41 protein-coding genes are annotated in these 43,665 nt (G+C 36.6%); 15 read left to right on the top strand and 26 right to left on the bottom strand.

Annotation, left to right across the window (positions count from 1 at the left end; translation table 11 throughout):
• Positions 1-196: hypothetical protein (locus tag ACVYAD_RS17895; RefSeq protein ID WP_476427346.1), on the top strand; the 196-nt coding region annotated here is incomplete at its 5' end.
• Positions 197-263: 67 nt separating this feature from the next.
• Here the strand turns inward: ACVYAD_RS17895 and ACVYAD_RS17890 are convergent.
• The 5 genes from ACVYAD_RS17890 to ACVYAD_RS17870 form a co-directional block, all read right to left on the bottom strand.
• Positions 264-917, bottom strand: coding sequence for an alpha/beta hydrolase (locus tag ACVYAD_RS17890; protein ID WP_476427349.1), 654 nt, complete (start codon positions 915-917; stop codon positions 264-266).
• Positions 918-1,153: 236 nt separating this feature from the next.
• The gene (locus ACVYAD_RS17885; RefSeq protein ID WP_476427345.1) at positions 1,154-1,708 is read right to left on the bottom strand and encodes a hypothetical protein; all 555 of its coding nucleotides are present in this window, start codon (positions 1,706-1,708) and stop codon (positions 1,154-1,156) included.
• A gap of 81 nt (positions 1,709-1,789) precedes the next feature.
• Positions 1,790-3,994 (bottom strand): bifunctional diguanylate cyclase/phosphodiesterase, encoded by a 2,205-nt coding sequence (locus tag ACVYAD_RS17880; RefSeq protein ID WP_476427344.1) that lies wholly within the window; start codon positions 3,992-3,994, stop codon positions 1,790-1,792.
• 296 nt (positions 3,995-4,290) lie between these two features.
• Positions 4,291-4,992, bottom strand: coding sequence for an O-linked GlcNAc transferase (locus ACVYAD_RS17875; protein ID WP_349660351.1), 702 nt, complete (start codon positions 4,990-4,992; stop codon positions 4,291-4,293).
• Positions 4,993-5,196: 204 nt separating this feature from the next.
• Positions 5,197-5,676: a thioredoxin family protein gene (locus tag ACVYAD_RS17870; RefSeq protein ID WP_349660352.1), complete on the bottom strand. Its 480-nt coding sequence runs from the start codon at positions 5,674-5,676 to the stop codon at positions 5,197-5,199.
• A 203-nt stretch (positions 5,677-5,879) separates the two neighbouring features.
• Here ACVYAD_RS17870 and ACVYAD_RS17865 point away from each other — a divergent pair, with 203 nt between their 5' ends.
• Together ACVYAD_RS17865 and ACVYAD_RS17860 are read left to right on the top strand one after the other, a co-directional pair.
• On the top strand, positions 5,880-8,192 hold the full coding sequence (locus ACVYAD_RS17865) for a YhgE/Pip domain-containing protein (RefSeq protein ID WP_476427343.1): 2,313 nt from the start codon (positions 5,880-5,882) through the stop codon (positions 8,190-8,192).
• Positions 8,193-8,271: 79 nt separating this feature from the next.
• Positions 8,272-8,781 (top strand): PCYCGC motif-containing (lipo)protein, encoded by a 510-nt coding sequence (locus tag ACVYAD_RS17860; protein WP_349660354.1) that lies wholly within the window; start codon positions 8,272-8,274, stop codon positions 8,779-8,781.
• A 35-nt stretch (positions 8,782-8,816) separates the two neighbouring features.
• On the opposite strand, the gene ACVYAD_RS17855 is transcribed toward ACVYAD_RS17860, so the two are convergent.
• The gene (locus ACVYAD_RS17855; RefSeq protein WP_476427342.1) at positions 8,817-9,356 is read right to left on the bottom strand and encodes a hydrolase; all 540 of its coding nucleotides are present in this window, start codon (positions 9,354-9,356) and stop codon (positions 8,817-8,819) included.
• Between the two features lie 614 nt (positions 9,357-9,970).
• Here ACVYAD_RS17855 and serC point away from each other — a divergent pair.
• Positions 9,971-11,059, top strand: coding sequence for a 3-phosphoserine/phosphohydroxythreonine transaminase (serC, locus tag ACVYAD_RS17850; protein WP_349660356.1), 1,089 nt, complete (start codon positions 9,971-9,973; stop codon positions 11,057-11,059).
• A gap of 220 nt (positions 11,060-11,279) precedes the next feature.
• On the opposite strand, the gene ACVYAD_RS17845 is transcribed toward serC, so the two are convergent.
• From ACVYAD_RS17845 to ACVYAD_RS17835, 3 genes are read right to left on the bottom strand one after another with little or no spacing between them, the layout of a single operon-like run.
• Positions 11,280-11,702, bottom strand: a complete 423-nt coding sequence (locus ACVYAD_RS17845) for a transcriptional repressor (RefSeq protein ID WP_197143382.1) — start codon at positions 11,700-11,702, stop codon at positions 11,280-11,282.
• A complete protein-coding gene (locus ACVYAD_RS17840) occupies positions 11,699-12,562 on the bottom strand; it encodes a metal ABC transporter permease (protein ID WP_349660358.1) in 864 nt (287 codons plus the stop codon). Before ACVYAD_RS17840 ends, ACVYAD_RS17845 begins: the two co-directional genes overlap by 4 nt.
• 13 nt (positions 12,563-12,575) lie before the next feature.
• Entirely contained in the window at positions 12,576-13,322 is a 747-nt protein-coding gene (locus ACVYAD_RS17835; RefSeq protein ID WP_349660359.1) for a metal ABC transporter ATP-binding protein, read from the bottom strand.
• 307 nt (positions 13,323-13,629) lie between these two features.
• On the opposite strand from ACVYAD_RS17835, the gene ACVYAD_RS17830 reads away from it, so the two are divergent.
• Positions 13,630-13,866, top strand: coding sequence for a Nif11 family protein (locus tag ACVYAD_RS17830; protein ID WP_079563463.1), 237 nt, complete (start codon positions 13,630-13,632; stop codon positions 13,864-13,866).
• 120 nt (positions 13,867-13,986) lie between these two features.
• Here the strand turns inward: ACVYAD_RS17830 and ACVYAD_RS17825 are convergent, their stop codons facing one another.
• Both ACVYAD_RS17825 and ACVYAD_RS17820 read right to left on the bottom strand, forming a co-directional pair.
• Positions 13,987-14,880 carry a deoxyribonuclease IV gene (locus ACVYAD_RS17825; RefSeq protein WP_349660360.1) on the bottom strand — a complete coding sequence of 298 codons (894 nt, stop codon included), beginning with the start codon at positions 14,878-14,880 and terminating at the stop codon, positions 13,987-13,989.
• A 12-nt stretch (positions 14,881-14,892) separates the two neighbouring features.
• The gene (locus ACVYAD_RS17820; protein ID WP_349660361.1) at positions 14,893-16,194 is read right to left on the bottom strand and encodes a DEAD/DEAH box helicase; all 1,302 of its coding nucleotides are present in this window, start codon (positions 16,192-16,194) and stop codon (positions 14,893-14,895) included.
• 836 nt (positions 16,195-17,030) lie between these two features.
• Between ACVYAD_RS17820 and ACVYAD_RS17815 the strand changes: the two genes are divergently transcribed.
• Positions 17,031-18,086, top strand: a complete 1,056-nt coding sequence (locus tag ACVYAD_RS17815) for a 2,3-butanediol dehydrogenase (protein WP_386827538.1) — start codon at positions 17,031-17,033, stop codon at positions 18,084-18,086.
• Between the two features lie 141 nt (positions 18,087-18,227).
• Here ACVYAD_RS17815 and kdpC read toward each other — a convergent pair whose 3' ends face one another.
• From kdpC to kdpA, 4 genes are all read right to left on the bottom strand, one after another.
• Positions 18,228-18,878 carry a potassium-transporting ATPase subunit KdpC gene (gene kdpC, locus ACVYAD_RS17810; protein WP_476427341.1) on the bottom strand — a complete coding sequence of 217 codons (651 nt, stop codon included), beginning with the start codon at positions 18,876-18,878 and terminating at the stop codon, positions 18,228-18,230.
• 11 nt (positions 18,879-18,889) lie between these two features.
• Positions 18,890-20,953 (bottom strand): potassium-transporting ATPase subunit KdpB, encoded by a 2,064-nt coding sequence (gene kdpB, locus ACVYAD_RS17805; RefSeq protein ID WP_476427340.1) that lies wholly within the window; start codon positions 20,951-20,953, stop codon positions 18,890-18,892.
• Between the two features lie 15 nt (positions 20,954-20,968).
• A complete protein-coding gene (locus tag ACVYAD_RS17800; RefSeq protein ID WP_476427339.1) occupies positions 20,969-21,307 on the bottom strand; it encodes a hypothetical protein in 339 nt (112 codons plus the stop codon).
• An 83-nt stretch (positions 21,308-21,390) separates the two neighbouring features.
• Positions 21,391-23,094: a potassium-transporting ATPase subunit KdpA gene (gene kdpA / locus ACVYAD_RS17795; RefSeq protein WP_476427338.1), complete on the bottom strand. Its 1,704-nt coding sequence runs from the start codon at positions 23,092-23,094 to the stop codon at positions 21,391-21,393.
• A gap of 611 nt (positions 23,095-23,705) precedes the next feature.
• Between kdpA and ACVYAD_RS17790 the strand changes: the two genes are divergently transcribed.
• From ACVYAD_RS17790 to ACVYAD_RS17775, 4 genes are all read left to right on the top strand, one after another.
• Complete coding sequence (locus ACVYAD_RS17790; protein ID WP_476427337.1) at positions 23,706-26,423, top strand: ATP-binding protein; 2,718 nt, start codon at positions 23,706-23,708, stop codon at positions 26,421-26,423.
• 132 nt (positions 26,424-26,555) lie between these two features.
• Complete coding sequence (locus ACVYAD_RS17785; protein ID WP_476427336.1) at positions 26,556-27,260, top strand: response regulator transcription factor; 705 nt, start codon at positions 26,556-26,558, stop codon at positions 27,258-27,260.
• Positions 27,261-28,013: 753 nt separating this feature from the next.
• Complete coding sequence (vrrA, locus tag ACVYAD_RS17780; protein ID WP_349660368.1) at positions 28,014-28,556, top strand: VrrA/YqfQ family protein; 543 nt, start codon at positions 28,014-28,016, stop codon at positions 28,554-28,556.
• A 73-nt stretch (positions 28,557-28,629) separates the two neighbouring features.
• Entirely contained in the window at positions 28,630-29,598 is a 969-nt protein-coding gene (locus tag ACVYAD_RS17775) for a 4-hydroxy-3-methylbut-2-enyl diphosphate reductase (RefSeq protein WP_349660369.1), read from the top strand.
• Between the two features lie 43 nt (positions 29,599-29,641).
• On the opposite strand, the gene ACVYAD_RS17770 is transcribed toward ACVYAD_RS17775, so the two are convergent.
• Together ACVYAD_RS17770 and ACVYAD_RS17765 are read right to left on the bottom strand one after the other, a co-directional pair.
• On the bottom strand, positions 29,642-30,343 hold the full coding sequence (locus ACVYAD_RS17770) for a response regulator (RefSeq protein ID WP_349660370.1): 702 nt from the start codon (positions 30,341-30,343) through the stop codon (positions 29,642-29,644).
• Positions 30,344-30,529: 186 nt separating this feature from the next.
• On the bottom strand, positions 30,530-32,110 hold the full coding sequence (locus ACVYAD_RS17765) for an ATP-binding protein (RefSeq protein WP_476427348.1): 1,581 nt from the start codon (positions 32,108-32,110) through the stop codon (positions 30,530-30,532).
• 112 nt (positions 32,111-32,222) lie between these two features.
• Here ACVYAD_RS17765 and ACVYAD_RS17760 point away from each other — a divergent pair, with 112 nt between their 5' ends.
• From ACVYAD_RS17760 to ACVYAD_RS17745, 4 genes are all read left to right on the top strand, one after another.
• Positions 32,223-33,272 carry a TRAP transporter substrate-binding protein gene (locus ACVYAD_RS17760; protein WP_476427335.1) on the top strand — a complete coding sequence of 350 codons (1,050 nt, stop codon included), beginning with the start codon at positions 32,223-32,225 and terminating at the stop codon, positions 33,270-33,272.
• Between the two features lie 317 nt (positions 33,273-33,589).
• A complete protein-coding gene (locus ACVYAD_RS17755; RefSeq protein WP_349660372.1) occupies positions 33,590-34,852 on the top strand; it encodes a dicarboxylate/amino acid:cation symporter in 1,263 nt (420 codons plus the stop codon).
• 202 nt (positions 34,853-35,054) lie between these two features.
• The gene (locus ACVYAD_RS17750) at positions 35,055-35,594 is read left to right on the top strand and encodes a tubby C-terminal domain-like protein (RefSeq protein WP_349660373.1); all 540 of its coding nucleotides are present in this window, start codon (positions 35,055-35,057) and stop codon (positions 35,592-35,594) included.
• A 382-nt stretch (positions 35,595-35,976) separates the two neighbouring features.
• Entirely contained in the window at positions 35,977-36,156 is a 180-nt protein-coding gene (locus ACVYAD_RS17745) for a hypothetical protein (RefSeq protein ID WP_349660374.1), read from the top strand.
• Positions 36,157-36,220: 64 nt separating this feature from the next.
• Here ACVYAD_RS17745 and ACVYAD_RS17740 read toward each other — a convergent pair whose 3' ends face one another.
• On the bottom strand, positions 36,221-37,114 hold the full coding sequence (locus tag ACVYAD_RS17740) for a PhzF family phenazine biosynthesis isomerase (RefSeq protein ID WP_476427334.1): 894 nt from the start codon (positions 37,112-37,114) through the stop codon (positions 36,221-36,223).
• Between the two features lie 40 nt (positions 37,115-37,154).
• Entirely contained in the window at positions 37,155-37,721 is a 567-nt protein-coding gene (gene lepB / locus ACVYAD_RS17735) for a signal peptidase I (protein ID WP_349660376.1), read from the bottom strand.
• Positions 37,722-38,013: 292 nt separating this feature from the next.
• Here lepB and ACVYAD_RS17730 point away from each other — a divergent pair, with 292 nt between their 5' ends.
• Entirely contained in the window at positions 38,014-38,514 is a 501-nt protein-coding gene (locus ACVYAD_RS17730) for an amino acid oxidase (protein ID WP_476427333.1), read from the top strand.
• A 140-nt stretch (positions 38,515-38,654) separates the two neighbouring features.
• On the opposite strand, the gene ACVYAD_RS17725 is transcribed toward ACVYAD_RS17730, so the two are convergent.
• From ACVYAD_RS17725 to ACVYAD_RS17695, 7 genes are all read right to left on the bottom strand, one after another.
• The gene (locus tag ACVYAD_RS17725) at positions 38,655-39,191 is read right to left on the bottom strand and encodes an NADPH-dependent FMN reductase (protein WP_349660378.1); all 537 of its coding nucleotides are present in this window, start codon (positions 39,189-39,191) and stop codon (positions 38,655-38,657) included.
• A gap of 212 nt (positions 39,192-39,403) precedes the next feature.
• Positions 39,404-39,652 carry a DUF2164 domain-containing protein gene (locus ACVYAD_RS17720; RefSeq protein WP_349660379.1) on the bottom strand — a complete coding sequence of 83 codons (249 nt, stop codon included), beginning with the start codon at positions 39,650-39,652 and terminating at the stop codon, positions 39,404-39,406.
• A 112-nt stretch (positions 39,653-39,764) separates the two neighbouring features.
• On the bottom strand, positions 39,765-39,989 hold the full coding sequence (locus tag ACVYAD_RS17715; RefSeq protein ID WP_349660380.1) for a hypothetical protein: 225 nt from the start codon (positions 39,987-39,989) through the stop codon (positions 39,765-39,767).
• Positions 39,990-40,004: 15 nt separating this feature from the next.
• Complete coding sequence (locus tag ACVYAD_RS17710) at positions 40,005-41,126, bottom strand: Nif3-like dinuclear metal center hexameric protein (RefSeq protein WP_476427332.1); 1,122 nt, start codon at positions 41,124-41,126, stop codon at positions 40,005-40,007.
• A 1-nt stretch (position 41,127) separates the two neighbouring features.
• Positions 41,128-41,820, bottom strand: a complete 693-nt coding sequence (locus tag ACVYAD_RS17705; protein WP_476427331.1) for a tRNA (adenine(22)-N(1))-methyltransferase — start codon at positions 41,818-41,820, stop codon at positions 41,128-41,130.
• Positions 41,821-42,252: 432 nt separating this feature from the next.
• On the bottom strand, positions 42,253-42,603 hold the full coding sequence (locus tag ACVYAD_RS17700) for a c-type cytochrome (protein WP_349660383.1): 351 nt from the start codon (positions 42,601-42,603) through the stop codon (positions 42,253-42,255).
• Between the two features lie 498 nt (positions 42,604-43,101).
• Positions 43,102-43,665, bottom strand: coding sequence for a hypothetical protein (locus tag ACVYAD_RS17695; RefSeq protein ID WP_386827553.1), 564 nt, complete (start codon positions 43,663-43,665; stop codon positions 43,102-43,104).

Here is a 43,665-nt window from a genome sequence, read left to right as displayed (position 1 = left end):
AGCGAAGCGTCAGCAACAAATTGTTTTCTGTGCGAAAGCGAAGCGTCAGCAACAAATTGTTTTCTGTGCGAAAGCGAAGCGTCAGCAACAAATTGTTTTCTGTGCGAAAGCGAAGCGTCAGCAACAAATTGTTTTCTGTGCGAAAGCGAAGCGTCAGCAACAACAACAACATAAGCTTAGGAACGGCTCAACATAACCCCAAAAGAGAATGGCCTTGAACGGAAATCAACTCATTTAAAGGATTTCCTTGACTGTTTTATTTGTCATTGAATATTATCTTGTAATTCCTGTGCTAAAAATGCAGTTAGATCACGTAAATTTTCTGGTGTAACACCGTGACCATCTGGATATTGTTTAAATGTCACAGTAGCACCAAATTGCTCAAACTTTTCTTTACTTTCTACGCCCCATTGTGACGGGATGATATAATCATAATCACCGTGAGAAATAAATGCATGTAAATGATTGACTGGGCGAATTGCATATTCCTCTGTAACGAATTTTGGCGTGTAGCCACTTAATGCTACTATTCCTGTAATTAAATTCCCTATTGCAAAAGCAAGTGACTGTGCCAAAACTGCCCCTTGACTGAATCCAAGTACGTACACTTTGTGTGGATCAATTTGATATTCAGCAATAGCCTCTAGAACAAATTGTTGTAGAGCCACTAAAACTTTATCGAAAACTTCGCGGTCTGGTTTTCCAACCTCCTGGATTGTGAAAAAAGCATAGCCAGGTTTTTGCGTAATAGGGCCACGTAAGCTAAATACATGGCATTGCTCTTTAAAGTCCTGTACTAATTGTGGTAAATCGTCTTCATTACTACCCATTCCATGTAATAAAAAAATCGCTGGATATTTTTTATTTGGGTCCATATTCGTTGGTTGTGTATGTTTAAATGTAAACGGTGTATTCATTTTAAAATTCCTTTCAGGTGAACTTAGTGTCACCTTATTATACTGCATAATATATCTAGACAAAAACAGGATTGCTCCGTTATCATAAATAGCTTTTTCTATAGACTCGTCACCATAACGATAGAATGATGTCTGTCCGATCAGGCACTTTCCTAAGGAATACGGTAAGCAGCTTGAGATACGATGCTATTATGTACAATAACTCAACAAAAGCACATGATGGTCACGATTGCGTTTTAAAGTTTTACTTTATTAATAATCCCATCAGTGTGATAAGCAATATAGCCGTTAATTATGCGAATTGTTTCTTGTGGATCTGCGTTAAATAGCACTTTTGATTGCTCTGGTGTTGAGACAAGTACTGTTAGTAAATCTACACGCATGGAATGTCCTGCAGAGCTATACGCATAATCGTAAACAATATCTTCCTCTGTCATATTTTCTGTCACATACTGCTTATGAAACAATTCCTTTGCGGCATCCATTTGTTCCGCGACCTGCTGACGAATACGCATTTGATGCATCAGTAGCTCTTCCTCAAGTACCGTGGTCTTTAACCACTCTTTCTTATCGAGCATCTTCAAAAACTCTTTTTCCCAAACTTGCTCATTTTCTGTAAAATACAGCATATTCATCATTAACATATCCCAAAAATCAACTTGAGATTGTGCTGATTTACGCTGCATCTCTATTGCCGTTTTAAAGTGCTCTTCAACCTTCGTAATATTCATGTTGCGCACTAAATGATTACATACATTTTCAATAAATTTATTTGCTGTTTCTTGCGCCATCAAAAAACCCGTCCTTTATATCTACAAATCAATTCCTCCCTATCATACCATGATTGTAGAATATAAAGAAACGGTTAACGTTTATGTCTGCAATGTATGCTCACCTTGTACTTTAGACGCAGAAATTGAATCTAAAATATACTTTGCATCATCGTGAAGCGTTTGGTAGTTCTCCTGTAATGTTCTTGGAGATACAGGTTTACTAAATAAGAAGCCCTGTATAGTATCACACTGGCTTGCTACTAGATATGATAGCTGTTCTATCTCTTCTATTCCTTCTGCGACTACCTTTAACTGTAGATGTTTGGCCATAGAGAGAATCATGTCAACTAATGCTTTATCTGTAGAGTTCGATTGTATTTTCTGAACGAAAGACCTGTCAATTTTTAAGCAATCTATAGGGAAATCCTTTAAATAAGATAATGATGAATAGCCTGTCCCAAAATCATCTACCGCGATTGTAACCCCAAGTGCCTTCAATTTGTGTAAGATCGTCGTCATATGATCAATATTGATCGTCATACTTTCTGTTATTTCGAGTTGCAAATATTTGGGCTCTAATTGTGTTTTCTCAAGAACATTATGAATTATTTCAACTAAATTTTGCTGAAAAAGTTGACCTAACGACAGATTGACCGCTACTTTAATCGGTGGCAATCCAGCAGCTTCCCATCTCTTTACTTGTTGACAGGCTGTTTCTAGTACCCATTGTCCAATAGGAATAATTAATCCAGATTCCTCTGCAATTGGAATAAAGACTCCCGGCGAAATCCATCCCTTCTTTGGATGCTGCCATCTAACTAAAGCCTCTACCGACTTAATTTGACCCGTACGTAAATCAAGCTGCGGTTGATATTCTAAAAAAAGCTCTTGATTTGCTAAAGCATCATGTAAATCATTTTCTAATATAAGACGTTCAGTCGTTTCTTCAGAGATCGAAGACTCATAAAATCGTATACGCGTTGGCATCTTCTGCGCTTCATGCATAGCATAAAGTGCAAATCTAATAAGCTCCTCTTCTTTATAAGAATCTGTTGGAAATAAAGCGATACCAATATTTAATTGACTATTTAAAGAAAAATGTTGAATTTGGAATGATTCTTCCATGACAACTTGAAGTTGTTGACTAAGTTGCGTCAATTGATGGGTATTGCTCACCTCATCAATATACACGACGAAATAGTCTTCTCTCAGCATGCAAAGTAAATGCTTCTCCGGTAAAACATTTTTCAATCTTTGCGCGATTAAGCCTATCATTTGGTCTGCATATGTGCTACCTAAAGACGCTTTAATCGCAGTAATTCTTTCTATACCGATTGCAAGTATTGCCTTTGGTGATTTAGATATGTATAAATCTTTTTTTAAAGTTTCCATTAAAAAACGCTTATTTGGCAAATTTGTAATCTCATTATGGTAAGCCATGAAATGCATTTTTTCACGAGATTCTTCTAAATGCTTTTGTGTATCGATTAACTGCTGAAAAGGTTTTTCGATCGATGAAAAATAAATTGCTCTAAATAAAAGATAAGAAGCACCTAACTCAAAAATATGTCCAATGAAGTTTTTAATATCATAAACATCTTGATAAATTGTATAAAGAAAATCGCTCATTATTAAATAAATAGAACTACCAAATAATAAAAATACGATTTTAGGAGATTTTTCAAAATTTTTAAGCAATAGGACCATAATCACTAGATGTATCGCTACAGCTATATATTGCAAAGTATTTTTTAAAACAGTAGGACCTTCACTTTCTATCAAAAGTGGTGGCAATATAGGTGTCGGGGCATAGATGACTACAAAACAAACAGTGATTATTAGAAACGGCAAGCTATAAATAAACCAACGATAAATTGATTTTATTTCCTTCTCCTTTATAAATAATATAATGAGAAAACCAATCGATAATAGTAATCGACAAAACATGTAAAACCATGTTGATGCATACGGCGTACTTTCAGTAATGAAAAATGGCATTCCTTTATAGGAAAGTGCATGAGCCATTTCTAAAAAGCTAATTGTTAAAAATAATGCCCCAACATAGAGGACTCTATTCGATAAAATATAAGGTGTAATTAACCATGTCTGAATAGAAATAGACATTGTCACTACAGTAATAAGCATTTCCATCATTAAATGAATCGTTACATAATTGTTCTCTCCAAATATCCCATAAAATTTATCACTACCCAAACCAATTACGATTAATAAAATGATTGATAATAGGATAAATTGAATGCTCTGCTTCACAAATGAAAAATCCTCATTAAATTTCCACATCATAACTCCCTTCTTAAGCTCTAAATATTTTCCTCCATCTACTATTTCATTGACGGGTTTTAGGATAATTATACTATAGAATTATTGTGAATAATCAACTTTTTAACCAAAAGAAGAATAAAAAATCAGGACTAAATCATAAAATAAAGTGAAACTTTAATAAGCAAAAAGGATTCTTCATCCTACACCGATTATTAATCTTTACTAAATGGGCTTTTTTCGAAAAGTATCGCTACAAAAACATGTGCTGAATGAAAGTAAAAAAGATGCCTCATCTTTTGAGACATCTTCTCTATTTGCTATGAAAATACATAACTATCCATATTATCTATTGTATTTTGGATAGCATCTTTCAACGATCGCTGATGCTCGGCACAAGCCGCTAGTGACTCCTCCAATGTAATCGCAGCATTTGCCATAAACGGTGCCATCTGCAAATCCTTCGCTAATTGAATAAGAACAAGTGCTTTATTCCATTTCCAACGCGCATTATTTGGATCTAAGTTAATAGCTTGCTCTAAGTAGCCAAGTGCATCGAATGGCATCCATCCAAAGCGGTGCATCGTTTGACCTGTGATTCCCCAATATACCGCCTTGTTAGGGTTTTCTTTTACTGCTTGTTTAAAACAATGAACACTCTCGTTGTAATGATGTGCAAACAAAAACAGTTCACCCTGTGTAAAAAATGAATTGGCTCTTCCACTCGGAGTGCCTGTTGTCGCTATAGCCTCTAGTTCTTTAATACGATTTGAAAACTCTCCTTCATCTTCTATCGCACGAATTTCGACGACGGTATCCGATTCAGGATAGCTTTCATCTGCTCGTTCTGCATGTTGGGTTTCCACAGACAGCGTAGGTTTTGGATAGCTCGCAAAATCATACTCTTCTAATAATTTAATATATTTATGAGCCAACTTTTTCTCATTTTCACTAGTAACTTGCTTAGCTACCTCATAGCACTTCATTAGTTCACCATTATAAAAATAATCATCCATTGTCATTCATTATTCCTCCAATGTACAACTCTTCAGTATATTTAGTATACACTACAAAATCAATTATGCCTCGACATAATTGATTCCATAATCGGTTGGAGGCTTTACCTTCTTTCAACAATAGAGGTAGAAGACTTCAGTAACTGCCGCTTCACTTTCACTATAAAAAAGACTGATCAAAAATAACTTTTGATACAGTCTCAGCTTTGCTTATTTTTTTAGTACTTCTTTATTTAGAAATGTACGTAAATCTTCTTCTGGTAATGCACCTTCAAAACGTTTAACCTCTTTACCACCCTCAAAGCGAATAAAAGTTGGTGTCGCATTAATATGATATTTATTCCATAAATCTTCGTATTCCCAAACATTTAATTGAGCAATATCAACACCAAGCTTTTTAGCAATAGGCATTAGCACTGGTGTAAAAGCTTTACAGTGTACACATGTCGGACTGAAGAAATAAGCATTTACATCTTCACCAGCTTTTAATTTTTTTTCAAGTTCGTCTGGTAACATAATATTTTGGTAATTTTTATCATCCAATTGATCAATTGTTTCTTGTTTTAGATCTTTGTCGCCATAAAGTTTCTCTGCGCCTGCTAATTTGCTATTGTTCGAGACTTTAGTTAACACAATAATTGCTGCAAATAACAAAACAATTACCGATCCAATAATTAGTAGTTTTTTCACGAGAATGTATTCCTCCCTTTCCACACTAAAAAACCCTATTTTTAGTGTATTCGCGATTGATTATAAATGGTTTTTAAATCCTAGTAAACTAATTAGTCTTTCAAAATGACTTTTTTCATAATTCAAACATATTTCGCTCCAAATTTGGAAACATACATATAACATCTATAATGCTCAATACGAATGTGGAGTGGATAAATAAAATGAAACACACTATCCGAAATATTTTTCAAATTTATAAAAGTGATATCCATAATATATTAACAAACTGGGTAGTTGCTGTCATTATTGGTGGGCTCATTTTTTTACCTTCTCTTTATGCGTGGCTTAATATTTACGCCTCTATGGATCCCTATGCCCATACTGCCAACATGAAAATTGCAGTTGTCAACGAAGACACAGGCGCGAATGTTAGAGGAGAAGATATTAATGTTGGTAACGAGGTAGTAGACAATTTAAGTACTAATCAAAACTTTACTTGGGAGTTTACTTCTCATGAACAAGCTATAAATGACTTAAAAAATGGGGACTATTTTGCGGTTATAGTTGTCCCTAATGATTTTTCACAAAAGCTGACCTCCATACTGTCAAATGTGCCTACAAAAGCGCATATCGATTATTATGTAAATGAAAAAATCAATCCAATCGCTCCTAAAATCACAAGTAAAGGTGCAAGTGGCCTAACGCAACAAGTAACTAATGAGTTTATTTCAACTGTCAGCGGAACACTTTTCTCTATTTTTAATACGGTCGGTGTTGAGATGGAACGGGAAATTCCCGACTTTAGAAAATTTGAAAATTATATTTTTACAATCGAACAACATCTCCCAGATATCGAAACATATTTAGCGCAAGCTGCTAAAGGTGGAAAAGAAGCTGAGACATTACTAAACCACACAATTACCCAAGTTCCCGAAGTTGAGAAATTAACGAATGATGGTCTAACCACGATCCATCAAGGTTTAAATTTGATCAATGAAGCTGATACATTGTTCAATGAGCTATCCCCTATCATCAAAAAAGATCTAGAAGCAGTACAAAATATTGCTCAACGATTTACAGATATAATAGGGAAGCTTCAAAATGCGAATGTAGATTCAGCTACCATTGCACAAATAAAAGATACAATTAAAAATCAGCTAGATGCATCACGTGAGAAAGTAACTACTAGCATTCAAACAATTGAAGCGCTTCAAAAATTAACACAAGCTGACGCTTCGACTCGTAAACAGCTTGAAAACAAGGTTCAAAACATCCAGACGACACTACAGCAAAGTAATTCTGAAGATGTGAAGACTTTACTAACTAACAATAAAATAATTGAACAACTTGAAACTATACGTGGAGATTTACAGGCAAATCCTAGTTTTACTGATTATTCTTTTAGCACTCTAACCGCTTTAAATCAGCTGAATACATTACTAACGGACATCTCAAGTAAAGTACAGCAGTTAAATACGATAGATGTCGAAACGATAAAAAAAGACCTTGCTGATGTGCAAAGCGTTGCCCTAAATGTTTCTAACAATCTGCAGCAATTCCTTACTCATTATAACGATCAGTTAGAGCCACAAATTCATACGACTTTAGCTTCTGCCAAAAATACATTAACAAATGCAGCAACAATGCTGACGAATGTAAAAAGTTTTCTGCCTCAAGCAACAGATCGTTTAACAAATGCTAAAAATATGTTAGCCACGGCTAATAAGACGCTTGGTACAGTACAAACGAATTTCCCTGCTTTAAGTTCAAAAATTAAGGACCTTGCAGACAAGCTGAGAACTTTAGAAAGTGAAGCCGATATTTCAGAAATCGTTCAATTATTGAAAAACGACGTTAATGCAGAACGAGATTTCTTTGAGGAGCCTATTAAGCTTCAGGAACATAGAATGTTTCCAATTGCTAATTATGGAACAGCTATGACACCGTTTTACACTGTACTTTCCATCTGGGTTGGTTGTTTATTATTAATTTCTCTTCTATCTGTCAATATTCACAATAATGATCATTACAGTATTCGCCAAGTTTACTTTGGACGTTTATTAACATTTGCAACTTTTTCATTTATACAAACGCTCATTATTACAATTGGAGATATTGTTATTTTAAACGGGTCCATTAGTGCCCCTTACTTCTTTATTCCATTTGGGCTATTTATTAGCTTAGTGTTCGTTACGATTGTCTATACACTAGTATCCGTATTCGGAAATGTCGGAAAGGCTTTAGCCATTGTCATGTTAGTACTGCAAATTGCAGGTTCTGGTGGCACATATCCAGTAGAATTACTACCCGGCTTTTTTCAAATTATAAATCCATTTCTTCCATTTACTTATGCAATTGAAATGATGCGCGAGGCAGTTGGTGGTATTATTTGGTCAAAGGTATGGGTTGATCTAGCCTTTTTATCATTCTTCTGGCTCATTTTCATTCTATTTGGTTTCTTCTTGAAAAAATTACTGAGTGAGAAAATGGAACATTTCATGAACAAAACACGCGGATCAGATATATTTCATTGATTTTCACTTGCCTCCTTGTAAATATTTCAACGAACAATGTTATAATGGGCGTATTGTAAACATATAGGAGGCGCTTTTGTTGAAAAAACTTCTATCTATTTTTGCTTTGTCGTTATTAGTGTTAAGTGCTTGTGGTGAAGATAAACAAGCTGTTGAAAAAAATCAGAATGAAGCACAAAAAGAAGCTTCACACGAAGAACATGCACATGCTACTGGAGATATTCAGGAGGAAACTTCATCAGCGGATGTTTTACCATCGTTTTTAAACAATAAATCAGAAGATATTCGCTTAGTGTATCAAATCGCTGGACAATCTACAGAAATTTTAGAGTGGATGCCCTGCTATTGTGGCTGTGGCGAATCAGCTGGACATAAAAGCAATTTAAACTGCTTTATTGAAGAAAAACGAGAGGATGGAACAATTGTCTGGGATGATCATGGTACCCGTTGTCTCGTTTGCCTAGAAATTGCTGTACAAGCTGCAAAGATGCATAAAGATGGTATGGACCTCAAAGAAATTCGTCAAACAATTGATAATAACTATAAAGAGGGCTACGCAAAACCAACTCCGACTGATATGCCTGCTTAATAACAAAAAACTCATCGTTATGATGAGTTTTTTTGTTATTTAACGAGTTGTAACACTGTTTTAAAATGTGGATGATCTGCACGCTGCAATAACTCGTATAAAATCATTTCCACGCTTGTTGGTAAAATTCCAAGAGCCTTCATCTTCTCAAGTCCTACCTCTTTATTGGCCTTTGTCCGAGACGACACTGCATCAGCAACCACTTCAACCTCAAACCCTTGCTCTTTTAGCTGTCGAGCTGTTTGGTAGACGCAAATATGTGTTTCGATACCTGTCACGATAAATTGAGAACGACCACTTGCCTTCAATGCATCTATAAACTCGTGTTCCTGGCATGCACTAAAAGCCAATTTAGCGATAGGTTGTTGCTCTTTAATATGCTGAGCAATTTCTAACGCTGTCCCACCTAAACGACTAGGATTTTGTTCAAGCCATAAAATCGGTATCTCCAATGCTTCCATAGCTTGTACCAGCTTGGCCACATTTTCAATCACCGCTTCACTTTCATCAACAATTGTCGCTAACTTCCCTTGTACATCAACGACAACTAAACACGCCTCTTCTATTGTAAACATCAAAACACCCCTTAAATCCATATTCACAGTTCATTATACCGAAAGTTACTGGGTTTTGTGAAAGGTTAGAAAAATATCGTCCTTTCAGTAGACCACCCTTCACGATATTTAATCTACACCATCTCTGGGCTCAGACCTCACCCACGCAATGTGTCCTTCTGAGGAGGAATATGCAAGTGAGTACATATTTGGGGAGGAATTATTCCTCACATAAACAAACACGAACATTTTATAATTTCACCGATGAAGCAATGTATTAAATCACGAAGTATTAACTCATATTGACATATCTATATGTCTATTTGTTCGTGTTTAATCTTCAATATCGATTATAAATTTAACTCAATTTTGTACATTTTGTTGCGAGCCTGTCATTATTCTGCTCGAATAGTGAGAATTTTATTTTTTCTCTTGAAAATTGAGTTATAATCCAGTAAAGTGCTTTTATCCGCTTTAACGGTCGGTATATATTTCTAAGTTCTTAAATGCAAAAGTTTGCTAGATGATATTGAACTGACTGTAAAAGCATGATAGATTCATCAACCAATTAGTAGGAACTAAATAACCTATGAATAAGGTTTAACCTTATAAAACCAAACAAGGAGTGTACCACTTTGACACAACGTGCATACAATTTTAACGCAGGACCATCTGCCCTACCACTAGAAGTATTAGAAAAAGCCCAACAACAATTAGTAAACTTCCGTGACTCAGGCATGTCTATTATGGAAATGAGCCACCGTAGTGCCATTTTCGATGAAGTACATAATGAAGCAATTGCTTTATTGAAAAAGCTTTATGCTATCCCAGAAAACTATGAAGTCCTTTTCCTACAAGGTGGAGCTAGTCTTCAATTTACGATGATTCCAATGAACTTCCTTCAAGCAGATCAAAAAGCAAGCTACGTATTATCAGGGTCATGGTCTGAAAAAGCAATCAAAGAGGCTAAATTATTTGGTACGCCTGTAGAAGCTGCGAGTACAAAAGAAAATAAATACCGTAATATCCCTGCTTTAGCGGATATTCAATACAATGAAGAGGATGCATATTTGCATATTACTTCAAACAATACGATTTACGGTACACAATGGAAGGAATTCCCTGAAACAGGAAATGTACCTTTAATCGCGGATATGTCTAGTGATATTCTTTCTAAACCAGTTGATGTAAGTAAATTTGGTCTTATTTATGCAGGGGCACAAAAAAATCTTGGTCCATCTGGGGTAACAGTAGTTATTATTCGCAAAGATTTGTTAGAGAAAGCGAATAAAAACATTCCTACAATGTTAAAATATTCAACGCATGCTGACAGCAACTCTTTATACAATACGCCACCAACTTTCGGTATCTATATGTTAGGTGAAGTATTAAAATGGGTAGAATCAAAAGGCGGCGTTGTAGAAATTGAGAAGCACAATGAGTTAAAGGCAAAAGTCATTTATGATGCCATTGACAATAGCAACGGATTCTATAAAGGCCATGCAACACCAGAAAGCCGTTCTTTAATGAATATCACTTTCCGTGTTACTGACGAGGAGCTAGAGAAGCAATTCCTTGCTGAAGCAAAAGCAGCAGGCTTTGTTGGACTTAATGGACACCGTTCTGTAGGAGGCTGCCGTGCTTCTACTTATAATGCTGTACCGTTAGAGGCTTGCGAAGCATTACGTGACTTTATGGTAGAATTCCAACAAAAACATCAATAATAAAAAAATCGACGAATGATTTATTTAAAATCATTCGTCTTTTTTATTATTTGCGATCGAAGTCAAATTTCCATGATATATCTTTTCATAGGATAAGAGCAATAATAGTCAAGAGGCATTAAAGCTCCTAGTAGTACAACATAGTTATGATAAAAGGGGTAATTCCTAGTGAAACCTCACTTGGAATTACCCCTTTCTTTAAGTATTATCATCTCAAATTTTACAAAGCTTCAGGTTTACACTCGGGACATTTACCGTAAATCTCAAATTTATGGTTTTCAATTTCATAGTCTGGCAGCTTTTCTCCAAGCATTTCCATAGGGCAGAGATTTAGTTCCTTCACATTGCCACAATCCATACAAATAAAATGATGGTGATGATGTTCAGATTCACAATGCATACGGAAATTCCGCTCCCCTGATAACTCAGTTTCATCCAGTATTCCTAGCTTCACAAACGTTGAAAGGTTGCGATAAATCGTATCGAAACTCATACCTGGAAAATCTTTTTTCAAAACACCTAATAAATCTCGAGCAGTTAAATATTTATCTGTTGCTGCAAACATATCTAATATTAACTCCCGCTTGTCTGTTTTTTTATAGCCGTTTTCTTTTAAAATTTCCCACGCTTTAGAAACGTTCACTGCGCTACCTCCTCCCGTTTTGTAGCCATTTTATATACTATTTTCTTCACTAGAATAACAAGTAACAAAATTAAGATAGAAGTAACGACAATTGTACCACCAGGTGCTAAATCTAAATAGAAAGCACTAACTAAACCGACTAACACAGCCGCTTCGCCAAAGACAATTGCATAGATGATTGTTTGCTTAAAGCCCTTTGCAAGTCGCATTGCAGCAGCCACTGGTAACGTCATAAGTGATGATACAAGTAAAATGCCGACGATGCGCATACTTGCAGCAATAACAAGCGCTGTAACAATCATAAATAAAAGATGAATCCAGCGTGCAGGTAGACCGCTAGCTTTTGCATATTCCTCGTCAAAAGATAAAACAAAGAGTTCCTTGAAAAAGATAAACAAAAAGATAATGACAACAACTGCAATCCCTACTACTACCCATAAGTCCTGACGTGATACAGCTGACACCGAACCAAATAAATAGCTCATTAAATCGGTGCTAAAGCCGCTTGCAAGCGAGATAAAGATTGCACTAATACCAATCCCACCTGACATAATGATCGGAATAGCAAGCTCTTCATAGTGCTTATATACACGTCTTAGACGCTCAATTAAAATGGAACCGCTGACAGAAGCCAGTATACCTAAGTAAATTGGATTTAGCATTGCCAAGGCTGTAACAGATTGACTGATATATAAGCTTCCCGCTATACCTGCCAGTGTCACATGTGATAAGGCATCAGCAATAAGTGAGAGCCTTCGAACGACAATAAAAACACCTAGCAGCGGTGCCAATATGCCAATAACTAGCCCAGAGAAAAAGGCATTTTGTAAAAATTCATAGTTAAATATTGCTTCAATCATTAGCCTTCTCCTTCTAGTGAATCTTTCTCACAGAATGACCGTACCAAGCATCAAGCGCATCGTGAGAAATTGTATCAAATTCATTTTTGTAACCGTGGAAGTGGATAGTTTGATTTAAACATGCTACATGACTGATACGGTTGGACACTGTATCCACATCGTGTGTAACAAGAATCATTGTAATTCCCTGTTCCCGATTCAATTTCGCCAGCATATCATAAAAGGACTGCACATTCTCGTGATCAATGCCGACAGTTGGTTCATCTAATACTAATAGCTTCGGTTCACTAACTAACGCCCTTGCAATAAAGACACGTTGCTGTTGCCCACCAGATAACTCTCCAATATTACGATTCATAAATGCTTCCATTCCAACAGCTTTTAATGCTTCTAAGACGTTTTCCTTTGCATTTCGTCCAGGTCTTTTAAATAAGCCTAATTTTTTGGATAATCCACTTTTCACAACTTCTTGTACGGTTGCTGGAAACCCTGAATTGAAGGCATTCGATTTTTGTGACACATACCCAATCCATTCACGATGCTTAAAAGTCGTACTTGGTTCACCAAATAGTTTAATTTCTCCAGACATTGGTTTTAGTAACCCTAAAATAATTTTTAATAATGTAGATTTCCCAGAACCGTTCGGACCTAGAAGTGCTAAAAAATCTCCCTCTTCCACACGGAAAGAGATATTTTTTAATACTTGTGTATAGTCATATTGAAATGACACGTTTTCAATATCAATTAATGATGCTTTCATGTATGTTCTCTTCTTTCTAATTCAAAATCATTACGATTTAACAAGTTGTAAGTATAAATGAAAGTACAGTTTTTGTAAAGAAAATAAGATTTTCATAACGTGTGGTTGATTTCCGTTCCTATTGGGCGCATCAATCTCCACTCCAATCAACTTAAATACATGGCATACGTTTTAACAAATGGTATCCACAACTTTTGGTGATGGCCAGAAAATAAGATTTTATTGTGAAGGATTTCATAGCTGTCACGACGTTCACAAGAATGATTTTGTTTTAAAAAAGTAAACAACTTTAAAAGGAGGATTAGCTTTGAGTATTCAATTTTTACAGCAATTAACACAAAGTAGTGATAAGGAAATTGTTGCGATTGCACGTTCTGAAGGTTTTGAAATTACTACTTCTGAAGTAAAAAAACTCCGGCCTTATTTGGAGCAATTCTCATTTTCATGGCTCTTTTTAGGTATTCCAAAAGATATTCTTGTAGAGGTTGAAGCTGTATTAGGTAGAAAGCGTTCTAGACAACTAATTGCATTGTTTACGAAATAATCAATTTCACCTACTCATACTTATAGCTGACGTTGTACTTTAGCTACAATTACTTTTACTAAATAAAAATAAAATAGCCCGAAATCAGTACTCATGCAGCTGATTTCGGGCTTATTTATTCTATCCTCTTAGAGCGTCGATTAACTCTGGTTTAAACTCTCCATTACGAAGCATTTCAATTTCATGTTTATAAGGAGCCGATTTTGATTTGGCATCACTATTTAATGCGACAAATGGTGTTTCTAGGATTTTAGGAATCTCCATTAATTGCGGATGATGGACAACATACTTTAATGCATCAAAGCCAATATGACCGAAGCCAATATTTTCGTGACGGTCTTTTCCTGCACCACGAACATTTTTAGAATCATTGATATGCAAGACTTTGATACGGTCAACACCTATTAATTTATCAAACTCATTTAAGACGCCATCAAAATCTTCTACAATATTATAACCAGCGTCATGCGTATGGCACGTATCAAAGCATACTGAAAGACGTTCATTATGTGTTACACCATCTATAATTTTCGCAAGCTCTTCGAAAGAACGACCACATTCAGTTCCTTTTCCCGCCATTGTTTCTAATGCGATTTGTACCGGGTAATCCTGTGACAATACTTCATTCAAACCTTCAATAATTTTGGCAATCCCTGCGTCTGCTCCCGCTCCAACATGGGCACCCGGATGCAACACAATTTGTGTTGCTTCCAAAGCCGCTGTTCGTTCGATTTCAGTTTGTAAAAAGTCTACACCTAGGCGGAAAGTTTCAGGTTTTTCAGTGTTCGCAATATTAATAATGTATGGAGCATGAACAACTATATTTGTCATGCCATGCTCTTTCATGTGTAGTAAACCGTTCATAATATTAAGGTCAGCAATTGACTTACGACGAGTGTTTTGAGGTGCTCCTGTATAAATCATAAAGGTATTTGCCCCATACGATAGAGCCTCTTTACTTGACCCGAGTAGCATTTCTTTTCCACTCATTGAAACATGTGATCCAAGTAGCATTTGAAAGCCTCCTTATTTTTTACCGCGAGCTTTTAAGCGACGTTCACGCTTTTTAATTTTTTCCATTTCCCATTTCATATTACGTTTATAGCCTGGTTTTACTTTTTTCGGCTTACGTACTAATGATTTAGCTTTCGCATCGATTTCATTTTCATGCTTCACACGATTTTTACGTGCATGACGCTCTTTTAATTCAGACCATTCGCCATTTTTTACGTCTTTTTGAACAAATGGAATGCCCATTTTCTCAACACGTACTACTGCATCCTCATCTGATGGCTCAAACAATGTGATAGCCGTTCCTTTATTACCTGCACGGGCTGTACGTCCCACACGGTGAACAAAGAATTCTAAGTCCTCTGGAATTTCGTAGTTAATGACATGTGAAATTCCTTGAATATCGATACCACGCGCTGCAAGATCTGTTGCAACGATATATTGATAATCTAAATCTCGAATTTGCTTCATCATCTTCTTACGATCACGCGGACTTAAATCACCATGTATTTGACCACAGCGAATCCCGTTTTCATTTAAGTAGCCTGCAACTTGCTCTGCAGTTTTACGTGTGTTAGTGAAAATGACAGCTAAAAATGGATTGATTCCTTCAATCACTTCCAACAAACGTTTGTTACGTGATTTAGAACGCACTGGTACAAGCACAAAGTCAATTCCTTCTGCGACCGGGCGTTTATCATTCATATGGATATGAACAGGTGCTTCCATATATTTTTTTAAGAAAGGCTGAAGCTTTTCTGGAATTGTTGCTGAGAATACAAACATTTCAAGGTTTTCTGGCATTTGGGAAGCAAAACCATCGATTTCCTCTATAAAGCCCATATCGAAGGCTAAATCTGCCTCATCAACAACTAAAATTGGCGCCGTATGCACAAATAACGCTTGCGCTGAAACGAGATCACGAATACGTCCTGGCGTTCCGACAACAATTTGTGGTTGCGTTTTTAACTTATCAATGGAGCGTTGTTTGTCCGTACCTCCAATAAATAATTTCGCTTGAATCGTTGTTCCTTCTATTAATTGATTTAACGCATCAAAAATTTGTTGTGCAAGCTCACGTGTAGGTGACGTAATAATAGCTTGTACTTCCTGCTTGTCAGCATTAATTCGTTGCACTATTGGAATTAAAAAACTATGTGTTTTTCCTGTTCCTGTATGCGCTTGTCCGATTGCACTTTTTCCTTTTAATAATAGCGGAATGATTTCCTTTTGAATCGGCGTTGGTTCTGTAAAGCCAAGTTTTGCAATTGCGTCCTGCAAAAATGGCTGAAAATTATAATCAGTATATTTTGACATAATTCGTTCCTCCTAACATCTTTCACATTGTATCATGATTCGAACTCCAGGTATATTAACGTCCTTTTATCTCAAGCATGAACAGAATTTTATATTTTTATCATGGCTGTAGCAAAGCCCTTATCAAAGTTACTCGAAATGCAGTAAATATGCAATAAAAAATCCGCTCAGCCCAGTAGACAGAAGCCCCATTTTGTGAGGAGTTTCAAAACTGTCTCGTTTCCTCTATGGTGAGCTTCTATCATAATTTAGTCTATTTTATTTAGTAGTTAAACATAATTTTAATACTATTTTGATTCTATCTGATTATATTTATGTGAGGAATCATTGATTTTTCATGGAGAGTGGTGAATGCTGCAGAATTCACCACTTGAAGTTAAATCAAAATTTTTTAGGCACTTGTGCTGACTTTTGGAAAAAATCTTTTATCACTAAGCGATAAAAGGATTTTTTTTATTGCTATTTGCTAATATTCCCTCATTTTCAACTGATTGTAGCGGATTGCTACTCGACTCCCGTGGGAAAGCGAGACAGACGAGACCTTGCACGGAGCGAGCGTTTTCTGTAGCGAAAGCACAGCGGCAGCTACAAAGCGAATTTCCCGTAACAGAAATCAGCCTTCTCGAATTAATTTAAATGTATAAAAATGGTTAATCAACACATCTGACACTTTGTTTTATATTTAATATTTTGTCGACAAGCAGAAAGCACCATAATGCTGTTGGAGAAGCTATGAAAATAAGTATTATTTATGTCAATTCATTGTTAACTAATGCCTTACAGAATTACCATATGTTACGATAAGGATGTAAGATACTAGAGGAGGTTGACTTATCATGAAAGCAGCAAGATGGTATAAAGCAAAAGACATCCGTGTAGAAAACATTGAAGAACCAGTAATCGCACCTGGAAAAGTAAAAATTAAAGTTCATTGGACAGGGATTTGTGGTAGTGATTTACATGAATACGCAGCTGGCCCAATATTCATTCCAGTGGAACAACCTCACTATGTAAGTAAAGATATTGCGCCAATTGTTATGGGCCATGAGTTTTCTGGTGAAGTAGTAGAAATTGGCGATGGTGTTACAAAGGTACAAGTTGGAGATCCTGTCGTTGTAGAACCTATTCTTGCGTGTGGCGAATGTGCCGCTTGTAAAAAAGGGAAATATAATATTTGTAAGCATTTAGGATTCCACGGTCTTTCTGGCGGTGGCGGAGGTTTCTCTGAATATACAATGGTAGATGAAAAAATGGTACATAAAATGCCTGAGGGTCTTTCCTATGAACAAGGTGCACTAGTTGAACCAGCGGCAGTAGCATTACATGCAGTTCGCCAAAGTAAACTAAAAGCTGGCGATACTGCAGCTGTCTTTGGTACTGGGCCAATCGGTCTTCTTGTTATCGAAGCATTGCGAGCAGCTGGAGCAGCGGAAATTTATGCGGTAGAACTTTCAGCAGAGCGTGCTACTAAAGCATTAGAGCTTGGCGCTACAGCCGTTATTAATCCTAAAGATGAAGATGCAGTAGCTCGTCTACATGATTTAACAAATGGTGGCGTAGATGTTGCATTTGAAGTTACAGGTGTTCCTGTTGTATTGCAGCAAGCAATTGATTCAACAACATTTGAAGGTGAAACAATTATCGTTTCTATTTGGGAAACAGACGCTTCTATTCTACCGAATAATATCGTACTAACAGAGCGTTCTGTTAAGGGTATCATTGCTTATCGCGATATTTTCCCAGCAGTTATGGAATTAATGAAACAAGGCTACTTCCCTGCTGAAAAACTTGTGACAAAACGAATTGCTCTTGAGGAAGTCGTAACAGAAGGCTTTGAAGTACTAATGAAAGAGCGAAACCATATTAAAATCCTTGTAAATTCACAAGCATAATATATAGAGAGACAGGTAGAGAAAATAGTTTCTCTACCTGTTTTTGATTTGTTAAAATGGTTTCCTCTTATATAGAAGTCGCCCAGTCGTAACGAAGATCAACTTTTCACGGCATACGTTTTAACATAAGCATCCCAACGTTTATTTACGAGCAACTTTTCCCTCTATTTTTTTCATAATATCCAGATTGGCCATAAGGTAGTTCACCTTATTCTCTCCAAATATCCCTAATGCACGTTCTTCCGTATTAGTTTCTATAATTTTTTCAATCTCACCCTCCGAAAGCCCACTTGCTTGGGCAATACGCTCGACTTGTATTTCTGCAGCCTTCACACTGATATGTGGATCCAATCCTGAACCTGAAGCGGTCATTAAATCAGCAGGTATATCTTGCCGTTTTACGGATGGGTTTGCTAGTAAAAACTTCTCGATATCTGCTTCTATCCGTTTTTCCAATTCTGGATTAGATGGTGCATAGTTAAACGTTCCAGAGCTAACACCACTATAATTCACCCGACCCGCTTCGTCTGGTATCGTATCCTCTTTCATATAAACGTTATAGTTAACAGATGAGACACGCCCCCAGAAATATTCTGGTGCCGTAAAAGCTTGACCGATTAATTCTGAGCCAACAGCTTCACCATCCGTCTCTATTAAACTGCCATTTGCTTTGTGATGAAACAACCCTTGGGCTAATGCAGTCACTGCAAATGGGTATATAAAACCACATAAAACGAACATTGTTAGTGTGATGAGTATTGCTTGCTTTGAGTTTTCAAAAAACTTTCGCATGTAACTTCCTCCTATAACCCAAATGTATGGAATAGTGGTCCAACTAATAAATCAATCAACTTAATACCAATAAAGGGAGCAATAATACCACCTACACCATAAACGAGTAAATTTTTATTTAATAATTTTGCAGCACTCATCGGCTTATACTTGACGCCTTTCATTGCAATTGGTATTAACAATGGAATAATGACCGCATTAAAAATTAAAGCAGAAATAATCGCACTTGTAGGTGAATTGAGATTCATAATGTTTAATGCACTCATCTCAGGCACAGCAACCATTAACATAGCTGGGATAATGGCAAAATATTTTGCGATATCGTTTGCAATACTAAATGTTGTTAAGGCACCCCGAGTCATCAGCAATTGCTTCCCAATTTCTACAACTTCAATAATTTTAGTTGGATTTGAATCTAAGTCGACCATATTAGCAGCTTCCTTCGCTGCATTCGTTCCGGAATTCATGGCAAGCCCTACATTCGCCTGTGCCAGTGCTGGCGCATCGTTCGTACCGTCACCAGTCATAGCTACAACTTTACCTTGTGCCTGCTCATCTTTAATAACTTGAATTTTATCTTCTGGCTTACTTTCTGCAATAAAGCTATCTACTCCAGCTTCCTTTGCGATAGCTGCTGCAGTTAGTGGATTATCTCCTGTACACATAATCGTTTTAATACCCATTGCTCGAAGCTGATCAAAGCGGTCCTTGAGTCCAGCTTTTACGACATCCTTTAGGTAAATAACACCTAAAATTTTATCGTTTAACGCTACTACAAGCGGTGTTCCACCAACAGAAGATACTTGCTGAATCAGCTGTTCCATATTTGTAGGAATGTTATAACCTGCATTCATGCTTTCTTTTTTTATCGTATCATAGGCTCCTTTTCGAATTTTTGTACCATCCTTCATATCCAATCCGCTCATACGTGTCTGTGCGGTAAATGGAATATGTTCGCTTGACTTGATAATGCTTTCTTCGTCGTCAGTATTCACTCCTAATTCACAAGCAAGTGACAAAATTGATTTTCCTTCAGGTGTATCATCTGTTAAAGAACTAAGCCATGCAGTTTGAATCAACTCTTTACTTTCCACCCCTTTTACTGGGAGAAATTCAGCTGCCATGCGATTGCCATAAGTAATCGTTCCAGTTTTATCTAATATTAAAGTATCCACGTCTCCACACGCCTCTACGGCTCTTCCAGACATCGCGATAACGTTAAACTGTGTAACTCTATCCATTCCTGCAATACCGATCGCCGACAATAATCCTCCAATTGTTGTAGGAATTAAACAAACTGTCAGGGCTATTAATGTTGATATAGAAATCGGAACATTTAAATAAGTTGTCATTGGATAGAGTGTCACAACAACTAATAAGAAAATAATTGTTAAGCTTACTAAAAGTGTATTGAGCGCTACCTCATTTGGCGTTTTTTTACGACTGGCTCCCTCGATAAGCGTAATCATTTTATCTAAAAACGATTCCCCTGGCATAGAGGTAATTTCGATCATCAGCCAATCACTCGTAACCGTAGTGCCACCTGTCACTGATGAAAAATCACCACCTCGCTCCTTTACAACAGGAGCAGATTCACCCGTTATTGCCGATTCATCTACTGTTGCAATCCCATCTATGACTTCCCCGTCATTTGGAATAACCTCTCCTGCCTGAACTAAAACGATATCGCCCTTTTTTAACTCATGTGCCTGTTTAAGGATTTCTGAACCATCACTAAGCAAAACACGAGCCTGTGTCACTGTTTTCGTCTTTTTTAAAGTTTGAACCTGCGCCTTCCCCCGTCCTTCTGCAATCGACTCAGCAAAATTAGCAAATAGAATGGTAACAAAAAGAATGACAGCGACAATCGCATTATACAATCGGTCATGTTCTCCTACCTCGTTACTAAATATATTCGGAAAAAGTGTTAATAACAGTACGAACATAAACCCTATTTCAACTACAAACATAACAGGATTTTTCACCATATATGCTGGGCTAAACTTCTTTAAAGCGTCAATCATAGAGCTTTTAAACACAGTGCCCGTAATAAAACTTTTTCTTGCTGTTTCCATAAGTGTCTCTCCTTATTAAAAATCAATTTCGCCTTGGCGTAATTGTTGCTGTCGCTTCGCTTTCGCACAGAAAACATTTGTTGCTGTCGCTTCGCTTTCGCACAGAATACATTTGTTGCTGTCGCTTCGCTTTCGCACAGAATACATTTGTTGCTGTCGCTTCGCTTTCGCACAGAATACATTTGTCGCTGTCGCTTCGCTTTCGCACAGAATACATTTGTTGCTGTCGCTTCGCTTTCGCACAGAATACATTTGTTGCTGTCGCTTCGCTTTCGCACAGAAAACATTTGTTGCTGTCGCTTCGCTTTCGTACAGATAAACAATGCGTCCGGATTTTGAATTGTGCACGCACAATTTATACCTTTCAAAATCCTTGACATCCGCCGGAGGCCAACACGATGTTGGTCACTCAGTCGTCGCCACAGGACGTGGCGTTCTTAAACTGAATGAAGATAAAGTTGTAAGTGCTCTGTAATTGGCCCAAGAGCTAATGCTGGTAAAAACGTTAGAGCACCAATCATTAAAACGATAGCAACAAGTAAAAATGTAAAGGTTGTATTATCCGTTTTCAATGTTCCCACCGAATCACTATGAAACATTTTTTTAGCAAGTAAAGACGCTATAGCTAGTTGAATAATAATCGTCAAATAACGTCCAAAGAACATTGCAAGCCCTGTCGTCACATTCCAAAATGTTGAGTTGTCGGCTAATCCTTCAAAACCTGAGCCGTTGTTCGCAGAGGCCGATGCAAATTCATATAAAACTTGTGATAACCCATGTGCACCTGGATTCGTTATGCCTGCTACCCCTGCTGTTGTTGTAACTGCAAGTGCTGAAAATAGTAGGATAATAGCAGGATGGATCAAAATGCAAAGAGCAATTAACTTCATTTCCTTTTCTTCAATTTTCTTGCCTAAAAACTGAGGTGTTCGACCAATCATTAAACAGGCGATAAAAATTGTCAGTAGCACATACATCATCATGTTCATCAGGCCGACTCCTTTGCCTCCAAACACAACATTAAGCATCATATTAAACATCGGGATAAGACCACCAAGCGGTGTTAGTGTATCATGCATATTGTTAACAGATCCCGTTGTAAAAGCTGTAGTCACTGTTGTAAACAACGCTGATTGCGCTACCCCAAAGCGCATCTCTTTTCCTTCCATACTTCCAAGTTCCTGCGAAATTCCGAGCTCACTAATGATTGGATTACCCGCTCTCTCAGCCACATACACAGTCACCAATCCGACTAGGGACAGCACACTCATCGCCGCAAAAATGGATAGCCCTTGTTTGCCAAATATCGTTTTCTCTTTTCTATGTGCGACCATTAAACTAAATGCAACTATACAAGCACCAGGTAATAACATCATAGATAGCATTTCCACAATATTAGAAATGACTGTTGGGTTTTCAAAAGGCGTCGTTGAATTCGCTCCATTAAAACCACCACCATTAGTGCCTATATGCTTAATGGATTCAAGTGAAGCTACAGGCCCAAGTGCAATATCTTGAACTTTACCTTCTATTGTTTGAACAGTTTGATTCGCACTTAAGGTTTGCGGAGAACCTTGAGATACTAAAATAATGGCAACAACAATAGATAAAGGCATTAACACACGTGTAATAACACGAACAAAATCTACAAAGAAATTCCCTATAGTATCAGTTTTAGCAACAAGGCGACGGCAGAACGCCATACAAGCGGCATACCCAGTAGCTGCAGATGTAAACATCATATAGATAATGATTAACATTTGAGATAAATAACTAAGTCCTGATTCGCCACTATAATGTTGAAGATTCGTATTCGTCATAAAGGATATAATAGTATTAAACGAAAGTGTTGCTTCCATATTGTCAATATCATTTGGGTTTAAAAACAGCATAGCTTGAATGCGTAATAGAACATATCCAATAAACACCATAAAAGCGTTCGACAAAATTAACGAAAGTACATACTGTTTTCCAGTCATATCTACTTGCTTAATGCCACTTAATTTATAAATAACGCCATCAAATCTATCCATTATTGGATCAAGCCATGTTTTTTGTTGCATCGTCACCCGAAATAAATAGTGCCCAGTTAAAATGACGATCGGTAAATAAATAATTAATACGATGGCGATTTGCCACATATCGCAATACCTCCTACAAGCCTATTAATAGTTTTCAGGATAAAGTAATGCATGCCCTAAATAACCGAAAAGGAACACAAGTACAATCCCAATCAATTTCGCCTTGGCGTAATTGTGTCCGGATTTTGAATTGTGCTAGCACAATTCAAAATCCGTGACATCCGCCGGGGGCCAACACGATGTTGGTCACTCAATCGTCGCCACAGGACGTGGCGTTCTTAGACTGAGTTCCTCTATTTCAGAAGGTGTTTGGACACCCACTGAAAATGAAACACATCTACATTCATCTCACCACCTTCAGAGGTGAGTGTCTTCTACTGAATGAAGATAATAATCCACATTTTTATTCCCCCTTACTTCTCTTCTACTAGCTTAAAGCACCATGCGGTTAACGCATAAAGACATACAAAGCTTAAGATGAGTACGCCAATCATATAAAAGTCCAGCAATTCGAAACACCCCTTCTCTCTTTTGGATGCTATCATCATACTGACTTTCAAATTAATGTAGTGTTAGGAAATCGTTTTTTCTATTAAGAAACTATAAAGAGAGAAAATCTTAATACTTTCTTAATGGAAGATAGCGCTATAATACAATTGAGGTGAAAGAGGATGGAAAATACACGTCCAACTCCAGAGACGTTTTTAGCGAGGCTTCAACAGGAAGAACAATTTGTAGGGAAATTAAAAATCTTTCTTGGTTATGCTGCTGGAGTAGGTAAAACTTATGCAATGCTAGATGCAGCACATCAAGCACAAAAACTTGGTAAAGATGTGGTAGTTGGCTATGTAGAACCACATCCTCGTCCAGATACTTTAGCTTTACTTGAGGGACTAGAGCAAATCCCTACGAAAAAAATAATTTATAAAGGTAAACCTTTCCAGGAATTAGATATTGATGAAGTACTGAAGCGTAAACCGGAAATTGTCCTTATTGATGAATTGGCACATACCAATGTTCCAACGATGCGTCACAAAAAACGTTTTGGAGATGTAGAGGAATTACTTGCAAAGGGCATTCATGTATATACAACAGTAAATATCCAACATATTGAAAGTCTACACGATATTGTAGAGGAAATAACCGGAATAAAAGTGCGGGAGCGTATTCCAGATTATTTAATTGATCAAGCTGCACAAATAAAAATTGTCGATATTGAACCAGATGAGTTAATTCAACGCCTACAAGAAGGCAAAATTTATGTAAAACAACAAGCTGAAAAAGCATTGCAATCTTTTTTTCGTAAACAGAATCTAGTATCACTTCGAGAAATTGCACTACGAAGAGCTGCAGATACGATTAACTATAAACAGGTAAACAGCAGTGAACCTATGAAAAATCCTATACAAATCGAAGAGCATTTACTTGTTGGTATTAGTAGCTCTCCTACTAATGCCAAGGTTATTCGAACTGCCGCTCGACTTGCACAGGCATTACATGGAAAATTCACCGCTCTTTACGTACAAAACGTACAGGAGCATGATAAAAATAACGCAAATTCAGAACGACTTCAGCAGCATCTGAAGCTTGTTGAACAGCTTGGCGGCCATGTCGTAATCGTTCAGGAAGATGATGTAGCTGCTGCCCTTGCCAACTATGCACAAATTAGTGGTGTCACCAAATTAGTCATCGGTAGAACTAGTATGAGAAAAAAATGGTGGCGACCAAGTACAAAAATTAGTGATCGACTCAACGAATTTGTACCGAATTTAGCAATTCACATAGTGCCTGATCAGGAAAACGAACAATTCTATTTCCCTACTGTAAAAAATAAGTTGTCATTTGAATGGTTTGACTTATTAAAAATGGCTATAGTATTTGGCATAGTATCAGTTGTTGGGCTATATTTTTACAAAATTGGTGTAAGCGACTCGAACATCATCACTATCTACATTTTAGGTGTCTTAATTCTTGCCATTTGGTCATCAGGATGGATGATGAGCATTATTAGCTCCATCATAGCCGTACTGCTTTTTAATTACTTTTTTACAGAACCACGTTTTTCATTTAACGCCTATCATCGTGACTATCCGATGACCTTTGTTATCATGTTCCTTTCAGGAGTGATTACAAGTAGCTTAACAAAAAAAATAAAGGAGCAAACTATTGTAGCTGTTCGTAAATCTTATAGAATGGAAGTGCTCCTTGATACGAATCGCAGGCTTCAACATGCTAAATCTATAGAAGAAATCATTACTGAAGGCATGTCACAAATCGTTAAGTTAGTAGAAAGACCCGTTCAATTTTTTGAAATAGAAAATAATTTAATTGTGAACTCAATTTTTTTCCGTACTGAAAGCATATCTAGTATTGAAAATAATAAAATAGCTTCTTTCTTTGAGAATCCGAATGAACATGGTGTAGTAAGCTGGGTTATCAATAATAAGCATGTAGCAGGTGTGTCCACTGATATATTTCCTGAAGTGAATGCCTACTACTTACCGGTTATTTCAAACAGGAGTGTTAAGGGCGTTATTGGTATTGCACTGTCAAAACAATCACCATTACCTGCATTTGAGCGAAATATTTTGCATGCCATTATCAATGATTTTTCATTCGCCCTTGATAAATGGTATTTACAAAAACTCAATGAAGAAGTAGCTAGAGAAGCTGAAATGGAACAAATACGAGCAAACCTTTTGCGTGCAGTTTCTCATGATTTAAGAACACCACTAACTGCGATTTCTGGTAATGCAGATATATTACTATCAAATGCATCCCAAATTCGAGAGGATGAAAAAAGCAAAATATACGAGGATATTTATAAAAATTCGAAATGGCTTGTACAAATGGTTGAAAACTTACTTGCTGTGTCTAAGTTAGAAGATGGACAATTTGCTTTAGAGTTACAAATGGAACTTGTAGAAGAAATTATTCAAGAGGCACTAACACATGTTGTTCGTCTAAATAGTACCCATGAAATAACCTATCATATTGAACCTGAATTTGTATTTGCTTTAATGGATGCGCGACTTATTATTCAAGTTCTCATTAATATTATTGATAATGCATTGACCTATACACCATCAGGTAGTGTTATTACTATACGGGTAAAAGAATCTGAACATTTCGTACACTTTAGCATTTCTGATGATGGACCTGGCATTGATGATGCTATAAAAAGCAGCCTTTTTGAGCCATTTACTACTGGAAAAATACAACGTAGTGATAGTCGAAGAGGTCTGGGTTTAGGCTTGGCTCTATGTCAAACAATTTTAAAATTACATGGAAGTGAAATAACAGCTTCAGATAATAAACCAAACGGAACAATTTTTAATTTTTCACTGAGAAAAAGCTCTTTACCAAAAGTTAAGGATAACATTTATTAAATTGGGAGACTTTTTTTGGATCAGCGTCATAGGCGGGATTCTGATTAACCCCCTTTGTAAGCGCACAATCGCAACAGAAATAACTCCCATCCGCGTTATGGGGATGAGCTGAAAAAGGAGTAATGAAATTCGATGAATAAACGAATTCTAGTAGTAGAAGACGATGTAGCTATTGGAAATTTAATTAAAATGACATTAGCTACTCAGCAGTATGAATTCGACATTGCACGAGATGGTAATAGCGCTCTACAAAAGGCTCTTGCCATGAATCCAGACGTATTTATATTGGATTTAGGACTACCAGACATAGACGGTGTAGAGCTTATAACAAAGATTAGAAGCTGGACTCAAACACCTATTATTGTAGTTAGTGCACGTGGCGAAGAGCACGATAAAATCAATGCTTTAGATGCTGGAGCAGACGATTATGTTACAAAGCCCTTCAGTGTTGAAGAGCTTTTAGCCCGAATTCGAGTAGCTTTGAGAAGAATGTCGTTCGAGCATCAGCTAGAAAACGAACCCTCTGTTTTTGTAAATGGGAATTTACAAATAAACTACGCGGCAAATACTGTGTTTGTAAATGGGAAAGAAGTACATTTGACGCCTATTGAGTATAAGCTCTTGGTTGTTTTATCAAAGCATGTCGGCAAAGTATTAACGCATAATTTTATTTTAAAGGAAATTTGGCACAACATACTTCAATCGGATGTTCCAAGTTTAAGAGTTTTCATGGCTACTCTTAGAAAGAAAATAGAGGATAATCCAACTAACCCAAAGTTAATCCAGACACATGTCCGCGTTGGGTACAGAATGCTTCGTTGTCATGAAGAAGAATAGGATTTGACCTTTCTTAACTTTGCTAATCGCCATTGCTTTAAACAGGGTATTTATTATTGATAGACTTGATAAAAACGATTTTTTTGAAAATGATTATTACTTACTTCAGTAAAGGTATCAAGGTATTTATGCTGCTATTCAAGCATAGACCGTACTCAACAACATTTTATATTAACCTATGATGACCTAATTGATGAAGCTATCGCAAAAATTGAAGCATTATTGCATATTCTTGACATACAAAGAAGAGGATGTATCATTCATTTTTTAATGGGACATGAAGTTGTTAATGCTATTTGAAAGACAAGAAATACTTTGAACAGTTAGCTAGGATGCGCGATACTATAAAGAAGCAAATAGATGTAAATAAAGGCTATTACTAAAAAACGTGGTTTCTATTTTTATAACAGCCCTCTAATGCTTATGTCCCTCCTTCTAAACAGAGAGAATTTCACATAAATGAATTTGTAGAGAATATAGCGAGGTAATTCCAAATGTAAAAATTCCATTGGAACTATCTCGCTTTTTTGTGAGCCTTAAAACAGTGATGAACCTCTTAAATTTATTCATTTCTTCCTTCTGATCCCCCTTCTTCACTTAATGCCTTGCAACAGCATTAATTTCTTGATGGTCGCAGATTTACAATCGCCCTAGTTATTTTTTTGTGTGTCGAACGCTAACTTACCCTTCTGCATATCATATTTATAATCAGGTATGTCATCAATGATAAATCACTATTGAAAGGAGATCGTTATGGTATTTAGACCACCTTATCAGTTCCCAATGTATCCTGGTGGCATGGGGATGCCAAGAATGCCCATGCAAATGCCGATGCAAATGCCAATGCAAATGCCTCCACAGATGTCACCACAGTCCTTTTTCCCGCCCGGAGGCTTCCCAAATCAAGCACGAATGCCGGGTGGCTTTCCAATGTCTAGTGGAATAGGATCATTTGGAGGACAAATGCCAATGCCATCTATGCAGGAACCGTCAAAAATTGGTTCATTTCTACAACAGGCGAATAGCTTATTTAACTCAGCGAAAACATATACGCCTTACATTCAGCAAGCAATGCCAATGGTGAAAAATATTCCGTCACTTTTAAAATTGTATAAAGGATTTCAAGGTCTTCCTTCTGCAGGAGCTGCCGCAGGGGCTGGAGCAGTAGCAGCTGAAGCAGCAGCTAGTGGAGGAGGAGGTTCTAGCAAAAGTCGAACAGCTTCTCGAGAAAATACATCATATACGCCAGCTAATCCACTTCCGTCTAAGCCTCGTATTTTCCAGCCACCTATGTAAATGAAGGTTTCTTTGTATTCGCCGTTCCTGTCCGTTATAATGTAGATAGGTAAGCTTGAAAGGAGTCACAACCATGCAAGTATTAAAAATTAATCCACGTGGCTATTGCTACGGTGTTGTTGATGCGATGGTCATCGCTCGAAACGCCGCATTAGATAAAACATTACCAAGACCTATCTACATTTTAGGTATGATTGTGCATAATAAACATGTCACGGATGCCTTTGAAGCAGATGGCATCATCACACTAGATGGCGAGAATCGTTTAGATATTATTGAACAAGTTGAAACTGGCACTGTTATTTTCACAGCGCACGGTGTTTCACCTGAAATTCGTGAAATTGCGAAGCGAAAAGGCTTAGTATCCATTGATGCTACATGTCCTGACGTAACAGTTACACACGATTTAATTCGTGAAAAATCATCAAATGGCTATGATATTATTTATATCGGTAAAAAAGGCCATCCTGAGCCAGAAGGAGCTATTGGCGTTGCACCTGATCACGTGCATTTAGTGCAATCCTCCACTGATATTGATGCATTAAATTTAACGAATGATAAATTACTAGTAACGAATCAAACGACGATGAGTCAATGGGATGTCGCTCATTTAATGGATAGTTTAAAAGAGAAATTCCCACATATTGAGGTGCATAAGGAGATTTGTTTGGCAACCCAGGTACGTCAGGAGGCAGTTGCTCAGCAAGCCGGGGAAGCAGAATTACTTGTTGTTGTTGGTGACCCAAAATCCAATAACTCAAATCGTTTAACACAAGTATCTGTTGAAATAGCAGGTACACCATCTTATCGAATTTCAGACGTTTCTGAGCTAAAAATTGAATGGTTAAAAGGCATTAATTCCGTCGCTGTCACTGCAGGGGCGTCAACACCAACACCAATTGTAAAAGAGGTTATTTCATTCCTTGAGCAATTCGATGAAAATGATGAATCAACACATGACATTAAGCGTACAGTTACATTAGATAAAATTTTACCTAAAATTAAAACGCCAAAGCCTGTTGATAAAATTATGCCGTACTAACTGAAAAATCCTGATTGTCTGTTTCGACAATCAGGGTTTTTCATTATTTACTAAAATAATAGTTGACCGGACGACCAATGCCACCATAATGTACATCCATCGTAATTTCCTTTTGCTTTTCTAAATAATCTAAGTATCGTCTTGCTGTTACGCGTGCAATACCTACACCACTGGCAACTTCTTCGGCCGATGCTCCTTCTACAGATTGCAAATAGTGTACAACTTTCTCTAGTGTTGCACGATTAAAACCTTTAGGTAAACTTTTTTCCGAGCGTACGACATTTGTTTGCTGCACCTCATTATGCCCATCACGATAATGGAATAATTGATCGAGCTCCCCCTGTGTTAACTCACGCTCTGTTTGTATTTGCTTTTTGAAACGCAAATAATTTTCAAGCGTGCCTTGCACTCGTTCAAATGAAAAAGGTTTCATAATATAATCAAAGACGCCAAGATGCAGGACCTGTTTGACAGTTTCCATATCATTAGCAGCGGTTACCGTAATTACATCTACTGGTAATTCAAGTTCACGAATTTTTCGTAAGCTTGTCACTCCATCCTGCTCTGGCATGAAAATATCCATAAATACTAATTCTGGTTTAAGTTTTCGAATTTGAGCAATCCCCTCTACTCCATTTGAGGCTTGTCCAATTACTTCAAAACCAGCTATCTTCTCAATAAATTGGCGATTAACTTCTCGCACCATTGGATCGTCCTCTATTAATAAAACCTTTGTTTGTGTCACTGTTAGCCCTCCATACACTCTGTTCTATCTCTATATGTGTAAATTTTCACTAAAGTATGCTTCTAAAGAGAGTCACACTGTTCCCATAAATTATTCACTTCTACTTCAATTATAAATACTTAAATCCCTTAAATCCCCACTTCCTAGAACGTCAAATGAACCATTAGTAGTTGGGTAATACGCCTATTAAGTATGGTAAAAAGTTATTAAAAAGCTTGTTCCCTTATTCGGCTCACTTATGACTTCTATTTCTCCCTTTCCTTTTTGTACAATTTCTTTTATTAAATAAAGTCCAATGCCTCGACCTTTTTTCTCTTTTGTTGAATAACCGTTATCAAAAATATGTGATTTTACTTCATTTGTCATACCTTTACCATTATCTGTTACTAGGATTGCAAGCACATCCTCATCCTCATCAACAGAAACATGGATCATTTTTTCTTCAATTTGTACATCCTTTAATGCATCAAAAGCATTTTCAATTAAGTTACCAAATAAAATAACAAAATCATGATGGTCTAAATTGTTAGGAAATGTTGTCAAACGGCTTTCTCTATCAATTTCCAGTAGAATTCCCTGCTCTTTCGCATAGGAAATTTTACTAAGGAGAAGCCCTGAAATATTTTCATTTTTAATCCGTTCATTTAAAAAGTTTGTAATTTCATCGTGTTCTTCTTTTACTTGCGTTAAGTAAGTTAGTGCTTGTTCCTGATGTCCAAGCTGCAAAAGACCAGCAATTGTGTGCAATTTATTTTTATGCTCATGTGTTTGTACGCGTAATGCTTGTACGAATGCCTTAACACCCGTTAATTCCTCTGCAAGCTTTTTCACTTCTGTACGATCCTTAAACATGGCCACAGCGCCAACCGTTTTTCCATTAACTTGTATAGGAATACGATTACTCATAATACTGTGATCATTAATATAGAGCTCACGATTGAAAATAGGTTGATCTAGCTCCAAAATTTCCGGTAGTCGTGTATCCGGTAATATATCAAAAATTTTCTTCCCTATTAATGTTGATGGTTGTTTATGTACACCTAATATTTCACATGCTTTTTCATTAAATATTGTGATTGTCAATTCATTATCTATAGCAATAATCCCTTCATGCATTGCGTTAAAGGTTTCTGTTCGTTCTACATACATTTTAGCAATTTCATGAGGCTCTAACCCAAACATTTGCTTTTTCATATGAAGGCCTAACGTATGAGCCCCCCATGCACTAAAGAAAAGAGACAATAAGATTGTAATGATTAATTCTGTTTGAATCGATTGTAGTAACTCCGCAATTGTTAAAACACTATAGCCTACTACTACTACACCAATTTGTTTTCCTTCTTTACTCATAATCGGGACGAATGCTCGTATCATATCTCCATGTTCACCATGTGCAATAGATGTATAATAATGCTCAGAAAACGCTGCATTTAGATCACCTGATTGCGAAACTCGACCAATTTCTTCTGTTTTTGGATGTGAATACTTGCGCCTTTGCATATCAAGGACAACAATATACTGTGCTCTGTTTATATCACGTATTTCTTCCACTACAGGGTTAATGTGTTCCGTATCCTCGTTAAAATTATTATTAGCAATGTACGTTTTCAGCTCAGGAAGCTGTGATACTGTTTTTGCGACAAGCAGCGCCTGATTTCCAAGCTTATCCTTTTGTTCATTCATGACATACCCTAGCAAAAATGTACCACCTATACTAAAGGAGAGCATGAGAATAAAAAAAGTCAGAGACATAATTTTTCTCTTCATCGATAATTTTTGAAATTTCAAGATGTACGCCTCCCTCTTACTATATTTTAGCTTACTCCATATGTTAGAATAACAAAAACATCAGAAAATACGAATAAATTGGGTGTAATTGATGAAAAAATTTATTATTGGAACAATAGTAACCGTTTTATTATTAACGATAGCGATTGGTGTTCAACAAGGCTTACTATTCGCCAAGCCTCTTCCCTATGACGATGAGCAAAAAGGCTTGGATACACAAATAACGATTCACTTAAGTCATGTGGTAGCTGAGAATACACCAAAAGGACAGGCGGCAAGTAAATTCGCCGAACTTGTTCAGGAAAAAACAAATGGTGAGGTGAAGGTACACGTCTATCCAAACTCTTCTTTGTTTAATGATGAAAATGAGTTTCAGGCTTTAGAAAATGGAGAAGTAGAAATGATTATCCCTACTTTTTCAAAGATGACATCCTATATACCAAATTTGCAGGTTCTTGATTTACCTTACCTTTTTAATACGGATGATGAGGTCCACGAAGTTCTTACAGGTTCGATTGGTGAAGAATTGTTAAATGAACTTGAACCCTTTCATATAAAAGGACTAGGTTTTTGGCATAATGGCTTTAAACATTTAACTACTGTCAATCACCCTATTCATACATTTGAAGACTTAAAAGGCCTACGAGTCCGTACAATGCCAAGTAAAACGCTTGAAAAGCAATTCGAGGCTGTTGGGGCTACCCCAACTCCAATCTCCTTTAGCGAGGTTTTTACTGATTTAGAATCGAATACTATTGATGCTCAGGAAAACACAGCGTCAAACATTTATTCTAAAGGTTTCTATAAGGTGCAAAAGCATATGACATTAACTAAGCATGGCATTTTAGGATACGCTGTTTTAATTAATGATAAATTTTGGAAATCCTTACCTCCAAAAATCCAAAAACAGATTATGGAGGCTATGAAAGAAACAACAGACTGGCAATTTGAACAAGCTGTAGAAATGAACAAAGAAGATTTACAAAAACTTGAGCAGCAAGATAATTTTGAGATTTATACGATGACCAATGAGGAACGACAACGTTTTAAAGAAAAACTAGCACCTGTCTATGATTTTTATAGAAACAATGTACAAAATAACGATGTTTTATCGGAAATAGAAAAAATTGTATCTCCTTAAAGTGAGACTGTTAAACAGTGAGGTTTCTTCACTGCCCGTTAATATGAAATTAATAATTTTGTTCATTAATGATGAAATCCTCACTTTCGTGGGGATTTTTTTCTTTTGTATTATAATAGATTCCAAAATTGCAAATCTACTATAAAACAGCCAAAAACCCTTACTATGACTATCTTTATCGACCCTGCGGCTAAAAATGAACAAAATGAACAATAGAAACATTACGGTCATAAAAACTATTGTCGGAAAATTTCAGCTATGATAACCACATGAAAGCGTTCACATAATATTCATAAGTAGTGTAAGGGGAGAACTTTATGCGTATAAATTTTAAAAACTTAACTGTACAAGTACTGATTGCCATTGTGCTAGGTATTATTGTAGGTGCTACGTTCCCAGAATTCGGAGCGAAGTTGAAAATATTAGCAGATATTTTTATTAAACTAATTAAGATGTTAATAGCTCCTATCATTTTCTTAACAGTTGTTATTGGAATTGGTAGTATGGGTGATGTAAAAAAAGTTGGTAAAATTGGCGGGAAGGCATTAATTTATTTTGAAATTGTCTCTACTTTCGCACTTGCGATCGGCTTAATCGTTGTCAATCTTGTACAACCTGGTAAAGGATTTAATACAGCAGCTGCTAACGGTGCAGACGTTTCTCAATATACAGAGGCGGCAGCCGCTACAGAACATGGTATTGGTGCATTCATTATGCAAATTATACCTGATAATGTTGTAGGAGCACTTGCAAATGGAGAGTTATTACCTGTTTTATTCTCAGCTGTTTTATTTGGCGTAGCAGCTGCTGCTATTGGTGAACCAGCTAAACCAGTTATTACATTTTTCGAACGAGTAGCAGATATATTCTTTAAAATTGTTAATATGGTCATGAAGGTTTCCCCGATTGGTGCATTTGGTGCAATGAGCTACACAATCGGAAATTTTGGTCTTAAATCACTTGGAAACTTAGGATTTTTAATGTTATCCGTGTATATTACAATGTTTATCTTTATCGTAGTGATCATTGGTCTTATTTCACGATACTTCGGATTTAGTATTTTTAAGTTTATTAAATATATTAAAGATGAAATTTTTATCGTTATTGGGACATCATCATCAGAATCTGCATTGCCTTCGATGATGCGCAAATTAGAGAACTATGGTTGCTCAAAACAGGTCGTTGGTCTTGTCATTCCAACAGGGTACTCCTTTAACCTTGATGGCACGTCCATTTACTTATCCATGGCGGCTATTTTTATCGCACAAGCTTATGGAGTTGATTTAGATGTTTGGCATCAAATTACATTGCTTGCTATTTTAATGCTAACTTCTAAAGGGGCAGCTGGTGTAACAGGCTCAGGCTTTATTACGCTCGCAGCAACATTAGCAGCATTCCCTATGATTCCAGTGGAAGGGATTGCACTTTTAATCGGGGTCGACCGCTTTATGTCTGAGGCTCGCGCCGTGACAAACTTAATTGGTAATGGTGTAGCAACTGTTGTCGTATCAAAAATGGAAAAAGAATTCGATCCAGAACAAGAAAAACGTGCCCTTGCAGGAGAAGTCACAACTCAATAATAAAAACAAAGGCTGTCCGAACGTGAAAATTTCGCATGATCGGTCAGCCTTTTTTATTGTTAACCTTTATTTATATAAAAAAACTTACGTATTTTATCATTCATTTGTGATTCCTCTCTTTAATTTTCTATCAAAATTTTTGTTGAAGGTGAAACCTGGGGTTATGCTTCCCCGTATAGTAAGTAGATTGGAGGCTTTTTTTATGACTACATTTACCCTTACCTATCCAAAAGCTTTCGAAAGCTTTACAAATATACCTATTGTGAATGAACAAAATGAGACGGTTTGTCTGCTACAAAAGATTGAACGTTCATCTGTTGGAAAAGTAATCAACGCTGTAATGTTAGTTGCTGCACAGCAGACATTGCCACATCGCTATGAAACTCGTACTACTTTAGGGGCACCGCTTTTTCAAGTGCAATTTACACCATTAACAAAGGGTGTTAGCCATCAGCTTATTATGCCAGATGGATCCATTTTACCGATACAACGGAAGACGGTTCAATTACTTGAATCCTCCTACGCCTTTACAATGGATGGACTCGCTTTTCGCTTTGAAAAGGATTTTACTTCAACCGCCTATTTGTATTGTAATGATGAAAAAATCGCAAGTGCTAGTACTATAGAAACTGAACTTGTGCGTATTGGGATATCTTTTAAACTTTTTAACTCTGACGATACGCTCTTTGTTGCTTTGCTAGCAACTCTGTATCAAGCTTTATTCTCAATGAGTAATAAGTAGGCTCCTCACCAAAACGGTGATTTGGTTCCATTCCAATTGGACACTTTCCCAGGGGTTTCAGTCGCAAATTCCTAGGAGTCAACAAGCCTCGCACCAATGCATATACATAAAAATTCGGTTTAAATAGATATGGACGATAAAACTCCTATTGCAAGGAGTTTTTTTGATGGTAGAAATTATCTAAGTAGCTTCATTGCATTTACAATTAATTGTCGTTGATTTCTCATAAAAGCCAGTGTATGTCTTCCACTACTGCTAGAATCATTCAATATATTCCGGGACGCGAAATAAATTCGCTTTGTTTTGACCTTTTTATGCCATCCCTCAAAAAGAGGAGTACACTAAAGAGGTAGAAATACTATACTTTTGGAGGGTATTTTAAATGGGTACTAAAGCAGCAGACATCAAAAATTTAATGACACTAGATCTACTTGTTCAAATTCTAGAGGAGCGCGGTATTATGACAGATAGAGAATTAAAAGAACGTCTCACTAATAACGTTAAACTTTCCTCTATGGATGCAGATTTAAAAGAGAAAGTCATTGAAGAAATAAAACATTAATGAAGTGGAAGCATATCCAAAAGGGCTACTTCCTAAGCAATAAAAATACTGTAAGCAGCCCTTTTTAAATATGCACTTGTAGTTCTTTCACATGTACAGCAGTTCCAGTTATCGATATATTCAGTTTCCCCTCGTCGTTTTTTACATGTACATACACACGCCCATCCTTTCCAAGTTCCTGACCTTGTTCTACAATAATTGTTTTTGGCAATTGAGCTTCCCGATTGATATAATTTGCAAAATATGCTCCCATAACACCAGAGGCAGTACCTGTAGCTATATCTTCAATTGTTCCAGAATAAGGTGATGAGAAGTGTCTTGCGTGCATATCAGCATTCTTATCAATTGCCTCTAAGCAAAAAGGATGCAAAGATGCTTTTGGCATTTCTTCTAGGATAGCTGGAAAATCTGCAGAATGCGGCGTCATTTTGTCAAAGTATGATAAATTTTTAATAGGGATTAGCAATGTCCAAATTCCTGTGCTTCCATAAACTATCGGTAATTCGGGATGTATCGCGTCCTCTGTTAGTCCAATTGATTGAGCAAGTTTAAATTTTGAACCGTTAAAGGCTTCAAACTGAGGTATTGCATGTTGCATAGTGATGTAAATTCGTCCTGCTTTTTGTTCTTTTATCTCAATTACGAGAATTCCTGCCTTCGTCTCAATAGTTAGTTTTGATTTATCGTCTAGTAATCCTTTTGTTTTTAGTGCATAAATCGTTGCCATTGTTGCGTGTCCACATAAATTCACCTCATGCCCTGGTGTGAAATAACGTATACGTAAATCGGCTTTATCCGATTTTAGCGCAAAAGCTGTTTCGTTAAAGCCTATTTGTTTAGCAATAGCCTGCATTTCTATTTCACTATACTGATTTCCCTCAACGACGACACCTGCCGGATTCCCCATATTAGGGATCGTGCTAAACGCATCATAATGATCAACGGTAACCATTTTCATATTCTTTTCCTTCCTTTATTTAAGTTAGGCTACGCACTAACTAATGTGTACTACCAAGCCTTTCAAATGGCCACAATATAAAGTCTGTTGTCCCTAAAATTGTATCCTGCGAAACGAATCCGATATCCGAACTCCGACTATCTATACTTCGTCGGCGATTATCCCCAAGAACGAAAAAATGCCCCTCTGGTACAGTCATTTCTTCTAATTGCTCCTCAAGGGTGAAATCATATGTAAAATCACCTTTATCAAGTAACCCTTCTTTATATTCTGTTAAATAAGGCTCATCAAAAGCTTCCCCGTTTATAAATAAAACGTCATCTTTGTAGGCTACATGATCTCCTGGTAAACCGATAATTCTTTTAATATAATGCTTATCTTCTTTTGTTTCAAAGACAATAACATCGAAGCGGTCATAATTGGTTATTCGTGGTCCCACTTTATTAACAATAACTTTATCTCCAGTTTCAAAAGTCGGCTCCATTGAAGCACCTTTTACAACAACAGGAGATAGAATAAAATAACGTACACTCATTGTAAAAATGATGGCTATTCCAATCACTTTAAACCATGACCAAAATTCATTCTTAGTTTGTTTTTGTGTCACACTTTACACTCCAATCCTTTTTCCTTCAAATCCAATTTGATTACACTAATGGAGACGGGTGCCATTCTGAAAAGTTCCACAATTCTAAAAATCATTGATTGTTTCTGAAATATTCTACTTTTAATAAACAGGATTAGCACAGAAGCTTTTACCTCAACGACACCTTTAAGAAAAATATTAGCTCAATAATTTTTTGGGGAATATTTGTAGTACGTTGATATATAATGAAAGAAACATAAGCAATTATAGTTAATAAAAGGACGGAATTACGAAAAAAGGGGAATTAATAAATTTGAAAAAAATTTTATTTATAGTAAGTTTGTTTTTATTAGTTGCGTGTTCAAATAATGAAGTTAAATATGATGGAGCTCCTTTAAAAATTGCAGTAGTTGGTGATATTCCTGAATTACATAACGAAAAAATTCATTTCAAACCAATTTCATTAGATGAATTTAGTGAAGATACATTGACTATTTCAACAAATTTTGATGCTGTTATGATAACACAAGTGATGTTTGAAGAAGCATCAGAAGATAGATTTGTTAAAGTTTATAAAGATTCTAAAATGCCTATTATTTTTTTTGATTCAAGAAAACGTAATTTGCCATTCACAAACGAAGGGCTTACCTATGAAACAGCTCATTGGGAATCATTAAATAATGGTTCTCATACGACAATTTATATATCTGATATCGATGCAAATCGCGAAGATGCTTGGTATTTTTATTTAAAAGATGAAAAAGAGTTAGATATCCTATACAAAGAGATTTTTCAAAAGATTGAAACGTTATAAAGGTAGATTTTTATGTATTTGCCGATCGAAAACAAGCGTATTCGAAAATCCTCGAATACGCTTGTTATTTGAGAAAATCAACAATCAAGAGTTAAAAAAAAGCAATATGTACTTTTTACTGTACATACTGCTAAAGATCCCTATCGAATCGTTTTTAATGCTGTTGCCCAAGGAACAAGCTGATCTAACATTTGATTTACTGAATCTGCTTGCACATCCTTCGGTTTAAAGACCGTGCCGTTTTCGAAGTCAGTAAATAAGGATAAAGCGGGATGCACGCGAACATCTGCTACTAATAATTCACCAAGAATTCCACGTAAATGTTCAGCCGCTCTTGCACCACCGACAGAACCGTAAGAAACAATACCTGCGGCCTTATTATTCCATTCCACGCGTAAGTAGTCTAATGCATTTTTTAGTGCACCGGTAATGGAATGGTTATATTCTCCAACGATGAAAATAAACCCATCACAGGCACCAACACTTTGTGACCACTCAGCTACTCCAGAAGTATCTCCTCCTGGCTCACCTAGCAGTGGTAATTTAAAGTTAGCGATATCAATTATTTCATATTCTGCATCACGACGCTTTTCTGCTACTGCCTTTACCCATTCGCCAACTTGCGGGCTTAAACGCCCTTCACGAGTACTCCCTAAAATAACCCCAATTTTCAACATATGACTCCTCCTTCATCCATCCCTCAAATTGTGACCGAATCATTCACTTACATTAAAACGGTTCTCTTAGCCATGTTGCACAGGAATCCATTTCTTTATTCAATACACATATAGTTAATTAAACCGTTTTTACTTTGAATTAAATTATCTTTAATCCAAGATAAAAATATCATATATTTTTAAAAATTGCCAATTATTTCATCCGAACTAAATTATTTTAATTTAATAGGTCTTTCTAATGCTGCAAGTTCATCCTCAATTGATGCATATTGTCTTTCTACAACATATTTGGTATCCGATATAGCTGCATTATAAATATGCGGAGCAATATTTTCCTTTATAAAATCAAATACTCTTTCTGCTTCAAATTCAGAAATATCCTCATCTCGATTATTGTAAAAAAATCGTTGAATATCGGCTATTATTGTTTCTTGTTGTTCTTTTGTTAATCGAATAAACAATCCAAAACTCTCCTCTCATTACAATTTATACTCACCTATCATAACACTCCAAAATTAATCCATGCATAAAAAGACTGAATTATATTACAACTATAATTCAGCCTTTTTATTATTACTGGTTACATTTAAATGAATAGTTTGTTGATAGAAACTTCTTTTCTTTTGAGACGATGGCTTCGCCGCCATCTTTTTCACATTGCTCGGTCATTGCATCAATTTTTTTGACATTCATCGTATTTGTCATAAATGTCATGCCTAGCCCAAACACAGCAATTAGCAAACCGATCATGATCCATAACTTGCCGCCTTTATTGCCAGCAGGTCTTTCATTCCCCACCGAAATTCCCCTCTCTTACACGAATAAAAACGGTTCTGTATGAATAGTAGATTGTACAAATTTAACAGAATATTTTTTATCCTCACACATTCTTGCCATCTTTTTAGCTACTCCGGCAATCATCACCTTCTCCACATGATGACCTGGATCTACGATTTGCAGACCAATTGCTTGAGCATCCTGGGCAGTATGGAAATACATATCTCCTGTTAAAAATACATCTGCCCCAGCGCGTTTCGCAGAATAGATATATTTATTGCCGTCGCCTCCGACAAGCGCAACTTTTTTCACTTTCGACTGTAAATCGCCAACAACTCGTACAGCAGGTACGTCTAGCTGCTCCTTGACAAATTGTGTGAATTCGTGAAGAGTCATTTCTTGTGGTAAATAACCAACTCGCCCTAAGCCCATTACATTTGTTTGCTGGTCTAGACGAATGAAATCATAGGCAGGCTCTTCATATGGATGTGCATTTAACATTACCTTTAACACACGATTTTTTACGGATTCCGGAAATACTACTTCTATTTTCACTTCTTCTTCAACATGTAATTCACCAATAGCACCTACATGTGGATTTGCACCTTCTAGTGGACGGAAGCGCCCTTCCCCCATTGTAGTATAACTACACGCTTCATAATCTCCAATTCGACCTGCTCCTGCCTTTGCTAATGCCTCACGTAAATCAGTGGCATTTGCAGTCGGTATAAAAACAGCCAACTTCAACATATTTTCCGCATAAGTTTCTTCGAGAATAAAACGGTTTTCAAGCTGGAGAGCATCTGCTAGTAAATCGTTAACACCACCTTCAGCCACATCTAGATTCGTATGTGCTGCATAAACAGCAATATCTTTTTTAATTAGCTTTTCATATAAACGCCCAGCTGGATTGTCAGTACGAATATTCGAAAGTCGTCTAAAAATCGGTGGATGATGTGCAATGATTAGTTCGCATCCTTGAGCAATAGCCTCATCGGCTACTTCTTCATTAACATCTAACGTGACTAATACTTTACTTACAGGTTTGTTTAAAGTGCCAATTGCAAGACCAATAGGGTCATTTTCCATACAGGCTAGCTTTTTAGGCGACCATGATTCAAACAATTGAATAATTTCCTGACCGTTTACTGTTTTCATCTCACAGAACCCCTTCCACTAAATTGAGTAAAGCAACTAACTCTGCACGTTTTTCTTCAATTTCAGGTGTTTGATCTGCCCCTTCAATAGACTGTAATACACGCTGCCAATTTTCTTTTTCACGCGCCCATTTTTTAATAAATGCTGGTGATTTTCGTTGCATTAATCTCGGACCAAATATAATTTCCGGTTCCGTTAACGTCATTGTGCTTCTTTGCAATACAAGAATTTCATAAATTTTTTCGTCTTCCTCTAAAATCTCTTCGTCCAGGATTGCCCAATTATGTGCTAATGCCCATTCGCGAATCACTTTAGCATGAATATTTGGCTGCAAAATAAGCCTTGTTACCCCATTTAATTTTTCAGGATGCTTCTCTAAAATGGAGACAATCAAAGGACCGCCCATTCCAGCAATAGTAACAGTATCAACATGGTCCGTTTCTTCCACTGCTGCTAAACCATTCGCAAGTCGTACTGTAATTTTTTCTGTTAAGCCTTCTTTTTGCACTTGTCCTACTGCTGATTCAAATGGCCCTTTCACAACTTCTCCTGCTACTGCATAAGAAGCAATACCTTTATGAATTAAGTAGCATGGTAAATATGCATGGTCGCTCCCAATATCAGCTACAACTGCGCCTGAGGGAACAAAGCTTGCTACTGTTTCTAATCGTTTTGATAATTTTTGTGCATTCATTTTTTTACCGCCTGTCTTCAATAGTGTCCATTCTTAGTATGTATGATGTCGAGAAAAAAAACAAATGGAGTTGTCTCAAAAATTTTGAGCAACTCCATTTTATTGAAGATAAATAAATTGTAGCTGCACCAATTACGATTAAACGCTTTCAGTGCAGCTACTTTTATCAATTATGCCTCGGCAGAATTGCGTCCGGAATTGGCTTTGTGCTTAGGCCTGCACGATGCAGGTCAGTTAGCCGTTATCGCATGGATGCGATGATTTTAGGCTAACATCCCCTAAGCACTCCTTTCCGATTCCGTGACATCTGCCAGAGGCTTTAGGCCAACACGATGTTGGTCACTCAGTCGTTGCCACAGGACGTGGCGTTCTTAGACTGAGTTCCTATATTTCAGCGGATGTTTGTTTGAACATCCGCTGAATGAAGTTAAACTATTTTAGAGTTGAAATGTACTTAGCGATTTCTTTTGCTTCCGCTTCAGTTTTCATTCCAGGTGTCATTGGTGTGCCTTCGATACCGTTAGTTAAAACGTCTACGATATGAGCCTCATCTAAACCATGTAAGTTTGGCCCTACAGAACCAGTTAAGTCAGCAGCGTGACAGCCAATACAAGATTGTACTAAAGCTGAGCCGTCATCAGTAGCTTCTGTCTTTTCGCCACCGCCCTCTTTTTCAGCAGCAATTTCTTTTTTGTTATCTGCACCTGTTAAAGACATGAAGAAAATAAGACCAATACCAAATGCAAGAATTAAGATGTAAGGAACGACTGGATTGTTTTTCATATGTTTCCCCTCCTCATTGTAAATCTACTTCTATTATAATATAGAATCAGTCAACATCTAATATTGTACTTCATTAACCGTGAAACGAAAAGACCATTCGCTAAGTTTTCCTTTGTTTGTAACAAATTCGACATTTCTGTATCTATTGGATAAAATATGTCTTGAAATCGCCAATATTTGGACTAACTATTATCTTTTTAGCAAATAATTATACCTTTCCAAAATCGCGTCCAGAATCGGCCTGAAGAAGTTTAACTAAGATTCCTTACACGTTGTTATCTTTCCTCTATTTGCGCATTCATATACCAAGAAAATTAAAATAACTTCTTAAAATTGCTATCGAAATAATTCATTAGCTAATGAATATGCTGCACTTTAATATACTGCTTCTAATTACGCTTATATGTAGAATCATGATGCAAAAAAAGAATCTGTAAGCTATATAAAAGCATACAGATCCTTGTCATTTGTCGGCGAACTAATTTACAAAATGAGTTGTTATAATAAATTTATAATATAATAGCTGATCAGTGCTAGTAACCCTAGGACACCTGAGACCGTGAAATAAAGTAACTTCATTTTTAAACCGGACCAAAGCCAAACTCCACAGTTCGCTGCAATCAAGCAAAACAATGCGATATTATTTCCGTTAAAATATGTAGTGTAAATTCGAATAGACATACTGAACAATAAAACAGCGGCTAACAAATGGAAAACAGGAGCTAATAAATCATTTTTTCGTGCCATTCGAAATGCCGTCAGAAATAACGCTACAGCAGCTATTCCAACAACAACCGTTAATATGATCATGAAAGATGGTATTGTAAAATAAAAAGTTAGCAGAGTAATCATCGCAATACATATACCTGCAATTACAAGTAGCAGCTTTCTCTTTTCAGAAGGCAAAATAGCTTGTTTATGATGTACTGGTTCTAACTCCTCTAAATTTTCCCCCTCTGCATAAAGAGCGGCTAAAAAGTCACAGTAATGTTCTGGTAATAGCTTATTTTGCTTCCAAAACAAAATCTCATTCAAGATTATTTTTTTTCGAGGATTTGTCAT

Source organism: Lysinibacillus sp. G1-3 (genome assembly GCF_056322905.1).
The sequence above is the reverse complement of the archived record's forward strand: the minus strand, read 5'-3'. Positions and strand labels throughout refer to the sequence as shown.

Excerpts from the sequence above, each read along its gene's own strand:
- ACVYAD_RS17890 (WP_476427349.1), bottom strand. The coding sequence starts at position 917 with ATGAATACACCGTTTACATTTAAACATACACAACCAACGAATATGGAC.
- ACVYAD_RS17885 (WP_476427345.1), bottom strand. The coding sequence starts at position 1,708 with ATGGCGCAAGAAACAGCAAATAAATTTATTGAAAATGTATGTAATCAT.
- ACVYAD_RS17880 (WP_476427344.1), bottom strand. The coding sequence starts at position 3,994 with ATGATGTGGAAATTTAATGAGGATTTTTCATTTGTGAAGCAGAGCATT.
- ACVYAD_RS17875 (WP_349660351.1), bottom strand. The coding sequence starts at position 4,992 with ATGACAATGGATGATTATTTTTATAATGGTGAACTAATGAAGTGCTAT.
- ACVYAD_RS17865 (WP_476427343.1), top strand. The coding sequence starts at position 5,880 with ATGAAACACACTATCCGAAATATTTTTCAAATTTATAAAAGTGATATC.
- ACVYAD_RS17855 (WP_476427342.1), bottom strand. The coding sequence starts at position 9,356 with ATGTTTACAATAGAAGAGGCGTGTTTAGTTGTCGTTGATGTACAAGGG.
- ACVYAD_RS17840 (WP_349660358.1), bottom strand. The coding sequence starts at position 12,562 with ATGATTGAAGCAATATTTAACTATGAATTTTTACAAAATGCCTTTTTC.
- ACVYAD_RS17835 (WP_349660359.1), bottom strand. The coding sequence starts at position 13,322 with ATGAAAGCATCATTAATTGATATTGAAAACGTGTCATTTCAATATGAC.
- ACVYAD_RS17825 (WP_349660360.1), bottom strand. The coding sequence starts at position 14,880 with ATGCTACTTGGATCACATGTTTCAATGAGTGGAAAAGAAATGCTACTC.
- ACVYAD_RS17820 (WP_349660361.1), bottom strand. The coding sequence starts at position 16,194 with ATGTCAAAATATACTGATTATAATTTTCAGCCATTTTTGCAGGACGCA.
- ACVYAD_RS17815 (WP_386827538.1), top strand. The coding sequence starts at position 17,031 with ATGAAAGCAGCAAGATGGTATAAAGCAAAAGACATCCGTGTAGAAAAC.
- kdpC (WP_476427341.1), bottom strand. The coding sequence starts at position 18,878 with ATGCGAAAGTTTTTTGAAAACTCAAAGCAAGCAATACTCATCACACTA.
- kdpB (WP_476427340.1), bottom strand. The coding sequence starts at position 20,953 with ATGGAAACAGCAAGAAAAAGTTTTATTACGGGCACTGTGTTTAAAAGC.
- kdpA (WP_476427338.1), bottom strand. The coding sequence starts at position 23,094 with ATGTGGCAAATCGCCATCGTATTAATTATTTATTTACCGATCGTCATT.
- ACVYAD_RS17790 (WP_476427337.1), top strand. The coding sequence starts at position 23,706 with ATGGAAAATACACGTCCAACTCCAGAGACGTTTTTAGCGAGGCTTCAA.
- ACVYAD_RS17785 (WP_476427336.1), top strand. The coding sequence starts at position 26,556 with ATGAATAAACGAATTCTAGTAGTAGAAGACGATGTAGCTATTGGAAAT.
- vrrA (WP_349660368.1), top strand. The coding sequence starts at position 28,014 with ATGGTATTTAGACCACCTTATCAGTTCCCAATGTATCCTGGTGGCATG.
- ACVYAD_RS17775 (WP_349660369.1), top strand. The coding sequence starts at position 28,630 with ATGCAAGTATTAAAAATTAATCCACGTGGCTATTGCTACGGTGTTGTT.
- ACVYAD_RS17765 (WP_476427348.1), bottom strand. The coding sequence starts at position 32,110 with ATGAAGAGAAAAATTATGTCTCTGACTTTTTTTATTCTCATGCTCTCC.
- ACVYAD_RS17760 (WP_476427335.1), top strand. The coding sequence starts at position 32,223 with ATGAAAAAATTTATTATTGGAACAATAGTAACCGTTTTATTATTAACG.
- ACVYAD_RS17755 (WP_349660372.1), top strand. The coding sequence starts at position 33,590 with ATGCGTATAAATTTTAAAAACTTAACTGTACAAGTACTGATTGCCATT.
- ACVYAD_RS17750 (WP_349660373.1), top strand. The coding sequence starts at position 35,055 with ATGACTACATTTACCCTTACCTATCCAAAAGCTTTCGAAAGCTTTACA.
- ACVYAD_RS17745 (WP_349660374.1), top strand. The coding sequence starts at position 35,977 with ATGGGTACTAAAGCAGCAGACATCAAAAATTTAATGACACTAGATCTA.
- ACVYAD_RS17740 (WP_476427334.1), bottom strand. The coding sequence starts at position 37,114 with ATGAAAATGGTTACCGTTGATCATTATGATGCGTTTAGCACGATCCCT.
- ACVYAD_RS17725 (WP_349660378.1), bottom strand. The coding sequence starts at position 39,191 with ATGTTGAAAATTGGGGTTATTTTAGGGAGTACTCGTGAAGGGCGTTTA.
- ACVYAD_RS17710 (WP_476427332.1), bottom strand. The coding sequence starts at position 41,126 with ATGAAAACAGTAAACGGTCAGGAAATTATTCAATTGTTTGAATCATGG.
- ACVYAD_RS17705 (WP_476427331.1), bottom strand. The coding sequence starts at position 41,820 with ATGAATGCACAAAAATTATCAAAACGATTAGAAACAGTAGCAAGCTTT.
- ACVYAD_RS17700 (WP_349660383.1), bottom strand. The coding sequence starts at position 42,603 with ATGAAAAACAATCCAGTCGTTCCTTACATCTTAATTCTTGCATTTGGT.
- ACVYAD_RS17695 (WP_386827553.1), bottom strand. The coding sequence starts at position 43,665 with ATGACAAATCCTCGAAAAAAAATAATCTTGAATGAGATTTTGTTTTGG.